Annotated in this window: 48 protein-coding genes and 1 tRNA gene (2 of these 49 cut by a window edge); 24 read left to right on the top strand and 25 right to left on the bottom strand. The window is 46.0% G+C overall.

Annotated features, from left to right (window positions below; translation table 11 throughout):
* Positions 1–5, bottom strand: partial view of an alpha-ketoacid dehydrogenase subunit beta gene (locus QUB39_RS01675; RefSeq protein ID WP_333109434.1) — the 5' end (the start) only. It extends 979 nt beyond the left edge of the window; the window shows 5 of its 984 coding nt (coding positions 1–5); its start codon is at positions 3–5; the stop codon falls past the left edge of the window.
* A 194-nt stretch (positions 6–199) separates the two neighbouring features.
* Here QUB39_RS01675 and QUB39_RS01680 point away from each other — a divergent pair, with 194 nt between their 5' ends.
* On the top strand, positions 200–775 hold the full coding sequence (locus QUB39_RS01680; protein ID WP_333153824.1) for a Uma2 family endonuclease: 576 nt from the start codon (positions 200–202) through the stop codon (positions 773–775).
* A gap of 115 nt (positions 776–890) precedes the next feature.
* On the opposite strand, the gene QUB39_RS01685 is transcribed toward QUB39_RS01680, so the two are convergent.
* A complete protein-coding gene (locus QUB39_RS01685; protein ID WP_333210202.1) occupies positions 891–2,264 on the bottom strand; it encodes an NACHT domain-containing protein in 1,374 nt (457 codons plus the stop codon).
* 388 nt (positions 2,265–2,652) lie between these two features.
* Between QUB39_RS01685 and QUB39_RS01690 the strand changes: the two genes are divergently transcribed.
* On the top strand, positions 2,653–3,477 hold the full coding sequence (locus QUB39_RS01690) for an SH3 domain-containing protein (protein ID WP_333210204.1): 825 nt from the start codon (positions 2,653–2,655) through the stop codon (positions 3,475–3,477).
* Between the two features lie 129 nt (positions 3,478–3,606).
* Here the strand turns inward: QUB39_RS01690 and QUB39_RS01695 are convergent, their stop codons facing one another.
* Together QUB39_RS01695 and purB are read right to left on the bottom strand one after the other, a co-directional pair.
* Complete coding sequence (locus QUB39_RS01695; RefSeq protein ID WP_333054492.1) at positions 3,607–4,332, bottom strand: M15 family metallopeptidase; 726 nt, start codon at positions 4,330–4,332, stop codon at positions 3,607–3,609.
* A gap of 300 nt (positions 4,333–4,632) precedes the next feature.
* Positions 4,633–5,928, bottom strand: coding sequence for an adenylosuccinate lyase (gene purB / locus QUB39_RS01700; protein ID WP_333054557.1), 1,296 nt, complete (start codon positions 5,926–5,928; stop codon positions 4,633–4,635).
* Between the two features lie 231 nt (positions 5,929–6,159).
* On the opposite strand from purB, the gene QUB39_RS01705 reads away from it, so the two are divergent.
* Both QUB39_RS01705 and QUB39_RS01710 read left to right on the top strand, forming a co-directional pair.
* Entirely contained in the window at positions 6,160–6,366 is a 207-nt protein-coding gene (locus tag QUB39_RS01705) for a type II toxin-antitoxin system HicA family toxin (protein ID WP_106148795.1), read from the top strand.
* On the top strand, positions 6,363–6,593 hold the full coding sequence (locus QUB39_RS01710) for a type II toxin-antitoxin system HicB family antitoxin (protein ID WP_015175593.1): 231 nt from the start codon (positions 6,363–6,365) through the stop codon (positions 6,591–6,593). Before QUB39_RS01705 ends, QUB39_RS01710 begins: the two co-directional genes overlap by 4 nt.
* Positions 6,594–6,598: 5 nt before the next feature.
* Here QUB39_RS01710 and QUB39_RS01715 read toward each other — a convergent pair whose 3' ends face one another.
* Complete coding sequence (locus tag QUB39_RS01715; RefSeq protein WP_333054490.1) at positions 6,599–6,847, bottom strand: DUF2281 domain-containing protein; 249 nt, start codon at positions 6,845–6,847, stop codon at positions 6,599–6,601.
* Positions 6,848–7,142: 295 nt separating this feature from the next.
* Here QUB39_RS01715 and QUB39_RS01720 point away from each other — a divergent pair, with 295 nt between their 5' ends.
* The 3 genes from QUB39_RS01720 to QUB39_RS01730 are packed head-to-tail and all read left to right on the top strand — an operon-like array spanning position 7,143 to position 8,450.
* On the top strand, positions 7,143–7,367 hold the full coding sequence (locus QUB39_RS01720; RefSeq protein ID WP_333054489.1) for a type II toxin-antitoxin system HicB family antitoxin: 225 nt from the start codon (positions 7,143–7,145) through the stop codon (positions 7,365–7,367).
* Positions 7,368–7,405: 38 nt separating this feature from the next.
* Positions 7,406–7,852, top strand: coding sequence for an excisionase family DNA-binding protein (locus tag QUB39_RS01725; RefSeq protein ID WP_333054488.1), 447 nt, complete (start codon positions 7,406–7,408; stop codon positions 7,850–7,852).
* 19 nt (positions 7,853–7,871) lie between these two features.
* Positions 7,872–8,450, top strand: coding sequence for a PIN domain-containing protein (locus tag QUB39_RS01730; protein WP_333054487.1), 579 nt, complete (start codon positions 7,872–7,874; stop codon positions 8,448–8,450).
* Positions 8,451–8,468: 18 nt separating this feature from the next.
* Here QUB39_RS01730 and QUB39_RS01735 read toward each other — a convergent pair whose 3' ends face one another.
* Entirely contained in the window at positions 8,469–9,641 is a 1,173-nt protein-coding gene (locus tag QUB39_RS01735; RefSeq protein ID WP_333054486.1) for a DNA cytosine methyltransferase, read from the bottom strand.
* 365 nt (positions 9,642–10,006) lie between these two features.
* On the opposite strand from QUB39_RS01735, the gene QUB39_RS01740 reads away from it, so the two are divergent.
* From QUB39_RS01740 to QUB39_RS01755, 4 genes are all read left to right on the top strand, one after another.
* Positions 10,007–11,062, top strand: a complete 1,056-nt coding sequence (locus QUB39_RS01740) for an alpha/beta fold hydrolase (RefSeq protein WP_333338008.1) — start codon at positions 10,007–10,009, stop codon at positions 11,060–11,062.
* A gap of 306 nt (positions 11,063–11,368) precedes the next feature.
* The gene (locus QUB39_RS01745; protein WP_333484987.1) at positions 11,369–12,970 is read left to right on the top strand and encodes a metallophosphoesterase; all 1,602 of its coding nucleotides are present in this window, start codon (positions 11,369–11,371) and stop codon (positions 12,968–12,970) included.
* Between the two features lie 182 nt (positions 12,971–13,152).
* Positions 13,153–13,881 carry a DUF3891 family protein gene (locus tag QUB39_RS01750; protein ID WP_333054483.1) on the top strand — a complete coding sequence of 243 codons (729 nt, stop codon included), beginning with the start codon at positions 13,153–13,155 and terminating at the stop codon, positions 13,879–13,881.
* 374 nt (positions 13,882–14,255) lie between these two features.
* Complete coding sequence (locus QUB39_RS01755) at positions 14,256–15,224, top strand: YegS/Rv2252/BmrU family lipid kinase (RefSeq protein ID WP_333054482.1); 969 nt, start codon at positions 14,256–14,258, stop codon at positions 15,222–15,224.
* A gap of 52 nt (positions 15,225–15,276) precedes the next feature.
* Here QUB39_RS01755 and QUB39_RS01760 read toward each other — a convergent pair whose 3' ends face one another.
* On the bottom strand, positions 15,277–15,633 hold the full coding sequence (locus tag QUB39_RS01760; protein WP_006631047.1) for a hypothetical protein: 357 nt from the start codon (positions 15,631–15,633) through the stop codon (positions 15,277–15,279).
* A gap of 380 nt (positions 15,634–16,013) precedes the next feature.
* On the opposite strand from QUB39_RS01760, the gene QUB39_RS01765 reads away from it, so the two are divergent.
* Together QUB39_RS01765 and QUB39_RS01770 are read left to right on the top strand one after the other, a co-directional pair.
* On the top strand, positions 16,014–20,507 hold the full coding sequence (locus QUB39_RS01765) for a WD40 domain-containing protein (RefSeq protein ID WP_333210211.1): 4,494 nt from the start codon (positions 16,014–16,016) through the stop codon (positions 20,505–20,507).
* Positions 20,508–20,817: 310 nt separating this feature from the next.
* A complete protein-coding gene (locus tag QUB39_RS01770) occupies positions 20,818–21,042 on the top strand; it encodes an AbrB/MazE/SpoVT family DNA-binding domain-containing protein (protein WP_333054479.1) in 225 nt (74 codons plus the stop codon).
* Between the two features lie 125 nt (positions 21,043–21,167).
* On the opposite strand, the gene QUB39_RS01775 is transcribed toward QUB39_RS01770, so the two are convergent.
* The 3 genes from QUB39_RS01775 to QUB39_RS01785 form a co-directional block, all read right to left on the bottom strand.
* Complete coding sequence (locus tag QUB39_RS01775) at positions 21,168–22,895, bottom strand: ABC transporter ATP-binding protein (RefSeq protein WP_333210213.1); 1,728 nt, start codon at positions 22,893–22,895, stop codon at positions 21,168–21,170.
* A 340-nt stretch (positions 22,896–23,235) separates the two neighbouring features.
* Positions 23,236–23,718 carry an FxLYD domain-containing protein gene (locus QUB39_RS01780; RefSeq protein ID WP_333054477.1) on the bottom strand — a complete coding sequence of 161 codons (483 nt, stop codon included), beginning with the start codon at positions 23,716–23,718 and terminating at the stop codon, positions 23,236–23,238.
* 189 nt (positions 23,719–23,907) lie between these two features.
* Complete coding sequence (locus QUB39_RS01785; RefSeq protein ID WP_333210217.1) at positions 23,908–25,611, bottom strand: NAD(P)/FAD-dependent oxidoreductase; 1,704 nt, start codon at positions 25,609–25,611, stop codon at positions 23,908–23,910.
* A 93-nt stretch (positions 25,612–25,704) separates the two neighbouring features.
* On the opposite strand from QUB39_RS01785, the gene QUB39_RS01790 reads away from it, so the two are divergent.
* The gene (locus tag QUB39_RS01790; protein ID WP_333054475.1) at positions 25,705–26,619 is read left to right on the top strand and encodes a PPC domain-containing protein; all 915 of its coding nucleotides are present in this window, start codon (positions 25,705–25,707) and stop codon (positions 26,617–26,619) included.
* 291 nt (positions 26,620–26,910) lie between these two features.
* On the opposite strand, the gene QUB39_RS01795 is transcribed toward QUB39_RS01790, so the two are convergent.
* The 5 genes from QUB39_RS01795 to QUB39_RS01815 all read right to left on the bottom strand — a co-directional run bounded on the left by QUB39_RS01795 (position 26,911) and on the right by QUB39_RS01815 (position 29,540).
* Positions 26,911–27,522 (bottom strand): hypothetical protein, encoded by a 612-nt coding sequence (locus QUB39_RS01795; RefSeq protein ID WP_333054474.1) that lies wholly within the window; start codon positions 27,520–27,522, stop codon positions 26,911–26,913.
* A 70-nt stretch (positions 27,523–27,592) separates the two neighbouring features.
* The gene (locus tag QUB39_RS01800) at positions 27,593–28,390 is read right to left on the bottom strand and encodes a transposase (protein ID WP_333240422.1); all 798 of its coding nucleotides are present in this window, start codon (positions 28,388–28,390) and stop codon (positions 27,593–27,595) included.
* On the bottom strand, positions 28,350–28,724 hold the full coding sequence (locus tag QUB39_RS01805; RefSeq protein WP_333207716.1) for a hypothetical protein: 375 nt from the start codon (positions 28,722–28,724) through the stop codon (positions 28,350–28,352). Before QUB39_RS01805 ends, QUB39_RS01800 begins: the two co-directional genes overlap by 41 nt.
* Before the next feature lie 76 nt (positions 28,725–28,800).
* Complete coding sequence (locus QUB39_RS01810; protein ID WP_333051874.1) at positions 28,801–28,983, bottom strand: helix-turn-helix domain-containing protein; 183 nt, start codon at positions 28,981–28,983, stop codon at positions 28,801–28,803.
* Between the two features lie 314 nt (positions 28,984–29,297).
* Positions 29,298–29,540 carry a hypothetical protein gene (locus QUB39_RS01815; RefSeq protein WP_333051877.1) on the bottom strand — a complete coding sequence of 81 codons (243 nt, stop codon included), beginning with the start codon at positions 29,538–29,540 and terminating at the stop codon, positions 29,298–29,300.
* Positions 29,541–29,779: 239 nt separating this feature from the next.
* Here QUB39_RS01815 and QUB39_RS01820 point away from each other — a divergent pair, with 239 nt between their 5' ends.
* A complete protein-coding gene (locus QUB39_RS01820) occupies positions 29,780–30,796 on the top strand; it encodes a succinate dehydrogenase/fumarate reductase iron-sulfur subunit (RefSeq protein ID WP_333051881.1) in 1,017 nt (338 codons plus the stop codon).
* A 94-nt stretch (positions 30,797–30,890) separates the two neighbouring features.
* A complete protein-coding gene (locus tag QUB39_RS01825; RefSeq protein ID WP_333051883.1) occupies positions 30,891–31,079 on the top strand; it encodes a chlorophyll a/b-binding protein in 189 nt (62 codons plus the stop codon).
* 516 nt (positions 31,080–31,595) lie between these two features.
* Here the strand turns inward: QUB39_RS01825 and QUB39_RS01830 are convergent.
* The 5 genes from QUB39_RS01830 to psbX all read right to left on the bottom strand — a co-directional run bounded on the left by QUB39_RS01830 (position 31,596) and on the right by psbX (position 36,831).
* The gene (locus tag QUB39_RS01830) at positions 31,596–32,213 is read right to left on the bottom strand and encodes a pre-peptidase C-terminal domain-containing protein (RefSeq protein WP_333051885.1); all 618 of its coding nucleotides are present in this window, start codon (positions 32,211–32,213) and stop codon (positions 31,596–31,598) included.
* Between the two features lie 276 nt (positions 32,214–32,489).
* Positions 32,490–33,941 carry a trypsin-like peptidase domain-containing protein gene (locus tag QUB39_RS01835; protein WP_333051888.1) on the bottom strand — a complete coding sequence of 484 codons (1,452 nt, stop codon included), beginning with the start codon at positions 33,939–33,941 and terminating at the stop codon, positions 32,490–32,492.
* 109 nt (positions 33,942–34,050) lie between these two features.
* On the bottom strand, positions 34,051–35,175 hold the full coding sequence (locus QUB39_RS01840) for a redoxin domain-containing protein (protein WP_333207717.1): 1,125 nt from the start codon (positions 35,173–35,175) through the stop codon (positions 34,051–34,053).
* Positions 35,176–35,620: 445 nt separating this feature from the next.
* Entirely contained in the window at positions 35,621–36,430 is an 810-nt protein-coding gene (locus QUB39_RS01845; protein WP_333315062.1) for a Ycf66 family protein, read from the bottom strand.
* Positions 36,431–36,711: 281 nt separating this feature from the next.
* Positions 36,712–36,831 (bottom strand): photosystem II reaction center X protein, encoded by a 120-nt coding sequence (gene psbX / locus QUB39_RS01850; protein WP_333051895.1) that lies wholly within the window; start codon positions 36,829–36,831, stop codon positions 36,712–36,714.
* 124 nt (positions 36,832–36,955) lie between these two features.
* Between psbX and QUB39_RS01855 the strand changes: the two genes are divergently transcribed.
* Complete coding sequence (locus tag QUB39_RS01855; protein WP_333051898.1) at positions 36,956–37,240, top strand: YggT family protein; 285 nt, start codon at positions 36,956–36,958, stop codon at positions 37,238–37,240.
* A gap of 149 nt (positions 37,241–37,389) precedes the next feature.
* On the opposite strand, the gene accC is transcribed toward QUB39_RS01855, so the two are convergent.
* Positions 37,390–38,745: an acetyl-CoA carboxylase biotin carboxylase subunit gene (accC, locus tag QUB39_RS01860; protein ID WP_333051901.1), complete on the bottom strand. Its 1,356-nt coding sequence runs from the start codon at positions 38,743–38,745 to the stop codon at positions 37,390–37,392.
* 228 nt (positions 38,746–38,973) lie between these two features.
* Between accC and QUB39_RS01865 the strand changes: the two genes are divergently transcribed.
* From QUB39_RS01865 to QUB39_RS01880, 4 genes are all read left to right on the top strand, one after another.
* Positions 38,974–39,057 (top strand) — tRNA-Leu (locus QUB39_RS01865).
* A 442-nt stretch (positions 39,058–39,499) separates the two neighbouring features.
* Entirely contained in the window at positions 39,500–39,712 is a 213-nt protein-coding gene (locus tag QUB39_RS01870) for a helix-turn-helix domain-containing protein (RefSeq protein WP_006634859.1), read from the top strand.
* Positions 39,713–39,788: 76 nt separating this feature from the next.
* A complete protein-coding gene (locus QUB39_RS01875) occupies positions 39,789–43,304 on the top strand; it encodes a sacsin N-terminal ATP-binding-like domain-containing protein (RefSeq protein ID WP_333051906.1) in 3,516 nt (1,171 codons plus the stop codon).
* Positions 43,288–44,457 (top strand): hypothetical protein, encoded by a 1,170-nt coding sequence (locus QUB39_RS01880; protein ID WP_333051908.1) that lies wholly within the window; start codon positions 43,288–43,290, stop codon positions 44,455–44,457. Before QUB39_RS01875 ends, QUB39_RS01880 begins: the two co-directional genes overlap by 17 nt.
* Before the next feature lie 178 nt (positions 44,458–44,635).
* On the opposite strand, the gene QUB39_RS01885 is transcribed toward QUB39_RS01880, so the two are convergent.
* From QUB39_RS01885 to QUB39_RS01895, 3 genes are all read right to left on the bottom strand, one after another.
* Positions 44,636–45,907 carry an FAD-dependent hydroxylase gene (locus QUB39_RS01885; protein WP_333051911.1) on the bottom strand — a complete coding sequence of 424 codons (1,272 nt, stop codon included), beginning with the start codon at positions 45,905–45,907 and terminating at the stop codon, positions 44,636–44,638.
* 425 nt (positions 45,908–46,332) lie between these two features.
* Positions 46,333–49,839, bottom strand: a complete 3,507-nt coding sequence (locus tag QUB39_RS01890; RefSeq protein ID WP_333207719.1) for a PAS domain S-box protein — start codon at positions 49,837–49,839, stop codon at positions 46,333–46,335.
* A 616-nt stretch (positions 49,840–50,455) separates the two neighbouring features.
* Positions 50,456–51,124 (bottom strand): glycoside hydrolase family 108 protein, encoded by a 669-nt coding sequence (locus tag QUB39_RS01895; protein WP_006634869.1) that lies wholly within the window; start codon positions 51,122–51,124, stop codon positions 50,456–50,458.
* A 99-nt stretch (positions 51,125–51,223) separates the two neighbouring features.
* Here QUB39_RS01895 and QUB39_RS01900 point away from each other — a divergent pair, with 99 nt between their 5' ends.
* The 3 genes from QUB39_RS01900 to QUB39_RS01910 all read left to right on the top strand — a co-directional run bounded on the left by QUB39_RS01900 (position 51,224) and on the right by QUB39_RS01910 (position 54,821).
* Positions 51,224–53,404, top strand: a complete 2,181-nt coding sequence (locus QUB39_RS01900) for a tetratricopeptide repeat protein (RefSeq protein WP_333207720.1) — start codon at positions 51,224–51,226, stop codon at positions 53,402–53,404.
* Positions 53,405–53,650: 246 nt separating this feature from the next.
* The gene (locus QUB39_RS01905; RefSeq protein WP_333051921.1) at positions 53,651–54,247 is read left to right on the top strand and encodes a tRNA isopentenyl-2-thiomethyl-A-37 hydroxylase MiaE; all 597 of its coding nucleotides are present in this window, start codon (positions 53,651–53,653) and stop codon (positions 54,245–54,247) included.
* Between the two features lie 91 nt (positions 54,248–54,338).
* On the top strand, positions 54,339–54,821 hold the full coding sequence (locus QUB39_RS01910) for a GNAT family N-acetyltransferase (protein WP_333051923.1): 483 nt from the start codon (positions 54,339–54,341) through the stop codon (positions 54,819–54,821).
* A 96-nt stretch (positions 54,822–54,917) separates the two neighbouring features.
* On the opposite strand, the gene QUB39_RS01915 is transcribed toward QUB39_RS01910, so the two are convergent.
* Positions 54,918–57,671: the 3' portion of a PAS domain S-box protein gene (locus tag QUB39_RS01915; protein ID WP_333051925.1), read on the bottom strand. It continues 1,089 nt past the right edge of the window; 2,754 of the gene's 3,843 nt are visible here — the last part of the coding sequence; the start codon falls outside the window, past its right edge — the gene reads right to left on this strand; it ends in the stop codon at positions 54,918–54,920.

The following is a 57,671-nucleotide window of genomic DNA, read 5'->3' on the forward strand; positions in this document are numbered from 1 at the left end:
GCCATAGGAGGTGAAGCAATGATTGCAGGAGGGTCAGACTAGAATATTAACCTTTTGGGGGTGTCGATCTAGGAGTCGATCGCAAATTCGGCAGTTAAAATCTGAGATTTGGCCAATTTCTATCATAACATTTGTATTATGTCAATGAATGTTTAAGTTAAAATAATACTAACTTGCCTGCCCACAGCAGAGGAATATTATGCTCCAGACAAAAACTCAACTAACTCTGGAAGAGTTTCTCACTCTTCCCGAAGGAGAAGGCGATATTACCTACGAACTTATTGACGAGCAAGCAGTACCGAAGATGTCACCTAAAAAATTTCATTCTCGCCTCACCAGAAGCCTAATAAAAATCCTCGAACAGTGGGGTGAGGAACGGGGAGAAATTGGTGTAGAATGGGCGGTAAGATTAACCAGACTTGGGCGAGACTGGGTGCCAGTACCCGATCTTTTATATGTTTCTTACCAACGCTTATCTCCCGACTGGAATCAAGATGAAGCTTGTCCTGTAGCCCCCGAATTAGTCATAGAAATTATTTCACCCGAACAAACTTTCGGTCAGTTAGCTGCTAAAGCGAGAGATTATTTAGATGCTAAGGTTTTGCGGGTTTGGGTAGTAGATAGCAAGGCGAGAAGCATTACAGTTTTTTACCCCGATGCAGCACCGCAGACTTATATGGGAGATACCCTATTAACAGATCCACTTTTTGATGGATTAGAATTTACTGCGCTCCAGCTATTTCAAATGGCAAAAATACCACTAACCTTCTCTTAGAACCCGGACTTCCTCTAGAAGTAGGGGTTCGGGATATTCGGTTTTTTTGAGCGAGGCTTACTTAATAGCTCATTAATTTGGCAACTCCACATAACAACTAACGAATAACTAATTACTAATGACTAATTTCAGCAAAATGTTTTTGCAGTAAATCGTGAATAAATCGATAACGCCGATCGCCAGTTTTTTGCAGCAACAAGCGATCGGTGGCAGCATCGAGAAAACGCTTGTAATCCCAAGGAATGTAGCCGTTAGACCACAGAACCAGGCGCAAGATAAAACTTTCAATCCCCGGAATTCCCGGCAACAAAGCACTAATTACCGCAGCAACAGCACCCGCAATTATTCCCCAAATTGACCCGGAGACTAAGCTGGCAATTAATCCCAAAATCACCCAAATCAGCCCGCCAAGCAGCTTAACTCCAAGCTGATACTTGCGCCGCTGCTCCTCTGTTTGCAGCCAGCTAGACGGTATGCGATCGAGGTAAAATTCTTGAATTCCTTGCTCTTCCATCCTTCTCGCCAGCCATCCCAGCCAGTAGCGAATTTGTTCGGGCCGCAGTTCCTTACCTCTGGGATACTGCTTGACTTGCCCGGTGATTTGGTGGCGAATATAGGCAGTTAAGAGATATTTGCGCTGTTCTTCGGCCGAAGTTATGCGCTTCCAAGCTTCAATTAAAATATCGTCGTAAGCCAAAGCCATCATGCTCAAAAGCAAGGGAACTTTTGCCAATTTCAACAACTCCGGCTCATGCTCAATGCTGTACCAAAGTTCTCGACTTCTGGCTTCTAGCAGATAATTTTGGATTTTAGTTTCTGTTAAAGGTTTCAATAAAACCGCTGCTTGCAGGCGAAATCGACTTTCGCAGTTTTTGTAAGCTTCAAAACTGCTGCAAGCTACTAAATGTTTGGGTTTAAATTCGCTTTCAACAAAGTGATTGATTGCTTGAATGCAGATATTTTGGCGGTGGGTTTCCACTTCGTCCAAGCCGTCGAGAAGAGGCAGCAATTGTTGTTCGGCAAGCCATTTTTTGCCTACAGCAGGAGAGATGCCGTATTTGAACTGAAGTTGAGCAATTAACCAATCGGCGATCGCCCCGGATTCTGCTTTCCACGATCCGAGTTCAAACAGCACTGGTACTGGAAAACTAGCATCTTTTTGGGCGCGGGAAATTAACACGCGAGCTAATTCTAGCAGCGTTGTAGTTTTGCCTGCACCCGTGGCTCCCAAAATTACCAATTTGCCACCGGTGCGATCGAACACTTTGGCAATGCTGGCTTTGGGAGGAAGCCGAAAACTCGGACGGTTCCCCGCTTTCACTTCCACATCCCAACAGCGGTTAACACCCGTTGGCGGCGAATCTTGGCTGAGGTTAGCCAGCACAGCAGCGTGCAAAGATTGCGCGAGGCCTGCTTGGACTTCCTGCTTCACCTCCTCCAATAATCGATCGCGAGGCGGTTGTAATCTCAGAGGAATCAATTTTGACATTTTATGTACCTCGCGCTGAACGCTTACTTTCGCAAATTTGCGCGCAAATACCCCAGAGCAAGATTACCATCAGTATAGGCGTCCAGTATATATTGACTCAAATTATTGCGGCAATTATGGATCTGAAATTTTATCTAAAAATTCTGACAAGCGAATTTCAAAGCTGGTACCCGCCACGTGATTTATCCGTGGAATCAATCCCAAATCGAAAATCGAAAATCCTCCAGCCCCCGAATTTATCTCGCGCAAGTCAATCCAAAATCCAAAATCTAAAATCTAAAATCGAATGACCCTGTGGTCGGCACTAGGTATTTCCACTATAAATTAACTGGCGATCGCCCCAACTCCCAAACAAAAATTATTAGTATAGATACAGAGAGGATTTTTTATGTCATTTACGAAGCGTCAAATCATCACAGTAAGCTTAGCAGGAGTGGCAACAGCGGTGGGAGTGGCCGTTGCAACTATACAGTCGGGTGCGATGAAACAATCCGATCTTCCCCTTGCAGAATCGCCCGCATCCACCCGAAACCAGATTGCAGGGCCAGCGAACAATCCCGAATCTCTGCAAGCAAAAACCCAGCCTGCGGAATCTCCGAAATCCGCAGCCCAACCTGCCAAAACCCCAGCACTTCAATCCTCGCTAGTTGCAGGAGTCCCTCCGCGAAAAGTTGAGCCCGTAGTTGTCACACCGCCAAATTCGGGTTGCAAAATCAGTATGGCTGTAGTCAGCGATCCGAATCCACCGCTAAATGTGCGATCGATCCCGCAAGTAAGGGGCAGCCAAATAGTAGGAAAACTTAAAAATAATACCTTTGTTTCAGTCGCCGAAGAACAAAACGGTTGGCTGCGAATTACAGATCCGCCCGGTTGGATTGCCAAAAACCGCACCGAAAGCAGTTGTTCTAACGTCAACCAGCAGATTAATTTTCGGCCGGGAGGAGATGAGGCAATTGTTAAAGGTCGAATTATCGGCGGCGGCACTCACTATTACCGGATTCGCGCCCGAAAAGGTCAAACAATGACTGTTAGGAATCGGAAAGATGTTTTTCCGCAAATTATAACTCCTCGTGGCCAACTATTAGCAGGAAATCCTTATGAAGGCAATGAAACAGAGTGGACGGGAAAAGTGCCAGTAACAGGCAATTACACATTACAATTAGACTCGAATTTCCGGGGATACGAATACGAATTTTCGGTAAAATTGCGATAAATATGCAGGTTTATAGAATGATAATTACGCACGGGTGGTCAGAAACCGGGTTTTTACGAGCAGACGCGTTGTGGCGCACAGATTCGCGAAAAAACCCGGTTTCTTTGTCGGAGTGCATAAGTCCTAAAATTAAGGAATCGCCCCAAGGGATATATCAAGAATTGCAAACTTCTGCCAATCCTCCGAATCAAAGTGCCACCATTCGGTTGTGATACCCATAAATCCGTGTTTTTTCATCGCATCCTTAAGCACTTGACGATTTTTCCGAGATTCTGCGCTGCCGCCTTGATAATCTCCGTGAGCTTTTTCGGTAAAATCATCGTAAGGTGTAGGCATTTCTAATTCTTTGCCGGTGCGATCGACTAAAGTCAAATCAATAGCAGCACCGCGATTGTGCCGCGAACCCCTAGCAGGATTAGCAACATAGCGCGGATCTGGCCAAGCTTGCCACATTTGCTTAGTGACAGAGAAAGGCCTGTAGCAATCGTAAACTTTCAAACCCAATCCGATTTTTTCCAAATCAGTTTGAACTAGCCCTAACTTTTGAGCAACAGAACTTCTCAAGGCGCATTTCGATATAGGGTAAAGTTTCCGTTTCAAGAAATTGTTAGTAGTGGCGTACCGGATATCGAGGCGAATGTTGGGATTTACGGTGCGGATGTCAACCAGTCGCGCCCCAGGGGGAAGTTGACTCATGAAAATGCTTTCTGGTACTACTGGGTTTGGTTCTGGTTGGGTAATTTGCACTTGTGGCGGCTCCTGGGCGCGGACAAATGTTGTATAATTCAGTGTGGTTGTAGATAGTAATATTAGAGCGAATACAATTAAATATTTTGTAAATCGGTTTAATTTCATAGCTGTGTTAAGTGGATATTTAATAGAGTTTTTACATTGGATATTTTGGGGAATTTTCGCGCTTTTCGTGTTGTCTGTCATCCCGCCAGACCGACAGGGGTTGAAACCCCTGTCTCATAGCTAAAGTCCTCTGAAGAGGACTGAAATATTTCTCTAAAACTTTTATTTTATGAGTCTTTCAGTCGGTTTTAACCGACTTTAGCTATGAGACGGGGGTTTTAACCCCCGGCGGACTGTGAAACAAGCGCGAGAACGCTCGCTCTCTTTTCTCTCTGAGTCATTTTTAATTGTTAATTCTCCTCAAATTCCCAAGCGCTGATACACTAAATCTAAGTGCCTCAATTGATACTGCGGATCGAAACAATCATCAATCTCTTTGGTGGTCATCTTAGCTGTTACCCGATCGTCCTTAGCAATTAAATTGTAGAAATTGCCGCCCGGTTTGTTCCAGGCTTCGTGAGCACAAGATTGCACAATTTTGTAGGCGTCTTCGCGACTCGTGCCTTTTTCTACTAAAGCTAACATCACCCGCTGGCTGAAGATGACTCCGCCGTAAAGGTTCATGTTTTGCTTCATGTTTTCGGGATAGACTAGCAGGTGTTTTACTAAGTCTGTGGTTTCTACTAACATGAAGTGAGTTACTGTAGAACTGTCGGGCAAAATCATCCGTTCTACGGAACTGTGAGAGATGTCTCGTTCGTGCCAAAGCGCTACGTTTTCTAAGGCTGCGACGGCGTTGGCGCGGACGATTCTCGCCATTCCTGTGAGTCTTTCCGATCGAATCGGGTTGCGTTTGTGAGGCATGGCGGATGAGCCTTTTTGCCCTTTGGAAAAGAATTCTTCGACTTCGAGAACATCGGTGCGTTGCAGGTTGCGGATTTCTACTGCAAAACGCTCGATCGATGCTGCTAAGAGTGCTAAGGTTTGGACGTATTCGGCGTGTCGATCGCGCGAAATGACTTGAGTCGATGCGGTATCGGGTTCGAGTCCGAGGTTTTGACAGGCGATCGCTTCAATTCGCGGATCGATATTAGCATAGGTTCCGACTGCGCCGGAGATTTTGCCGACTGCTATGGACGATTGCAAATTCACTAATCGGTCGCGGTTGCGAAAGACTTCTGCCAGCCATCCTGCTAGTTTAAAGCCAAAGGTGATGGGTTCGGCGTGAATTCCGTGCGATCGGCCAACCATCACGGTATTGCGATGCTGTTGAGCCTGATAGCGAATAGCTTGACTCAATTCTTCGACACGTTCTAACAAGATATTGACGCTAGCGACTAATTGCAGCGCCAAAGCGGTATCGAGCACATCGGAACTGGTTAAGCCGAGGTGAATGTAGCGGCCGGCATCGCCTACATATTCGTTGACATTTGTCAAGAAGGCGATCATGTCGTGGCGGACTTCGGCTTCTATTTCGAGGACTCGTTTCGGGTCAAAATTAGCCTTAGCTTTGATTTCTTCGACTGCGGCGGCGGGGATGTAGCCGAGTTCGGCTTGAGCTTCGCAGACAGCGATTTCTACTTGCAGCCAGCTTTTCAGTTTGGCGGTTTCAGTCCAGATGTTGCCCATTTCGGGCAAAGTGTAGCGCTCTATCACGGTGGGAGTTGGGGAATGCGATCGTCCTATTGTACCTCTGCGAGGCGATGCAAGGGCCATAGGATTTAGCATGGGGCCCAGAAACCGGGTTTTTACCGAATCTGCGGGCTACAACGGGTCTTTTCGTAAAAACCCGGTTTCTTTGGTTGGAGTGCAGAAACTAGGTTTTTGTATTTTTGTAGTTTGGGCGATCGGCTACAATATCCTAAACCTGATTAGCTGGCATCACTCATGCCTAAAAAGATTCGAGAATTGAAAAGCCTATTGCTAAAAGCAGGGTTTACTTACCGACAGGGAAAGGGCAGTCACACTGTATGGGAACACCCTTTATTACCTGAAAAAATTACACTATCAGGTAATGATGGTGATGATGCACCTAATTATCACGAAAAAAGAGTAATTTCTGATTTGCAGAAACTGAAGGAGATAGAAGAATGAATAGCCATTACAGTCTCATCATCGAGTGGTCAGAAGAAGATCGACTTTTTGTTGTCAGCTTGCCTGAGTTTACCGATGTCATGCAGCCTTGCACTCACGGACACACTTACGAGGAAGCGGCCAAACACGGACAAGAATTGTTAGAAACATTGATAGAACTTTATCAAGAAGATGGTAAACCTCTACCAGAACCTCAAACTTTGGGAAAACGATTGCAGATTGCGTAAAGTTATTAATACAACGCATCAGGAAGTGGCTCGTTAAAATCCTCACTCATCCAGCCCATCCCTTGATGCAGACCCAAAACCCGTTGTTGCCCAGGAGGGGGTGCAGCTTCAACTGAAGTGTTTTCGGGGATCGATCGCATCTGTCGTTCCAGCAAAAACTCTGCAAAAGCTAACAGAAGCTGCTGATTTTCCGGGAGTAAGTGTTGTAACTTGCCTAGCAAATCTTCCAAAAGTTCGATCGTTTGAGAAGTCATCTTATTCCCCTCAATGTTGGCGATAGTCTCATTTTATCCGAACGTATACTATTTCATTTTAACTGAGCGATCGCCCTAATTGTACATCTGCGCGGCCTCGGTCTTGAGTCGGGATGGGGAATTTCGGGCGATCGGGCGATCGAGTATAATAATTCAGAACTTACGCACGGGTAGCCAGAAACCGGGTTTTTTAACCACAATACTTGCTTAAAACCCTCAATAAGAGTTAAAAAACCCGGTTTCTTTGTGGGCTAGGGTGTCCAGGACTATAATTTCAACCCGAAACTTCAGAACCATGAAATATACAATTGTTATCCAATGGTCAGAAGAAGATCGATGCTTTGTCGTATTTTTGCCCGAATTTGAGGATGTAATGCAACCAGTCACTCACGGAGATTCTTATGAAGAAGCTATCTACAATGCGCGAGAGGTACTAGAGTTACTAATCGAAAGCTGTGAAGCTGAAGGTAAGTCATTGCCAGCAATTAAGAAGATAGAACGATTATTTCAGGCTGAATGAAACCGTAAATCCTAGAAAAACACATCACAAGAGAGACTATGTTGAAACAAAAACCATCGCCAGAATCTGTTTTAATTACCGAACAAGAAACAGAAGCTATAAAAAAATTACAGCAGATTCTCAGCATCGAATCCCCACAAGTAAAATTAGTGGCAAGTAATGGAGAAGAAATTCTCATTCCCGAATCAGTTTACAATTTGTTGGGTCAAATTGTGCGCGCAATGGCATCGGGTCAAGCTGTATCGATAGTAACTCACAATCGCGAACTGACGGTGCATCAAGCTGCCGATCTCCTGAATGTATCGCGAGCGTTCATTGTCAAATTGCTAGATGAAGGAGCAATTCCTTATATTGAAGTTGGTTCGCGCCGACGCATACTTTTTCAAGATTTAATGACCTACAAGCAACAGCGTAAAGTTCAGCGACGCCAATTATTAGACGAGTTAATCGAGATGACTGAAGAAGCTGGCTTGTACGAGGAATAGGACTAATTGAATCTTTAATATGACTAAGCTGCGTGTTGTACTTGATGCTTGCGTCCTTTTCCCGATGTATTTGCGCGATACTCTGCTTTCCACTGCTGATGAAGATTTGTATTTACCCTATTGGTCTCAGAAAATCATTGATGAAGTAATAGGCAATCTTGTTAAAGGAGGAACACTTTCGCAGGAGAAAGCAAAGAATCTTGAAAGGACAATCAAAATAGCCTTTCCTGAAGCAATGGTTGAAGTGCCTGTCGCACTAGAGAAAGCAATGACCAACGATCCTAAAGACCGTCACGTTCTTGCCGCAGCCATAACTGCTGGAGCTGATATCATTGTCACCAATAATCTCAAGGATTTTAGAGAAAACGATCTAGCTCCTTGGAACATTATAGCACAGTCGCCCGATGAGTTTCTGAGCGATTTATTGGACGAATACCCGGACTCAATAGTTGATTTATTACAGCAACAGTCTCAAAAGTACAAAAATCCCCCAAAGACTTTTACTGAATTAATTAATTTTTTAGGTGAAAAAGCAGGTACACCAAAGTTTGCCAGTAATATATTATTAAAAGTTCAGCGTCGCGAGGAAAATCAGTAATATCTTATTTGCTAATTCTTAGGCTTTGCCTGGAAGAATAACTTTACTAGGTTTGTTCACAGCAATATCAGTCAAATATGGAATAAGTGCCAAGCCGATACACTCCGCCAAACGAGGCGGCACGGCATTTCCAATTTGCCACATTGCCTTTTTCATCGAACCTTCAAAAATAAATGAATCCGGGAAAGTTTGCAATCTTGCCATTTCGCGAGCTGAAATCACGCGATTAAGATAAGGATGAATATGAGTGCCGCCGTGATTTTCTTTAACAGTCATACTCGGTTTTCCCGGATACTGTCGCTTGAAAGCATCGGCGTAGCTTTCATACAAAGAACCGCCTGGTGGAACTTTAGCAAGTCTTTCCATGTACTCAACAGAATGACGAGTCCATTCGTGGTTAATTTCCGGTATGCGAGTATATTCTGGTAAATCATCAATTGCTGACTCAATCGCTTGGTATTGTTCTGGAAACAATTGCGGCTTCGGATAGGGATTTTGCATCCCAAATCTATTGGCAATAAAAATAGCTCGCGGGCGGATTTGCGCGACTCCATAGGCGGCTGATTCCAGAACAGCAACGGACATATGGGGATAGCCAATTTCCTGAAAAGCATCGCAAATGGCTTGCTTAACAGCTCCTTTTTTTATAGTCAATATTCCGGGTACATTTTCCATGACAACATACCAAGGACGTATTTCAGAGACCACGCGGACAAACTCTCTAAATAAGCGATTTCGAGGGTCGTTGGGGTCGCGTTTTCCTGCAACTGAGAAGCCTTGACACGGCGGCCCACCTACAACAACATGAACTTCTGGCGAACCAATTTCAGCGAGCAAGTTTTGGGGATTTAAGTTTTTTATATCGTCGCACAAGTGATGGCAATCGGGAAAGTTTTTTGTATGAGTTGCTGAGGCGATCGCATTAATTTCAACACTTGCTACTGGTCGAAAACCTGCTTGCAATAAACCTTGGGTCATGCCGCCCGCACCGCAAAAAAGATCGACAAATGTATAGTCGGATTTTGGCAGTGACTGAGATTCAATATCAATGAATATCTTGTAGGGGTCACAGTCATTTGCTTCGAGTTCGCGTTGGATGCGTTCGTAGCGCCCTAATTTTGCTTTCTTCTGCTTTTTGGCAGGAATTGGTTCTTCCTCGTTTGAGAATAAAGACAGTTGTATTGCTTCCATTTTATATTTGTTTACTGCGTTCTCTCTGATGTCGCCCACTTGGGCCAGGGTGTAGAGCTCGATCGCGCTTGGAGTCGCAGAGTGCGATCGTCCTATTGTACATCTGCGAGGGGATGCAAGACTCAGAAACCTGGTTTTTGTAGTTTGGGCGATCGGCTACAATATGCTAAACCTCGTTAGCTGGCATTCTTCTCTATTCGCCAATAAATGGTTCCAAATAAATAGCCATTAATATTTTGGCTTGACTTCGCCCTTGAGTGCATTTACTCAAAAAGTATTGCGGTTTTCAGGGTTATTCGCTACAATAGCCAACCTGTCAAGTAAAAAAATCCCACCAACAAGACAGACATTTCCCACATCCGCTTATGACCATTGCCTATACTCCACCTTGGCTGCTGAACAACGGCCTGTTAATGACGTTGTACACCGCATTAAGGGCTAGTCGCCGCTGGGAAAAGACGATCGCTGACCCAGAACCCCCTTACCGAGAACACATCTTTACTGGTGCCTGTGGAGTCCCGATTTTCGGCTGGGTTGCCATCCCCGAAAATCCCCGATATACCATTGTCGGCACTTACGGCATTACTGGCGATCTGGATAATCAATGGTATCTGAAGCTACTAGGCCGTAAAGCCTATGCCCAAGGCTGTGCATTGGTGTTATTTGACTGGCGAGCTCACGGCAAAACTGCCCAACTCTCTCCCACCCTGACTTCTGATGGTCTATACGAAGGTGAAGATTTCGTTCGGATTGCTGCCGCTGCTAAAGAAATGGGATGTCCCGCCCCTTTTTGGTTCACTGGTTATTCTCTGGGGGGACAATTAGCCTTGTGGGCCGTAAAATCAGCTCAGACGATCGCAGATTGGGGGCCTGACTTAGGGCTCGAAGAGTCAGAACTAGCAGGCGCGGCGGTGATTTGCCCCAGCTTGGACTCGAACCGTTCTCTGTCTTATCTAGTTAAAGATGAGTGGGGGAAATTTTTAGAAAAAGCGATCGCGCGACAGTTAAAAAAACTAGCAAAAAACATCGCCGCATCGCATCCAGGGGCGATCGATCCTGCCGCTATTGAACGCGCCAACAGCATTTGGGGCTTTGACCATGAACTGGTAATTGGCCCGTTAGGTTTCTCCTCTGTGGAAGAATACTATGAGGCTAGCAGCGCTCTACACATTTTGCCTCACCTCAAAAAACCCACTTACATCCTTTATGCAGCAGACGATCCGATGTTTGATCCGGTGCTTGTCTCTGAGTTGCAAGCCATTGGCGCGAACAATTCTGCCTTAGAATTAGTGGTGACAGCCTACGGCGGTCATGTTGGGCATATCAGTAGTAAACGCTGTCAGCATCAATTTGGTGATAGCGATCGGTGGTGGGCCTGGAATCGGATTTTACAGTGGTTCGATGCCTTGAGTGTTGATTGAGATTATCAAATAAAACCTGAACACTCCTCGGCAATAGTTGCGGGAGGAAAGGATTAGGGGGTTTTTGGCCGTTGCTGTCGGTTTTAAGGAAATATTCTGGTAAAAAACCCGGTTTCTGAGTACCCGCGCCTCAAACCAAAGAAACCGGGTTTTTGGCCGTTGCGATCGGTTTTAACGCCGTATTCTCGTCCCAAACCCGGTTGCTGAGTACCCGCGCCTCGATTTTCAGCTTTTAGAGAGAGGTAAAAACTCGCCCGATCGCTACACTATTAACTAGGAACTCAGCAATTTTGGAGAAGAGGTGAATTGAAATTCGTTTCCGACCCGCAAATAAAAGTCAAAATCCGCAAAATGAACGAGCGGGTGCGGTGGCAAGAACAGTCGATCGTCCATCGGGGAATCGACCAAACTCGGATGGTTTTGGAATCTCCAACCACCGACTCTCCAGAGTTTTCGTTTTTAGTTGTAGGCGACAGCGGCACGGGCAATCACCGCGGCTACAATCCCCAGCGACAGATTGCCGAACAGATGGTCTCCGAGCGCGAAACTTGCCGTTTCGTCCTCCACACCGGCGATGTAGTTTATCTCGTCGGTTCCAGCGAATATTACTTGCAAAACTTTATTCGCCCCTACCGAGAATTTATAGTCGGCGGCGAGGAGCCATCTCGGATTGCCTACGATCGCATGGTGTTTAACTTTCCGTTTTTGCCCGTACCGGGAAACCACGACTATTACGACTTGCCGATAGTCTACGGCATTCTGTCGGCGACAGCTTTGCCGCTGCGCCGGCTGTTGGGTTCCAAGTTGGATCTCGATGTCGGCTGGCACGGTTCCGATCGCGGAAACACCTACGCCAAAGCCTTTCTCGACTACCTGCAAGCTCACAAAATGCCGGGAGAACTCGATCGCCACCTAGACGCCCACTACACCGCCAGCACCAGCACAGGCCGCTGCCTCCGCTACCAACCCGGACGCTTTACCCGCTTACCCAACCGCTACTACACCTTCTGCAGTGGCGGCATCGACTTCTTCGCCCTTGACTCCAACACTTTCAACGAACCATTACCGATCCCGAAAACCAAACAGGGCGACATTCGCCGCCAGAATTTGGAACTCGATCGTCAGAAGTTGGAACAAGAAAAATTGGCAATGATCGAAATCTGCGATCGGCTAAACCCCGAAATTCCCGAGGAAGCCGAACAGCTAGACGACTTGGGCGCCAAGTTAGAGCAAGTTGACGAAATCCTGATGGATATTGACAAACAACTGTCGTCGCACAAAACAGCAGCCACAGACGTTGAACAGCTCGAATGGCTGAAAAAAAGGCTGATTGACTCTTGGCGGGATTCCGAGGTGCGGGGGCGGGTAATTTACCTGCACCATCCCCCCTACGTAACCGAGGCGACAAAGTGGAATCAAGCTCAAACTTTGGCGGTTCGGTTGCGATTGCGCGAGGTACTCGACGCGGTGGCCGATGCTGTTGGGGACGCGGCGCAGGGGCGTCCGCTAGTAGATTTGGTGCTGACGGGCCACGCTCACTGTTTGGAATACCTGCGGACTGGGGATACTGGACACGGCGACTCTGGGATTAATTGGATTGTCTGCGGGGGAAGCGGCCACAGTCTCCGCCGCCAGCGCCCGGAAGGGCCGATGTTGGAGGAAGCATTGAGTCCTGAAGCTTATCGGTTGGCGCGGCAGTCTGGTTCCGAAACAGCCAGCCGGCGGGTAGCGGAGTCTTTGCTATTTGTCGGCCGCAGCGGTCAAGGTTCCCACAAACGTCGTCCTTATTCGTGTTTGCGGATTGATGTTCTCGATGGGTGTCCCCCCAAATTCCGCATCCGACCTATTGTTGTCGAACGATTTGAGGGGAAATGGCAGGATATCTCGATCGAACCTTTTGTGATTTAGCATCAGTCATTCAATTGGATTGTGGGGAGTAGGGGTTGGGCACGCGAGCCCGCCCAAACAGGCACTCCGGCCTGTTCCACAAAAATTCAATTTGATTGTGGGTTGGGCACGCGAGCCCGCCCAAACAGGCACTCCGGCCTGTTCCAGAAAACCAACATCACTTAATTCAGGACAAAAATTCAATGATTGCTAACTTAACCGCCACCGGCTGGGAAATTATTTACCACCGCGCCCATGCTTTGCTCGCCGCCCAACTTGGCGGACAGTGGAAGCGCTCGAAATCTCCGCTTCGGTTGTACGAAACCATAGCCGCGATTTCGCATCACGATGATTTGGAGAAAGAGTGGGAAGAAAATATTTTAACTGAAGCGGGCGCGCCCTTTGATTTTACTTTGCAGACGGAAACTTCTCTGCCTAAAATTAAAGCCATGACGCAGAATTCCCTATATCGCGGTAGGTGGGTAGCCATGCTGATTTCTATGCACATGAGTTATCTCAACGAAGGAAAGCGGGGAGAGTCCAAGGAACTCGACGAATTTTTGGACGAACAACTGGAAAATCAAAAAAAATGGCAAAAAGAGTTGAAGATTTCCGAGGAAGATGCTAAGGCAGCTTATGCTTTTTTCCAGTGGTGCGATCGGCTATCATTAATTCTTTGCAGCCGCGAGTTACCTGCAGGAGAACGAGCTTTAGAAATTAGTGTCGGCCCGGACGGCAAGCGCTACGATATTGTACAGCACAGCAACGAACTCGTGACTGTAACTCCTTGGCCTTTTGAAGACGATAAATTTACTGTCAACGTCGAAGCGTGCAATTTAAATCAAGTCAAATTTGACACCAATGAGGAAATCAAGGAAGCGTTGCACAAAGCTCCGCGCAAAGTCTTAGAGTGGACTTTTGTCAAGTCTTAACTAAACCTTTGAAAAATAGGTGAGGGTTGTTGTCGAAGTTTAGCGGGCATGGCATTTGTGTTAACTTAATCTTAAAACCATGTCTCATATTATGTCGGGTCGATTACCCCTAATACGGTAGGGGTTCCCCTCACGAAAAATATCTGCCAATAATTGACAATCTCAAAAACCTGCCCTGTTAATCGCGGTCACTCGATCGGACATGATATCAATCAGCATTATAGTTGAGTCTTGATCCCCCCCTCACCCCCCTTAATCAGGGGGAGTAGGGGGTGGACAAGAACACTCAAAGTCAACTCCTACTCCCCTGATTAAGGGGGATTTAGGGGGAGCGAAACTTCGATATAAACGTTACGTATTACCTATTACCAACTATGAAACGTTCAGCTTGCCTAATTTTCAATCCAGTCGCCGGTAACAGCGACCCCGACCAAGACTTAGCTAGAATTCAGGAACTTTTAGAGCCTTTTATTGACTTAGACATTCGTCTGACAACCCCAGAATTAGACGCAGATCAAATCGCCCGCGAAGCAGTTGCTAGGGGAGTTGAAGAAATTATTGCTTCCGGGGGCGACGGCACATTATCAGCAGTTGCTGGGGCGATTGTGAGCACAAATATTCCTTTAGGAATTATTTCGCGGGGAACGGCTAATGCTTTTGCGAATGCTTTAGATATTCCGAATACAATTGAAACCGCCTGCGCCACTATTTTGGGAGGGTTGACGCGGGTAGTGGATGCCGGGATTTGCAACGGTAAAATGCCGATGGTTTTGTTAGCTGGAGTGGGTTTTGAGGCAGAAACTGTCGAACTAGCCGATCGCGAAATGAAGAATCGCTGGGGAATGCTGGCTTACATTTTGTCAGGAATTAAACAGTTAAACAATTTAGAAAGATTTGAAGCGGAAATAGAAACCGACGATAAAATTATCCACCTTACTGCTGTGGCCGTAACAGTAGCAAATGCAGCGCCGCCTACTTCCATTTTAGCTCAAGGCCCGGCGGGGATTGTTTTTGATGACGGCTTGCTGGACGTGACGCTGGTTGCGCCGGAGAATAAAGCTGGGGCGATCGCAGCTTCTTATCACCTATTGCAAACCGCTTTGAGCGGCAATCCTACCGATCGCGATGACATCGGTTATTTGCGGGCAAAAAAAATAAAAATTACTACCGATCCGCCTCAAAAAGTGGTTTTAGACGGGGAAATTATCGGCATGACTCCGGTTTCTATTGAGTGCGTTCCGGGAGGTTTAACTATTTTTGTACCGCGAGTTGAAGAAGCACCAGTGGTGGAAAAACTCACTGGTTTAGCGGACATCGAAGTTACATTGAAGCCCTCAACTTAAAAATTTTAGCGAAACAAACAAAAAGAAAGACCGCCCGGGCGGTCTTTTGTTTTTAGGCGTCTAAAATTTGGCGAATGCGGCGCTCCAAACGTTCGAGATCGAGTCCGCCTTCATCGCGGCTGATGCGTCGCACGGTGACGTTAACATTGCTCAAATCGGCAAGCAAATCTTGCAGGATTTCTTGTTGCTGCCGAGCTTGAGTTATTTCGCGCGGTTCCTGCACCAAATCGCGAACGATTGTATCTTCCGCGCGCGAAGCAACGATCGGGTCTGCTTCGCCGTCTACGTGTACGAAAGTGCGCCGACCGGGCCCCCGTTCTTCTTCAATTGGTATTACTGCTGTTACTCGATCGGAGCGTACATATTTGCCAAATCCCAGGTGGACTAAGACAGAAGATTGTATTTTCATAGATAGCAATTTTTATTTGTTAGTTATCTATATTTTAACTTTGCCAACTCAGAGATGACAACTAATATCCTAGCTGTTTGTACTACAATATGTGTCGGTATTTTCTGTGTTTTATAGTTGTCAATTTTCCTAAAAAGTGCTAAGTTAATTAACTGGATATAAGTTACCAACGGTGGGTCAGAAACCGGGTTTTTAACGAAAAGACGCGCTCCAACCAGCAGATTCGGTAAAAACCCGGTTTCTTTGGTCGGAGCGCGTAAATCCTGTTACCATAATAAAAATAGAGCAGTTTGCGATCGCCCGCAACGCATTTCAGGGACACAGCCTACCGATTCTAGATTTGAGCATTACTTCCACGGAAAAACAGGAAAGCCTAAATCATGCTAATTAGTCTCGACTTAGTTATCAGTATCCTGACGACAATTCCCTTCGGCACTATCAAAGACAAGTTTCAGCGCAACGAAACTGTCATCAAAATCTTAAAAAGATTTAACCTCGACCCGGATGCTCCGCCCGCAGATTTTAGCGGAGTTTATGTTTATACTTTAGTAGAATACGGCGCTGGCAAACCCAAGCAGATTTTAGAACTGTTTCGCCAAAAAGAGATTGAATCAGCATTTCGCAAAGCCTTCGAGTCCGATAGCCCAGCCATTTTAATTAAAGCAGGCGATGAATATCTGAATGAGAGTGCTTTAGGCAAAGAAATTCGAGATTTAGGCATTGACCCCAGACGGGAATTCATGGCATTTGCCGCCGTGTTTATGGAAGTAGCAAAGCGGACGCGGACGCTGGGAGATGTGATGATGGGAAATTCGATCGCCTCTTTGCAAAAACGCCTATCTATGGTAATGGATCGCATCGAACGCCTCCCCACTATCGAAGGAATTCGCACCGAATTTGCACGACTGGAAGCTGAAGATTATCCCGCACTTCCCGCAGCAGCATCAACTAATATTCAAAAGTCTCAAGCTTTTATTTTATCACAACAAGTTCGCGGGTGGTTTGAAACATTAAGTTATAAGTTTGAAACCTATCAAATCTCGGAGGATAACTATTTTGAATGGATTATCAATGTTCCTGTCAGACGCAATCGGTACGATCGCATTTTAGTGCGCGGAATTGCCGGAGAAGCCGGACTCAGAGACATCTCAGCCTTGCGCGAGTCGGTGGAAAAACAGCGCACCGATGAAGGATGGTTAGTCACCGCCCGCCGCATCAGTCGCGCCGCGCGGGATGAGGTAGAGAAAGACGAAAATCGTAATTTAGCTTGCTATACGTTTGATGAATTACTCGACCAAGATGCCGATTTTACCGCTTATCTGGATTGGCTAGAAACAGAAATTACTAGCCGAGAAATTGATACCAAATATGTGCCGCTAGCTTGTACGAAAGAAGAAATTGACCCCGATACTCACCGCAAGATAGGCGTGAGTCATTATGACGGGCGAGATGGCTGGATCGAAGGTTATATTGACCTGTGGTTGAATGACCCAGTAAAAGAACATATTTCAGTTTTAGGAGAATTTGGAACCGGCAAAACTTGGTTTGCGATGCACTATGCTTGGATGGCGCTGCAACGCTACAAAGAAGCTCAAAAGCGCGGCTTGGAACGTCCGCGTTTGCCGTTAGTAATTCCTTTGCGAGATTACGCGAAAGCTGTTAGTGTGGAGTCCCTATTTTCTGAGTTTTTCTTTCGCAAGCACGAGATACCTTTGGCGGGTTATTCGGCTTTTGAACAACTGAATCGGATGGGTAAATTTTTGTTGATTTTCGATGGTTTTGATGAAATGGCCGCTAAGTGCGATCGGCAAGAAACCATCAACAACTTCTGGGAACTAGCAAAAGCCGTCGTTCCCGGCGCAAAAGTTATCCTGACTTGCCGTACCGAACACTTTCCTGAAGGCAAGGAAGGACGGGCATTGTTCAATGCAGAACTGCAAGCATCAACAACCATTTTAACAGGCGAAACTCCCCAATTTGAAGTCTTAGAATTAGAGAAATTTAACGACGAACAAATTGGGCAAGCGTTGTCATTTCAAACAGAAGCGGCGACTGTAAAAAAAGTGATGGGAAACCCGCAACTATTGGATTTAGCGCGTCGCCCGGTGATGACCGAGTTAATTTTGGAAGCATTGCCGGATATTGAAGCTGGAAAACCAGTAGATATGTCGCGGATTTATCTGTATGCGGTGCGGCGGAAGATAGAGAGAGATATCAAAGCAGAACGTACTTTTACTTCTTTGGCAGATAAGCTTTACTTTTTGTGCGAACTGTCTTGGGAAATGCTGTCTACCGACCAAATGAGTCTCAATTATCGCGGTTTTCCCGATCGCATTCGCAGCTTGTTTGGTTCCGTGGTGCAAGAGGAAAAAGACTTAGACCACTGGCACTATGACATGATGGGTCAAACGATGCTAATCCGCAATGCAGATGGGGATTATACTCCAGCCCATCGTTCGTTATTAGAGTTTTTTGTCGCTTACAAATTTGCAGCAGAATTGGGAGTTTTGGCCGCAGATTTTACCGAATTAGTTGCGCCGGAACAGTCTTGTGTCAATCCTGATGCAGAACCTCGATCGTACACTTGGTCTAATTACTGTCGGCTTCAGGCAGAGAAGAGAAATAAGAATGAACTCATCGCGCCTTTAAAAGGATTTGTTGCTGAAGATTTAGGGCAACTTCTTCAGAGTTTCGGACAAGCGCGGCTGACTAAAGCTGTGATGGATTTGTTGTTACCAATGGTAGGGGCTGTACCCTCGTGCCGGCCCTGCCTCGATGTAGGGGCAGCTACGGAGGAATTATTGGAAATTCTGGAAGCAACGCGGGGAAAAACTGAAAGTGAGGTAGGTTATGTGGGAGGGAATGCGGCGACGCTGTTGGTGAAAATCGATCGAACTGCGTTAGAAGCAAAAGACCTTTCTCGTGCAGTTATTTTAGGTGCTGATTTTACAAATGCTAGTCTGCGCCACGTCAATTTTGCTGAAGCAAATTTAGCTAATTCTGATTTTACTAAAATCTTCAGCAGTGTTCGGTCAGTAATATTTAGTCCTGATGGCAAACTGTTAGCTACAGGTGATAGCGATGGCGTAGTTCGCTTGTGGGAAGCTAGCAGTGGCAGAGAAATATTGACCTGTAAAGGACATACCAACGTGGTGGAGTCAGTGACCTTCAGTCCTGACGGTGAGATACTTGCTAGCGGGAGTTATGACAAAACAATCAAGTTATGGGATGTCAAGAGTGGTGAATGTTTAAAAGTGTTGCAGGGACATACCGAATCAGTAATGTTTGTCACCTTCAATCCTGATGGAAATATACTCGCTAGTGGGAGTTTCGATCGCACGATAAGGTTATGGGATATCCGCACGCGTAAATGCCTGCAAATTTTGCAAGGTCATACTGAAAGTGTGTTTTCAGTGGCTTTCCATCCTGCTGGTGAGATGCTTGCCAGTGGCAGCAGCGACACAACAGTAAGGTTGTGGAATATTCACACTGGTGAATGCCTGCAAATTTTGCACGGTCATACTAAAAACGTGTTTTCAGTTGCTTTCAATTCTATTGGTGAAATACTTGCTAGCGGCAGCGGCGACGAAACAGTGAAGCTGTGGAATATCGGCAGCGGTGAATGTCTCAAAACTTTGGAGGGACATTTCGGTCATGTACGGTCAATAGCCTTCAGTCCTTCGGACGAAATACTCGCAAGTGGAAGTCAGGATTGCACAGCAAAACTGTGGGATATCAACAGCGGTGAATGCTTGAATACTTTGCAAGGGCATAACGATCGAGTAGGGTCAGTCGCCTTCAGTCCAAACAGTGAAATACTTGTTAGCGGCAGTTACGATAAAACGCTGAGGCTGTGGGCTATTAACAGCGGTGAATGCTTGAATACGCTGCAAGGGCATAGCAATCAAGTAAGGTCGATCGCCTTCAGCCCCAACGGTGAAATGCTGGCCAGCAGCGATGATGAAAAAACAGTCAAGCTGTGGGATGTCAGCAGTGGTGAATGCCTCCAAATCTTGCACGGACATCTCGATCGGGTAGACTTGGTTGCTTTCAGTCCAAATGGTAAGCTACTTGCTAGCAACAGTTATGACGAAACATTGAGGGTATGGGATATTCGCAGCGGTGAATGCCTTCATACTTTGCCAGAAGTTGACAATGAAACACGATCGATCGCCTTCAGTCCAAATGGTGAAATACTTGCGAGTGCAGGTTACAAACAAACGGTGAGGTTGTGGCATATCGGTACTGGCGAATGTCTCAAAACGTTGCACGGGCATAACAATTCTGTATACTCGGCTGCTTTCAGTCCTTTGGGTGAGATATTTGCCAGTGCAGGTTTTGACGGAACGGTGAGGCTGTGGGATATCCATACTGGTGAAGGCCTCCACATCTTACAGGGGCATACGGGTTGGTCACGCGCGATCGCCTTTAGCCAGAACGGTGAAATACTTGCCAGTGGAAGTGTCGATCGAACAGTAAGATTATGGGATGTTCGCAGTGGTGAATGCCTCCAAATCTTACAGGGGCATACTGATTGGATACGTTCAGTTGCCTTTAGTTATTCTGGTGAAATAGTTGCTAGTGGAAGTGTAGATGGAACGGTAAGAATATGGGATATTCGTACAGGTGAATGTCTAAAAATTTTGCAATGTCATACCAGTAGAATTAACTCTGTTGCCTTCAGTTCAAATGAAAAAATTATTGCTGCTTGCTGTCGGGATGGCACAATTAGACTTTGGGATATTGAGACTGGTGAGTGCCTCAAAATATTGAAAAGTGACAGACCTTATGAAAACATGAATATTGCAGGAGTTACGGGTTTAACGGAAGTTGAAAAAGCCACGCTCAAAGCTTTAGGGGCTGTTGAAAATTAATCGTCGCAAAGGCTGTCACTCCACTAAGTCCGACAGGGAATGAATTCCCTGTCTAATAGCGAAAGTCCTCTAAAGAGGACTAAAGAATTAATTAGTCCTCTTTAGAGGACTTTCGCTTTGAGGCAGGGGTTTCAACCCTTGCCGGACTGCGGGTTTACCCTTAATCTGCATCTACATCATCGCATTCATGCGACAGTCAAATAGAAAAAACCTGAACCGAATCTATATCTACTCTTCTCTGCTAGAATATAGTTGGAGCAAGCGGAGAGTCAATTTAAAATATAAGTTAAATCACTCTGGAGGCAAAACAATGAATACGGCTAAATTATCGATCGCTGATGACTATCAGACAGTCATATTACCTAAAGAATTTCATTTGGCAGGAAATGAAGTGTATGTCAAAAAAATAGGAGATGTTATTGTCCTAATCTCCAAAGAAAATACTTGGCAAACTTTTTTTGATAGTTTAAATATGTTCGCGGATGACTTTATGCTAGTCAGGAATCAGCTTCCTTTGGAGACTAGAGAGGCTTAAGAATGACATTATTACTAGAGTTATCCTGAACATCACTTACCCACGAGTAGTCAGAAACCGGGTTTTTTAGATAATACTTGGTTGAGGCCAGCAGAAACGGCCAAAAACCCGGTTTCTAAAGTAGCCTACTGACTAAACTGTTGAGCGTAGTAGCCAGCATAGCGAGATCCCTTTTCCAGCAACTCCTCGTGCGTCCCAGATTCGACAATTCTGCCTTTTTCCAACACTAAAATACGATCGGCTCTCCGCACAGTAGCCAAGCGGTGCGCGATAATAAACACCGTGCGATCGCGCATCAATCTTTCCAGCGCTTCCTGCACTAAACCTTCGGATTCCGAATCCAGCGCCGATGTCGCTTCATCCAAAATCAAAATTCTGGGATCGAGCAAAACTGCACGGGCGATCGCAATTCTTTGTTTTTGCCCGCCAGATAAATTTACACCCCTTTCTCCTACCCAAGTTTGATAGCCATCGGGAAACTCATTAATAAATTGATGAGCGTTAGCAATCTCCGCAGCTTTTTGCACATCTTTCAGTTCATAATAAGATTGACCGAAAGCGATATTTTGAGCAATTGTACCCGAAAATAAAATCGTTTCTTGCGGTACAATTCCGATTTGCCTCCGCAGAGTATTTAAGGTGACATCTTGAATATCAATACCGTCAATTAAAATCTGTCCCGCTTGCGGATCGTAAAATCTGGGTAACAAGTTTACTAAAGTAGTTTTACCCGCACCGGATGCGCCCACGAGGGCAATCATTTCTCCGGGAAGTACCAGCAAACTCATGTTTTGTAAAATGGGTGTCTCTGAGTTATAGGCAAAATTAATATTGCGGTATTCGACTTTTCCGGTAACGTGGGGAAGTTCAATTGCACCCGATTTTTCGACTACAGCGGGTTCAATTGCTAATAATTCAAAAATGCGATCGCTAGAAGCTTCTCCCTGCTTAAAATCCCCGTAATTAGCAGTTGTGATAGCAATGGGGTCAATTAACAGTGCCACCCCTGCGATATAACTTATAAATTGAGTACCTGTGAGATTTCCTTGAGAAATTTGCCAACCTCCCAGGAAAAAGAGCAAAATCACGCTCATCGCTTCCAGAAAGCCAACTACAACGAACTGAAGTGCTTTTATTCTTTCTGACAAATACTTAGCGCGGCGGTTTTGTTCTGCTTCTTCTGCAAAGCGGGCAATTTCGTAGTCTTCAGCCACAAATGCTTTGATTAAACGAATGCCGCTGAATACTTCTGTCAGCAAAGCAGATAAATCAGAGATGCGATTTTGACTTTGGCGCGAGTAACTTAGCAGTCTTTCACCAAACCAGCCAATTAAAATAGCCATCAGCGGTGCAATAATTAATGCACCTAGAGTTAATTGCCAGTTGAGATAAATCATATATCCCAGAACCGCAATTAGCTGCAAAACACAAGGGATAAACTGATGAAAAAATTTATTTACTACTTCGCCAATGCGGTCAATATCTTCGGTGAGGCGGTAGGATAAGTCTCCGGTTTTGGCTGTTTCAAAGTAGCCGAGATTGAGTTTTTGCAGGTGGGAGTAAACTTTTTTGCGGATTTCCAAAGCAATAGTCAAAGCAGCTTTTGCCATCAGCGTATCTTGACCGTACTGGGCTGTACCGCGAATTAGAAATATAATGGCGCTGAGTGCCGCAATTTGAGCGAACCCTTGTAAATCTCCTTTACCTATAAATTTGGCAGTTTCGCCAACTAGCCACGCTATAATCGGCCAAAATATGGTAAATACTACGGTACAAGCTAATGCTTTACCGATGGTTTGTTTTTGGGGACGGAGGTAGGGTAAGATTTGCCAGTATGTCGATCGAGTTTTCAAGATATTTTGCCCTCGCAAATTCTGTTTTTGGGGTTCTCTGCAAGAATATTCAAACTTCGATCCCCCCTAACCCCCCTTAATAAGGGGGGGACAAGATTATTATTGCAAGTTCCCCTTTTGAAGGGGGATGCGAGGGGATCTCTGCGTAAGTCATAGAGATATCTGAGCCAGAATATGATAACAGCGATCGGTAAATAATACTAATTCTCAAAACTCATGGAATAGTTGCTGTAGGGTGCGTCGCCATCTACAATCTTCAAAAACAGCGACAATCTCAAAGCGACGCACCTTACTATAACCTCGATCGGGTTTCTGGAAGTGGGTCGCCATTTATCAACAATCATTCTTGCCCGTCTGCATGAGTCGCTAGTACCTGAGCCCCCTCGACAACTTCACCCCGAAAAGCGGCTGACTGTCCGGGTGCAAGAGTAACTGGTTGAGAGTAGATAAATCCGTTGTCAATTAAATTGCCTGACTCGTCCAAAACTTCATAATTAACTTTGACATTCTTGATTGTTTTGCAGCCTCGATTAAGCACTTGACCGCTGAAAAAGTTACCGTCATAATTAGCCGCCGCAATTGAAACTTTTGCAGCAATGTTGGAACCGGTAATGCAAGTTTGGGAAGTTCCAGATGCTGGCTGTTTCTCGCACAATTTGCCCAAGTCTACTGTTTTGCCTTCGGGAGTTTTCATGTAGCAAAATGGCTCATCAACTGGTGATTTTTGAGCCATTGTATTTGTAGCGTCTGCCAGCAAAGGAATAGCAGATATCGGCGAGATTAGAAAACTCGATAAAGCTACTGTGAAAGGTAAAATAATCATGTTTTTTGGCAATAACTTGTACATGATAATTCATATATTTTTTACGTTTGCATATCTCTATGTATGGTGGATCTCATGACTAATTTAATTTTTTGGGCGGGCTAGAAGCCCAACCCCTACTCCCCACAAGAATTAGATGCACGGGCTAGGAGCAACGGCCCACAAGAATTAGATGTACACCTGACGAGATTATCTAATACTCGGCTTTCTATTCCTAAGATTCCGCGCTCCGGGAATTTTCCGGCTGGGACGGCGATTGTTCAAACTGCTCGCAGTTCGAGTATTCACAGCATCAGCAGCAGCTATTAAACCTAAATCTTGCAAGATTTCAACAGCCGCCCTTTGTCCAGTTTCGCAACCGCCTTCCATGTAACCTTGATTTTCCAGCGAAGTGTGTTCCCCGGCAAAATATAAGTTCCCAACTCGTTCGCCTTCAACGCCGTACATTTGCGTCCACTGTCCTACTAAATAGCAGGAATAAGAACCTTTAGAAAAGCGTTCTCCCGGCCAATATGCTCGCACAGCTTTGCCCGATCGCAAATTTCTCACTCCGGGAAAAACTCTTTCAAATTGGTTCAAAAATCTTTGTGCTTGGTCTTCTGGAGTGCCGGCACCGATCGACAAACCCTGCTTTCCTCCTGTAAAATTAGTAACTAAACCGTTAGGAGTAGGAGCGAAAGGCGTAGCTTCCCAGGTATTCTGGAATCCTAAATCGCTATAAACAGAAGCCGTCGATTGATAAGGTTCCCGCCAAATGCGGCTGCGGTAGCCAGTAATTAACTTAGAATTAGTACCGTAACCCAATTGCTCGATCGCCCTGCGCTTTGGTTGGGGCAAAGGTACGTTAATTTTAACGTCTCGCAGAGTGCTGAACGGTAAAGTTAACAAAACTCGCTCGTAAGTGCGATCGAACGCGCTTAGTCCCGATCGCAAATTTACGCGATAGCGGCCATCCGGCAAAAGAGTAATCGCTTCCAAAACCGTCCCCGCCTCGATCGAACCAGACAATTGACCCGCCAAACGGTTGATAATTTGACTGTTGCCGCCGTCAATTTGATAGCGCTCATCGCTGTCGCCGTACAATTCAAAACTGCCCGCTTCAGAACTGATTAAAAACAGCAGATTTAACGCCGACTGCTCCTCGGTATCTCGACCGTATTCCGTCGTGTAAGCAATGCGGAGTAACTGCCGGACAATCGTGCTAATCTCGGCTTGGTCTACATATTCAGCGATCGAAAGATTGTCCAATCTTTCCGCTGCTTCTGTAAAATCAAGATAGCTAATTTCATCGCCAACCGCCTGCAAATCAGCAGTAATTTTACTCGCTAGTGGCGCAAATTCCGCGATTAATTGCTCAAGAGAAAAGCGCCGTCCTTGAAAGAAAAAAGTATCCTTCACCAATCCACTCTGCACTTGGGCTAAGTCGATCGCCCGCAAACCCAATTCCGTCGCCAGCGAGATTAAATTAGTGTGGCCGGTGTCAATAAATTCTCCCCCCAAATCCGCCGGAATCAGCGTTCCAGCCACCTTGGGAATAGTGCGTATCCGCCCCCCCACGCGGTTCGTTGCCTCGATTATATCGGCACGCACACCCGCTTGGCGCAAGCGATAAGCCGCCGTCAAACCAGCAATTCCCGCACCCACAACCAAAATCGGCGATCGTCCACCCTGTTGAGCAAAAGCTCCCTCTCCCTCCCTGGTAAAAGTCGCAGCAGCGGCAGCCCCCGCAGCAGCTAAACCCCCGTGCAGCAAGCGGCGCCGAGATATGGCAGAATTAGGAATGCGATCTGTCAGCATCCCCAGCAGTTCATCAGCCGGAATGCCCGTTTCCCTTGATTTCTGGGCAATGCTTGCAGCGCGGCGCAGCATTGCCATCAGTGCAGATTTAGCCATAATTAAGACATCCTCACAAAACAAAACTTTGATGTAAACTGGATTCTCGATCGTGCAATTTCCAGACTAAAGTCCAGAGAGATTTTTTTAATAATGCTAACCCTCAGAACACTGTTCGACAGCAAATTTTATCTCGAAAACAACCCAGATGTCGCCGTAGCAGTTGCCAGAGGCACGGTATCGAGTCCCTTCGATCACTACCGAAAAATTGGCAAATTTGAAAATCGCGACCCGAATGCCCTGTTCGACGCCAGCTATTATTTAGACACCAATACAGATGTAGCGGTATCAGCCAAACTCAATGGCTTTTCAGGGGCCGATCACTTTATCAGATTCGGTCAATTTGAACTACGCAACCCCAACCCATTCTTCGATGTTAATTTTTATCTAACAAGCAACCCAGACGTGCTGACTGCAGTCCAAACCAATCAATTTACCCCATTTGAACACTACTTCAAAGCCGGTCAATTAGAAAACCGCAAAGCCAGCATTTTCTTCGATCCCAGCTTTTATCTAGAAAAATATCCGCTGGTAGCAGCAGCAGTCAATAGCGGCGCAGTTAAAAGTGCGATCGACCATTACATTCAATTCGGTCAACAAGAAGGATTGTTGAGCACTCTCCCCGATCCCGCCGACAATTTGAACGCAGCAAAAAGCTTGGGCATTCTCACAGAAATTCAAACGGCGAGCGATTTTGTGGGAGATGCTGAACCAGCCGACATTTACAGTTTCATCCTCAATACTCCCAGCCTTTTCAGTGTAACTTTTGACGGTTTGAGTGCAGATGTTGATGTTGAATTAATTCAGGATCTGAACGGCAACGGCGCCGTTGGATTAGACGATATTATTGCTTCGTCTAACAATTTAGGCACGTCTTCAGAAACAATTGTCAGTAATGGGGCTTTGCCTGCGGGGACTTATTTCGTCCGCGTTTCTCAATTTCAAGGCGATACAAATTATGACTTGAGATTGCTAGCCGCTCCCTCAGCAATACCGCCCCAAATTTAAAATCAAAATAACGTATATAGCAAGCCTAAATCAGTCAAACGAACCCAGACTTCTCCTCATATCAAATCCGGTAGCATCGTCCTGTATTCATCTCTGTATTCTCCCCCTCTGCGTTCTGGAGCGCCCTCTGCGGTTAAATCATTCCGATGCAACCGGAAACGATATCACTTCTCCTCTATTTCTTCGCGGTATTTGCGCCTTCGCGGTTCGTAAAAAACATCTAGTTGACAAATGATTTAGACTTGCTATAAAACAGGCTGCAAAAAGGGCGATCGACAATTTGCCAAGGTTTCACTTATTAGTTGCTGGCTCGCTGGGAGAAGGCAAAGATTGAACAGGTGCCGGAGGCCAATTAGAGCGACTTCTGGTGAGAGTGGTAGACACCAAAGCATAGCCCAAAACAGCAGGAAGCACGATCGCACTCAGAAACACGATCGCCACAGCCCAATTCATCGCAGTCGAGATTGGGCCGTAATGAGTGCGGTAAGGGTCAAACGTTGGTAAATTAGGCATCGGGGCGTCCCGCAGCGCGATCGAACGTTTGAACCGCACCCGCCTGTCGTCTAGCTTTTCGAGCAAAATCCAGCCAACTTCCGCCTCTTCACCGCATAGCTTGTGAAAAATCGCAGGATTGCGGAACAAATCGTTGCTAGCCCGCACAATCTTGTACTCCCAAACCGTCAAATCAACAGAATTGGGATCGGATTTGGGATTGCCCTTGGATCGCGCATTTTCAGGCGCATTAAAATTACCATCTTGAGATTCGTACCGAGTCAAAACTTCCTCCTCCTCATCGCATTTTTGCCCCGCATCCCATTGCTCGTGGCTCACCAAAATACCCACAACCGCAGCCTCCAAGCCGAGACTGCCAACCATCAAACTCCAAATCAGAATTTCAACCATAAAAGGAGGTGAACTAACCTGACGGTCAACTGAGTACAGTTAGACTGCAGGCTTCTTTTTCCTTTTTTGCTCATGCTTTTTTGAGTGACGGAGTTCCCCCGCCACTTTCGTAACTCAGACCAATCTTTCTAATAAGTTTAGCTGAGTTTTCATCTCGATCCAATGATTCCCCACATTGACAGGAATGCCACCGATCCGATAATTCTTTCGGAACTTTATTTAGGCAGTTCCAGCAATGTTGAGAAGTTCCCTTCGGATCAACAAACAAAACGCTTTTACCCAATTTCCCGGCGACATATTTTAGGACGCTGGCGAACTGCCCATGAGCAGCATCAAGCATGGATTTATTCAAGCCACTTTTAGCTGATTGACCGTTGGGCAAATAAACCAAATTACCACTCTCAGTATCTGTTGTAGGTTTGGCGCGTCTAGTCAGATTTTTGACGCTCAAATCTTCAACAACTAAAACTTCACATTTCCCGAATAGATCATGTGCCGTTTTAAATTGAAAATCTAATCTAGCTCTGGCTACGAACTGATGAAGTCTAGAAATTCTGTCCTTGATAACTTTCCAAGGCTTAGAACCCTTAACTCGGTTAGCTAGCTTCCTTTGAAGTCTTGCCAGCTTCTGGGCAGACTTCCTCAAAAATCTAGGATTATCAACTCTTTCGCCATTAGAAAGATAAACGTAATTAGTTATTCCTAAATCTATACCAACAGTGTTTTCATCAGTCGGTTGAATTTCTGCAACCGTTACAGGAACCGTCTTATCTTCTAGCGTCAGGGAAATATACCACCCATCCGCTTCTGAGATAACACTACCCGTCTTAACTTTGAAACCCGTTGGTATGGGGCGGTGAAAGACCATAGGCACGCTTACCTATTTTTGCGAGGTTAATACAAATCCTATTTTGCTCGTCCTTGACAATATTTAAATTGTCCAACTGAGGATAAGTGAAAGATTTGTAGTAGTGAAACCCTTTGAACTTGGGTTGGCCCCTACGATTGCCATTTTTGTCCGGCGTGGTGAAATTTGAAAAGGAAGTTTCCACCCTGTTGAGGACATCTTGTAAAACCTGTGCATCCAACAATTTATAATCAGGAAATAGTTTTTTAGTGTTTTTCAGGTCGGCAAGCTGTATGGTTTGCCACTGCACATAACCGCCTTCAATGTTCGAGAAAATGTCACCCTTTTTAGTCAAAGGATTACCTAATTCATCCTTTTTTCTACCATCCCTAGTCTGCACTCTCGTCAAAGGAATGTTTTGATAAATCTCCTCAATAGGGACTATCGAAACAATCAAGGGACAGGCGTTGACGGGCGTTCTCGTGGCTGACCACCATCTGAATCTTTGACGCCCGTCGGTAGTTGTACTGCCGACGACCGAGTTCTAGATGAGCCACAATTTTTGCTAATTGGGTTTGTGTGGGTTTGAGGCGGTATTTGTATGTTAGTTGCATGGGAAACTTCTTTTTTTCCACCTACTTTAATGTACCATTTTTTCGATTTAATAGTTAGAAAGTACATCAAAGTTAAAGGTACTCGCAATGTCTAATTGTCGGTTTCCGTACCTACACCCGACGAGCCTTTCATCACGCGGGCGTAATTCATTCGGGGTACGGGGCGTAGCGCTCAGATGCGTCCCCTCTGAATATACGCCCGGGACTTCCCGGCTGGTAGTTAAAAAACTAAGTTTGTAGGCCCAACCGGGCGTAATTCCTGGTAAAATTTCTTGTAATGCTACCAAAAAAGTGAGAGGCATACCCAGCTACGTTCAGCGCAAAGGTGCGCTGACCTTAAATTCTGGCCATTCAGTTGAGGCCAGCAGCCCCGATGAAACTGGTTGTGGCGTCTTAGGTGCTGTAACCCCAAGCAAAACGAACGAAACTGCCATCAACCCGCCGTACAAGGCAGCCGATCGCTTGCGAGTTCCCAGTCCCACCCATTGAGGATTTAGCAGACCCAGACAAAAAGCAGGTGTGGAAAACATAAAAGTTAATACAAACAAGCTGGACATCACGCACCTCCGACTAGCGAGTTGTAGCGATTAATTACTTTCATCTCCAATTAATAGCTCACAAATCCGCTTAAAAAATTGGCAATTTAGGATTTATAACTTGAGAATTATTGATGTTTATCAAACAATGAAAAAAAAAATAAAAATTTCTGACTTTAGATAGTTGTTAAAAAAATAAGAGCTTTCTAGAGAGTGCAAAAATTCAGCTTAAAATAAACACTAAATTCCTTAATCAAAATATGAAAGTCCGCTTTAATGTAGTGCGCCAAAATCAAAACGAGGCTCCCCGGATTCACACTTACACCCTAGATGTGGAAGAGAGCAATACCATCCTTGACTGCCTCAACAGTATTAAGTGGGAACACGACGGCACTTTAGCTTTTCGCAAAAATTGCCGTAATACAATTTGCGGCAGTTGTTCTATGCGAATTAACGGTCGATCGGCATTAGCGTGCAAAGAAAATGTGGCCAGCGAACTCGCAAGACTGCAAAAAATAGCTGCTTCCAGCTCAGCAGAAATGCCTACTGATTTCATCCCAGAAATCACCGTCGCCCCAATGGGAAATATGCCGGTCATTAAAGATTTGGTTGTTGACATGACCAGTTTTTGGGACAACCTAGAAGCAGTTGAACCATATATCAGCACCGCCTCGCGAGCAATTCCAGAACGGGAATTTCTGCAAACTCCAGAAGAGCGATCGAAACTCGACCAAACAGGCAACTGCATCCTCTGCGGTGCGTGCTATTCTGAGTGCAACGCCCGCGAAGTCAACCCGGAATTTGTCGGCCCCCACGCCCTCGCCAAAGCTTACCGCACGATCGCCGACTCCCGCGACAGCGAAACCGAAAATCGACTGGAAAAATACAACGAAGGCACCGCAGGTGTCTGGGGATGCACGCGCTGTTACTACTGCAACTCGGTTTGTCCGATGGAAGTTGCGCCGATGGATCAAATTGGTAAGATTAAACAAGAGATTCTCGATCGCAAAGACGACCAAGCCAGTCGATCGATCCGCCACCGCAAAGTTTTAATCAATCTCGTCAAAGAAGGGGGCTGGATAGACGAGCGCAAATTTGGCATCGAAGTAGTAGGAAACTACTTCCGCGATGTTAAAGGTTTGCTGAGTCTGGGCCCGTTGGGTTTGAGAATGATCGCTCGCGGCAAGTTCCCGCTGTTTTTTGAGCCTTCAGAAGGTACCGAAACCGTGCGAAATCTGATCGAATCGGTTCAAAGTTTAGAAAAGTCAGCAGATTAGCGATCGGCTGTCCTTTTCCTGGTAAATTACAAGTTGTGCGATCGCAAAGCTTCCCCAAAATCATCACTCACAACTCGAAACTTAAAACTTTTAAATGACTGCTAAAACTCCTCCATCCCCAAAACCGACAACCCCAAATACCCCAAAACCAGAACCAGCCTTTGGGTGGAATGCCTACGCCGAACAAATCAACGGACGATTTGCGATGGTGGGGTTCGTGGGACTTTTGCTGCTAGAATTCTTCACCCGCCAGGATTTTTTCACCTGGCTGGGTCTGCGTTAAATTAATCAAAATCAATTCAAAATGGAAGCTGAAAAATTATCTATATTTCAGCTTCCTTTTGATTTTTAATAGTTATTTAAAATACAGACTATATCACAATACGGTTCAGTTAAAACTATTTATTCCGGGCGAGATCCCCCTAAATCCCCCTTAAGAAGGGGGACGCAAGAGTAATTTCTTGTCCCCCCTTTTTTAAGGGGGGCTAGGGGGGATCGAGCTTAACTGAACCGTATTGGACTATATCATGTCCGGTCGAGCGACCGCGATTTTTGTAGGGGCGGGTTCAGAACAATACCTGTCAATAATTGACAATCTCAAAAACCCGCCCCGACCGGGATATTATGGTTAATCGATAGGACATGATATTAGAAAATTATAAGTGCCAGACTCTAACATTTATAGTGGCATAAAAACCTATGAATTTACCAAAGTGAATAGTAGTTGCTTATAGTGCGATCGTCCTTGAATTATAGGGACACGGCAATGCCGTGCCCTGACTCCGAAGTTTCGTTCAAACTAATTTCCAGTTGTTTCGCGGACGGTCAAACTGTACTTGCCTCTACCTTTTGGAGGCGGATCGTAAGCATTGACAATGACGCGATAGCGACCGTTTGCAGACAAGGTAACAGTAAGTTCAGAATTGGAATTTTGCTGCGTGACATCATCATTTTCTCCAAGTAGCTCGCCCTGGGAGTTGAAAATAGCGAGATAAGTATCAAACTCGGTACTTTCTACGGTAATAACCAGTTTCTGACCCTGAGTGCCTTCAAAGGTATACTCGTCGTACAAACTGCTGTCTGAGGGAAGTACAGAAGACTTAGCAGGGCTGAGTTCTCCGTTTTGCTCTAAAATGACTTTAGATGCACCCGCATCAGGAGTCGGCGGAGGTTCTACAGTTGGGGTCTGAGTTGGCGAACTTTGTGGCGATGGGGACGGGTTGGGGCTTGCTTGAGCTAAAACCGCCTTGTCAGCAGTCTTCGCATCAGTTAAGTTTTGAGGAAATTCTGCTGAAATAAGGGTGGAACTGCTGTTAGCAACACCTGAATTTGAAAGTGACAGGGAGAGAGCCGGCTTGCCAGAAAAAGTAGCTACCAGAGCAATTGGCGCGATCGCCCAAAATCTAACTTGACGCATGAATTACCTCGATTTGTAACGGAGGAAGAAGGAAGAAGTCAGTAGTCATTAGTCAGTAGTCATTAGTTATTTGTTAGGATCGCAAATTAAATAATTTACACTCTTGAAAGTGGGATGGGCGTCCCGCCCGTCCTTTATGCACGGGCGGGACGCCCATGCCACAAGAACAATAAAGATTGTAAGTTATTTAATTCTCATTCCTTAGATGCTACCAATTACCAATGCCCTGTTTGCCCAATTCCCGATTCCCAATTCCCAGTTCCGAATTTTCAATTTTCACCGGACAGTTAGAGTGTAACGACCCCGGCCCGAAGCATCGTAAGCATTGACAATTACGCGATAGCGACCCGTAGCGGGCAACGTAACGGTCAGAAACGAATTTTTAGTCGAATCGCTTCCATCGTCATTTTCTGCCACTAATCGGCCGTTAGGGCCAAAGATCGCCACATAGGGATCGAAATCTGTACTTTCGAGGGAAATGGTGACAGACTGACCCGATCGACCTTCAAAAGTATACTCTCGATACAGACTGTTGTCAGACGGCAATACTGGGCCGCCTGCGACTAAAGCACCTTCTTCTTGCAAAATCGCCCGAGAAGGCGCGGTAGGAGCACTCGCTTTCAGCTCTAACGTATAAGCCCCTGACTGCCTAGCTTGGTAGGAATTTGCAACTAACGTGTAAGTCCCGTCTGCTGGCAGCCTGACTGTAATTCTGGCGTTTTTATTCCCGGCCCCGTCATCGTCTTGCGCGATTTCGCGCTGGTTGGGGCCGAGCAAAATTAAATAAGGGTCAATCTCTTGACTTTTCATTTCTATTGTGATTTGCTGGCCCGCTTTTCCGTCAAATGAGTAGAGGTCAAAAAAGCTGTTGTCGGTGGGCAGAACGCTAGACTTGTCGGTGAGGAGGCCGCTGACGGGGGGCCCGTTTAACGTAACTTTTTGAGGTGATTGGTTGCCACCAAAGGGCGATCGGGCTTGAGCCGCGCGGGGAGCTCGCCCTTCTCGCACCGCTGTCAGGAAAGCGGGTAATTTGTCTGCGGAAATTGCAAAACCGATACCGATACTGCCACCGCCCCGACCGCGAGTAAAAATAGAAGTATTGACGCCGATTAATTCTCCTGAACTGTTGAGCAGTGGGCCTCCTGAATTGCCGGGATTGATGGCGGCGTCGGTTTGAATTAAGCCCCGCTGCTGGTCGATGCGGCTGACGATTCCGACTGTAAAAGTACCTTGAAATTGACCGAAGGGATTGCCGATCGCAAATGCTTGTTGCCCGACTTTCACCGAACCGGGACGGGCTAAAGGAATAGTGGGCAAATTGTTTTGACCGCGAATCTTCAGCACGGCTAAGTCTAGACCGTCTTCGCCGAATCCGATGACATCGGCGACAAGTTTTCTGCCGTCTGACAAAATGATATTGACGGTACCGCCTGCCGAAACAACGTGGGCGTTCGTTAACACCATGCCGTCGGGGCTGATAATTGTGCCACTGCCGTTAGATTTATCTGTATCGACTGTAACAACCGCCGGACTAGCCTTTTCGTAGACCCGAATATTGGTTTGTTCTTCGACAGTTTGGGCGATCGCACCCTGGGAATGCACCGAGTTAAATTCCGTTAAATCTGTTGATTGCCGCCCAGGGGATGTGGTAACAACCGCACTGGCGCTGGCTGCAACCCCAACCGTTAAAATTCCCGATACTGCTAAACTTAGAAGTTTGAAATTCATGGCGATCGATTAGTATTTAGCGATCGGTAGCTAGGAATTAGGTTTTGTGGCTAACCGCTAACTACCTTCTCTAATTATTTTAGGACTTGCACCACGGTAGTGACATTCCTTACGCCGGTTCTCCAATTCGGGAATCTGAATCAGCAGCTAAATACTTAAAATTAGCTTGTCGTACCTCGGCATCCTGATTGCCGTAGAAAAAAGACAGCAAAGCAAAACGCTGGCCGCTAATCACCGGCGTCGCTTCATGCAGCAAAGAACACGAAAAAATAATCGCCGTGCCAGAATCGCCTTTATAACCGTGTGGCGCGTACTCTGGAAACCGTAAAAATCCCCCCGTGTACTCTCCCACATTCAAGTTTAGCGTCATCGCAAACCTGCGGTGGAGCGTAGCTTTGCTAGTGTTGTCCCGGTGCGGCCGAAAATAACCGCCGCTGTCAGCATCGTAACAGCCCACCAAATAGCGCTCAAACCTAGTGATTGTAAACTGAAAAGCTTTTTCTACTTCCGGCCGCACCCGGCGCCAAATAATCGCACTCAATCGCTGCTGTAACTTCGGGTCTTCAATAAAGAAATCTCGGCGCTTCTTGAAAGTGTCGTCGTGCAGACCAACTGTTTTCCCGCCTATTTGCCTCATAAAGCCGGAAGGACTGCCACCGTGAGCTTTGTAGATATCGATTAAACTGCGACAAGATGCTTTGTCCAAAACGTTAGGAATTACCAACACCGGGGCGTGGCGAGTGGCTGCTCGGGCTTCCTCAATTGGGGGCAAACTTTTGAGAAAATCTAATACTTGCTGGGCGTGTTGGTGCGGTTCGCCCATCGGCAAAATATTAATTACCTGAAGGTTTTCGTTGAGAACAAAAGTTTGTGGTGCATAGTAAACTCCGGCAACTCCATTTTCTTCGACATCTCGGAAAACACCGTACTGCTGGCTGACTTTTTTATCCAAGTCCCAGAAAAAAAGGAATGACGGAGCAATTGTGGTTGGTCTGTTTTGTTCTTTGTCTGCTGGGTCAACGCTCACTCCAAACCGCGGTACTTGCAAGCTTTGGAATTCCTCTGAAAGCTCTTGAAAGCTTTTGAGGATAACTTGGATTTGTTCAAAAGCTGTGCTGGCAAAGAAAAACAGCACGACTCGCCGGCCGCCAACAGTCGGGAAATGAAATAAGGGGTTATTTGTAGAAGGAACGGAAAACCAGGGAGCCGGATCTCCTATTTCGAGTAATGGCATCTTGCTGATTTAATATTTGGGATTTTATATTTAGATTATTATGCTGTCGATTAGTTCCACAGATTCGGTAGGCCAATCGATTTTAGATTTTAGATTTTAGATTTTAGATTTTAGATTTTAGAATTGAAGCATTGACTTGCGCGAAATAAATTCGGGGGGCAAGTTTCTCGGATACAGGTTTTTTATTTCTGGGTCCTGAGTCTGCTTTCGGAATGAATCTGGGGGCTTGTATCCTGGATGCTTGATTGTCAAAAAAAAATTCAAAAAAAATTAGCTTTTCTTTGTGTATATCTCCGTTGGTATGGGTTTTCACCCTCGCAATTTACAGTCTTTTGAATCACTTTAATATCTGAAAAATAAGTAGATGGGCATCAATAAACGCAACTTATTTTTTTGCCGACGGGTACGAGAAAAGTTTAGTTTCACCCATCTACTTAGTGTTTGCCTATTTGTCGAAACTGGGGGAATTATCCGGTTGGTCTTCCGGGTATTCTACAGGTCGATACTCCACGTAGTCTGACGGCGGTGCTTCCACGTCGCGGTTGCTGGGGCGAGACCTGGATGATTCCGTAGGACGGGGTTTTTTGGTTCTCGGCGGCGTATCGGAACTGCGGTTTTCCGAAGCAGGGGGGCGACTGCTGCGGCTGCGGGTCGGTCTTTCTTCGGGGTTGTCTGAAACGTCCCAGTTGTCTGACTCTTGGGTTGGCGGGGCTTCTGGGCGAGAGGGACGTTTGCGCGAGGCTCGATCGCCCGAATCGGGCCGTCCGGTATTAACGCTGCCGTTGCGATTCGAGGGGCGGCGGCGGGGTTCGTCGTCGTAGGCTTCCCGAGAAGAACGGTAGTCTTGGCTGCCTCTGATCCGGGGACGCTGCGGATAGTCTTCCTCTGGTTCTAGCTGTTCCATGTCGGCATCGTAGCCGTCGTAACCGTAGGCGTTGCTGACCGGTCGGTCTTCATCTACGTATTGGGCGCGACTTTTGGCTTGGGCTGTGGTCGCTCCTCGCAGCTTAATGCTTTCTGCTGCAAAAAATATGGCGGAACCAGTCAACAGAAATTGACCGAATGCCAGAATTGGGTCAAGCCGCCATCCTTGAAATAACAGAATACCGCCGCACAGCAAGCCGACTGCTGCAAAAAAAATATCGTGGTCTCGGGCTAGTTTGGGACGCCACGATCGCAGAAAATACAGTCCTGCCCCTGCTACTGCTAGGATAATCCCTAACAGGCTGCTCCAGTTCAATCCTAAATTGACCATTAGCCTATCTCCTATGTCTTTCCTATGTTAGCGAGTTAGATTTTACATCTATCATTAAGTCTGTCAGCCCGACGGTGCTTTCTGGGGCAGAGTCCGGTCAGGGTTTCAGCTTGGGAAGTCAGTATAATAATGAGTTTAACGGGAAAAAACCTCAGCTTGGCAGTCAACTGAAGGTTTTGCCTTGACAGTTGCTGGCAGCCGAGGTTTCTCGCATCGGGGAAATGCCCGACGTGTAGCCGAAAATTGACTTGCAGCGCCGGACTTAGAAACCCGCTGACTTTTTAGGTGCGCTTGATTTTGTCTTTTTGGCTGATGAAGATCAGGGCGATCGTTGCTGGAAGCACTACTACCACCACGCCCACCAGCAGGCTGTACAAAAAGTTCGCGAGAGAAGGAGTCATAGATTCCAAGCCTTTGTTACAACAATTTGATTTTTATTAATTTTATACTTTCGATCGCACCTGTGAAACGGTTAAAATTATGAATGGCAGACTTAACAAAACTTAAGATTTCGAGATAAGACCCATGACTGGTATTACCGTTGCAAGTTGGATTCTGGGCTCTGTCCTAGTCGTGATGACTTTGCTGTTTATTTTTCGGATCGTTCTGACTTGGTATCCCGAGGTGAACCTGAGCAAATTGCCGTTGAGTCTGATTGCTTGGCCCACGGAACCTTTTTTAGCCATAACTAGAAAGATTGTACCGCCGATCGGCGGGGTGGACATTACGCCGATTATTTGGGTGGGTATCTGTAGCTTGCTGCGAGAAATGATTCTCGGCCAGCAAGGGCTGCTGACAATGATGATGTAGAAGTTGGCGGTTGACTGTTGACTGTTGGGGGTTGACTGTTGACTGTTGACTGAAAGCAGGCTTGGTAAAAACCCCCGGATCGATCCGTGGGGTTGCTTTCTTCAATCTTTCAATCCAAAATCCAAAATCTAAAATCCAAAATCGATTGACTAATGACTATTTTGGTTCAAGAACTGTTCGACGAAATTCGTGTAAACTTCGCCGCTGAGAAACTCGGGGGAATCGAGGATTTTTTGGTGAAAGCCCAGGGTGGTAGGAACGCCGGTGATAGCGCATTCCCGCAATGCCCGTTTCATCCTGCGGATGGCTGTCGGTCGATCGCGCCCCCATACAATTACTTTACCGATTAAAGAATCGTAGTAAGCGGGTATTTCGTAATCGGTGTAGACGTGAGAGTCCATCCGCACGCCGGGGCCACCGGGAGGCAAATAACCGCTGATTATGCCGGGGTGGGGTCGGAAATTGCGATCGGGATCTTCGGCGTTGATGCGGCACTCGATCGCGTGGCCGTTGAGAATGACTTGGTTTTGCTTGATTTGCAGTTTTTCTCCTTGGGCGATGCGGATTTGTTCGGCTATCAAGTCGAGGCCTGTAATCATCTCGGTGACGGGATGTTCTACTTGGATGCGGGTGTTCATTTCCATGAAGTAGAACTTGCCCGATTTGTCAAGCAGAAATTCGACAGTGCCCGCACCCGTGTAGTTGATGGATTTGGCGGCGGCAATGGCGGCGTGACCCATTTGATCTCGCAGTTTCTGGCTGAGGGCGGGGCTGGGGGCTTCTTCGAGGAGTTTCTGGTGTCGGCGCTGAATCGAACAATCTCTCTCACCGAGGTGGATGACGTTACCGTAGTTGTCGGCAAGGATTTGGATTTCGATGTGCCGGGGTTTTTCGATGAATTTTTCGAGGTAAAGTCCGGGGTTGCCGAAGGCTGCGTCGGCTTCGCCTTGGGCTGCTGAGAATAGTTTGGGGAGTTCCGAGGGTTCTCTCACTAGCCTCATGCCGCGGCCTCCACCGCCGGCGGTGGCTTTGATCATCACAGGATAGCCGATGTCGCGGGCGATCGACAAAGCTTCGCGATCGTCCGCCAGCAATCCGTCGCTACCGGGAACTGTGGGGACTTTCACCCGCTGCATAGTTTCTTTGGCGGTGGATTTGTCGCCCATCGCCCGCATTGCTGCCGGAGACGGCCCGATGAAGGTAATTTGATGGTCAGCGCAGATTTCGGCAAATCGGGCGTTTTCGGCGAGGAAGCCGTAACCGGGGTGAATGGCTGCGGCGTTGCGCGTCAGTGCAGCCGCGATGATGTTGGGGATGTTTAAATAGCTTTTGCTGCTGGTGGGGGGCCCGATGCAAACGGCTTCGTCTGCCAACTGGACGTGCAGGGCGTGTTTATCTACGGTGGAGTGTACGGCGACCGTGGCAATCCCCATTTCCTCGCAGGTCCGCAATATGCGGAGAGCTATTTCTCCCCGATTAGCGATTAAAATTTTCGAGAACCCCATCTTCGCTGCTTAATTCACTCAATATTCTGTACAATAATGCCTTTCGGTATGTTCTGGATAATCGTTTTCCAGAAATTGTTCACAAAAATTTATTTTACATTTTGCTGGTAGTGGTGCTATGATTGTAAATCGGCGGTGTCAAAGGGCAAGTTACGAGTTAAATGTCAGGAACCTCAACCTGTGAATCTTTAACTGGTAACGCAAAAATCCCGGAGATTGCCAGAAAGAGCGGATGTGGCGGAATTGGTATACGCGCACGCTTGAGGTGCGTGTGGCAATATGTCCTTGCGAGTTCGAGTCTCGCCATCCGCATTGAATATATAGAACAACTGTTGACGGTTTTGGCTGTCGGCAGTTGTTTTATATTTGATGGGTGGGTGGGCAGAAACCGGGTTTTTGCGAGAATATTTGGTTACAGGCGAAGATTTGCTGAAAAACCCGGTTTCTTTGATTTGTGGGCGAGTACGGTAGGGTGCGGATTCATCAGATATCTTTAAGTGCGATTCCCTACGGGATAGCTTCGCACGCGCGGACTTCTGACAGATCCGCACTATACAAAATACTCTTTAACTGTCGATCGACTATTGTGTTTGAATTAAAAACATAGATACAGCGGATTCCAGGTTTATAAAGTACACCCCAGAAACCGGGTTTCTTCTGGATTTCTCGCCAGAAACCGGTTTTATTAAAGAAACCCGGTTTCTCTGTACTTCACTTACCTGGAAAGTGCTGTAGTTATCGTTTGTCAAGTAGAATGGGGTTAGTTAGGTTCCGAATCCGAGAGTTGGCTGATGAAAAAGGATGGACGCTAAAGGATGTTGCCGATCGATCCGAGGTTCCGTACAGCACAGTCAGGCACTATGCGCGATCGGAAGGACTAGCAACGGTTGATATCACATCCATTCAAAAGATAGCTCGCACCCTCGATGTTTTGATTGAGGAGTTGATGGAAGTTGTTAAAGAATGAATTAATTTATCAGTTATAGTATGGGTAGAGAGCGAACACCCGCGCTCGCATGAAAATTCCTGCCGTCTGAACATCTATGGCTTACAGCAACAGCGAAGTTGAGGGAAAATCTTTCTATCAATCAGAACCTTTAATCGCCCGATTGAGGGGAATTATCCGAGATTATCCCGAAGGTGTGGGGATTCTCAAAGAATTAATTCAAAATGCTGACGATGCGAAAGCAGCGCGGGTAGAAATAACCCTTGATTGGCGGAACCATCACGTCAAATCATTGCCGGACGATCGCATGGTACTGCTAATGGGGCCGGCGATGTTAGTCTACAACGATAGCGTGTTTGCAGACAAAGATTTTGACAGCATTCGCAGCTTGGGACAAAGCGAAAAAGCGCGAGACTTGCAGAAAACGGGTAGGTTTGGTGTTGGGTTTAATGCAATTTATCACGTTACAGATTTTCCCAGTTTCGTGTCGCGCGATCGCATCATTTTTTTTGACCCTCACGGTGCAGCTATTCCCGGCACTTCTCGGCAAGAACCTGGGCGCGAGTGGAATTTGGCAGAGGCTAAATGGTACCAAAAATATCCCGATTTTATGCAAGTCTATGCAGCGGGAGGATTGCCCGTTGGAGATACAAACTTTCAAGGTACTCTATTTCGGCTGCCTCTGCGAACAACGGAAAGCGCAAAAAATAGCGAGATTCGCAAACAAGCTTTTACTGAATCAAACGTCAAGGAACTCCTAGACGAACTGAGACAGTCGGGTGAAGAACTTTTGCTATTTTTGAAATCTGTTCAGGAAATTAGAGTATACGAAATTCCTGCAAACAGTCAAGGAACTAGGCAAGAAATTCTAGCGATTGTTACCAAAAATCCGCAAGAAGTCCGCTCGGCGCGACAAAAAATCCTTGATGCAATTCCCGATAACCCCGACAAGTTGCTGGAATTGTGCCACCGCAATCATGACGGTTTAGTCTCAGTTTCTTACCGCCACGAGATAGAAACGATTAGTTGCGATCGTACTATCAAGTCAACTTGGAGAATAGTCAGTTTAATTCGCACAGACGAAGGCGGCGAATTGGCAAAAGTCATAGAAGCAATGCACCAAAGCCAAGAAAAAGTCGTGCCTTGGGCCGGTGCGGCTGCTAGAATTAATGCTGCCAGTACAGAGGGAAATCTGGCGCCTGTTTCGGGCAAAGTTTACTGTTTTTTGCCGCTTCCTCTCGAAACTGGTTGGCAGGTTCACATCAACGGTTTTTTCAACTTAAATAGTTCGCGGGATAATCTCAGTAGCGACAGCGGACAAACGGGAAAAGATAAGCCTAGAGCTATTTGGAATGGGCTACTAGCGCGCCACGTTTTGTCTCATGCTTGTGCTAACTTAATTGTCGATTTAGTGCAAGATATCGGAGTATTTGAATCAGATAAATTTTACCAAATTTGGCCGATTAGCAAAATTACTGCCAGCAAAGCTCTGGAAGAATTGCAGGGATTTGTGATGCAGTTATTGTACCACAAACCAGTTGTGCGATCGGCTGTCAAACAAATTGTATATGAGGGTAAAATTACCGGAGCAGTAATGTCACAGACAAGATGGGTGACACCTCCGACAGTCAAAAATTTACCATCTAAAAAGTGTTGGGACGAGTTATTAGCACCGCTGTGTGCCGATAATATCGATCTTCCAAATCCGCCATTGCCCGATTCGATTTTAACAGCTTTTAAAGATGCAGGTTTGCCTTTACCAACCTTCACTGCTGCCAACTTGCGAAAGCATTTAATCGAAAATAAATCCCTAGGGATTGCGCTGTCGGATGCACCGAAAGCAAGCCTGCGAAATCGGCAGTGGATTGGGAATATGCTGCGATATTGTCTCAGCGACAATTGTCAAGATTTGCGCGGTTTGCCACTTGCTATTCTGGCTGACAATACTTTGCAGGTATTTGGGTATAATGCGATCGGCACTATCTACATTGCAGATGAGGCGCAGAGGGAAATATTTGTCAGTTATCCCGAATGGTTTCTCCACCAAGATTTAACTAAATTATTGCCTGCATACAATCTAAAGGGCATCTCAGCCATGACTGCTGCGGAAGTAGCCAAGCAATTGGTTAAGTTGGTGGATTCAACTGCGTCAGAAATTGATTGGAATCCCGATGCAACGCATCCTCCTAATGCAGAATGGTTGACTCTAGTTTATGATTATTTTTACAAGATAAATCCGAGACATCTGTCGCAAGAAACAGTCGATGCCTTGACAAAAGTGCCACTGGTTCCGGGAAGTAATGGCAAGCTTTACAAAGCGAAAATTGCTGACACTCCTTTGTTGCGCGGGGATCGAATTGAGGCGGAAACAATTGCGGCGGTAGAATATTTTGGGGCAACACTTGTCAAAGCACCGGCAAAACTTGAGGGTGCGATCGCACAATTTGCCGATCGCCACAAAAATCAGTTAGTCTATTGTATCACGGGCCCGGATATCCTAGACATAGTATATTCGCGGTGCGATCGAGGTTTGCCACCTTACAACGAAAAGCATTATACATATCTGCTGAATTTCCTGGCAAGTCGAGAGCAAATAAATTACGATGAAAACCGGAAAAAGAAGCTGCGCCAACTGCCAATTTATCCAACAACTTCCGGCGAAATAGTTGACCTCTACAGTGAAAATGTCTACCTTCCGGGCGACGGATATGAACCGCCAGAAATTGCAGGTAGTTTGCGCCTTTTACGCTTAGGACAAAAACGAGAATGGCTGCCACTTTTCCAACTTTTGCAAGTACCAATACTCAACCGCGCCCGACTAATTCGTGACTGTTTGTTGCCAGAGTATGCCTCCTTTTCCCCAGAAGAACAGTTAATCGCACTAACTTGGATTAGGGATAACTTGACTAAAGCTAGCAAAGAGTTAGAAAATGCAGGAGAGAATGCTTTCGGATTCCAGGAAGAGCTTAAAAAGGCACGTCTGGTACGCTGTAGTGACAGGAGATTGAGAGCTGCCCAATTGATTTATAATCCTTTTAGTGAGGTAGTCCGAAACATTATCGGGAATGTAGCAGTGATTCCAGACATGGAATTTTACTCGCAGAATTCTGAAATTTGGCTGAAATTTTTCTCAGAGTTAGGAATGAGGCAAAATCCCGATGCTGATGACATTTTAGCCTGCGTTGACAATCTCATTCAAAGGGCAAATCGAGCGGGTGCAGAGGCTGTAGCCGATAGCTGCATTGCTATTTTTAACTACATCGTTGACAACTGGGATGCGATCAAAAATATCAGACTTGCCAACAGCAACAAGACACTACCAGAAGCACTTGTAGATAAACCTTGGCTTCCTGTCGAGGGAAATCCTCAAAAGTTAAGCCAATATTTCGGTGCTGCAAAACCTGAACCTAGATTGTACCGCGCTAAAGACTTGTGTTTCATTCAAGATGCTCCTTTAGTTGCCAGCCAAAAGTTTATATTTGCACGTCCTCAGCGGGATTTACTGAAGGTAGAAATCAAAAAGGCACTGGGTTTTGAGCCTGTAGACCCAAATACCGTTATCGACTACTTTGATGTTATCATAAAACTTTGGGAAAATGACAGTTCAAATTAAATTATCCAACAATCAAAATACACAACTGCAATCAGTCGAGGCGATTTACAAGTATTTTTACGATACTTTGGTAAAAGGCGGTATTTCGGCAGATCAAAAGCGGCAAATTCAAGAGCGTTTTGCTCATCGTCAATGTCTGTGGGATGAGTCTACGGGTAAGTTTTGGCAGCCCAAACACGCTTTTTTAGATGATGTTGGTTTTTTCGGAAATCGACGCACAACAATACCTAGTTCTAATTCTCATTCCGAAGTTTATCAGTTATTAGGACAAAGGATCTCGCCCACTGTACAAGACTACTTAGACTTCCTGGCAGAACTAGCAGCAGAGTACGGCAATAATGCTTTAAATGAAGCGGATAAAAACTGCGCGATTCAGGTACTCTACCGCCTGGAATCTCAACAGTTATTACAAGGAGTCGCAGTTAACAATATACCGATTCTTACCGCTAACAACACGCTTTGTTTGGCGGAAAAAGTTCTCATCCCCGACGCGCATTGGCGCAAGGATTATATTGACTCTAACCGGATACTGCACGATAGAGTTTCTGTCAAATTTGCTAAATCGGTTGGCTGTCTTTCTTTGTTGAAAGATGCTAGAGAACGCCCGAAAACAGTAAAAGTCGCCCGCAATACCAAAAGCTGCGATTGGTGTCTAGAATGGCAAAATACCTTAAATTCGGCAGAATTGCGATCGGGTTTGAAGCGGTTGATTTTTCACGAGTGCGAATCGGAACCAATTTTAGATTTAATCTGGTTGACCAAAGCTCAAGTTGCAGCGGCTAGTCAAATTAATGTAGATTTATTTTTGAGCGATGAAACCTGTATTGCCACAGATATACCGGGTACTCAACACTTTGACGAATTTAATAAAATTTTTCAGATTATCAGTAGTGCTAGCAGATATATTATGCTATCGTATTTAGCAGAAAGTATTAACGCTAGGCTTGGGGAATATGCCGTTAAAAATTTGCTACCCCTCGCCAGCATTATCGATGCGGAGCCATGTAATATTCACAGTTTGCTAAACGAGTTGCGAATTAGGTCTTTACCATCGCTTGTCACCGCTACCGAGCCTGAAAATCAAGAATCTAATATTAGTAAAGCGGCGACAAATTCCAAGGGCGAGTCTTCCATTTATTGGGGCGCGTTTTGAGCGGGTTTAATATTTCACACTCTCCAGATTAGACATCGGGGAATTTTGCTAATAGTTAAACTGTACTTCTATAGGAATTACGCATAAATACTAAAGAAACCGGGTTTTTGGCAGTTTATATGGGTTTTAACGAAGTATTCTCGCAAAAACCCGGTTTCTGACCACCCGTGCGTAAGTCCTAATTTTTCGCTAATTCCGGTGGCCGGCCCATCAAGCCTGTCATCAAGCGCAAGGCTAAAAACCTCACTGGGGGAATTGTCCGCAAACACCACAATCCAAAGCGGCGAAATGCTACAATTGGTAGCCAAGTATTGGAAAATAATCTGTCTAGAAAATCGGTAAATCCTAACACGATTAAATTCTCTTTTTTCCTCCAGTTGTGATACCGTTTCAATACTCGCAAGTCGCCGATGTCTTCGCCTTTTTGGTGCGCTTGCTGCAAGATTTGGCCGATCGCCCCAGCGTCTCGAATGCCCATATTCAATCCCTGGCCGCCGACGGGATGGCAGCAGTGGGCGGCGTCGCCAATTAGTGCTAATCTGGGCAAAACGTAGCGATCGCTCTGCATTAACTGCACGGGAAACAAAAAGCGATCGCTTTCCAATTCCAAACGCCCCAACAGCCCGCCCGTGCGCTGTTCCAACAAAGTCAAAAACTCTTTTTCATCCATTTGTTGCAAAGCTTTAGCTTCCGCGTGAGGTGCTGTCCAAACTACTTGACAGCGGTTCCCCGGTAATGGTAAAACTCCCATCGGGCCGCTCGGCCAAAAGCGCTCAAAAGCGATATCATTGTGCGGTTTTTCTGCTTTAATAGTGATAGCAACGCAGGATTGCCAGTATTTCCAGCCGCGAGTGCTGATCTTGGCTTCGGTGCGGACGCGCGATCGCGAACCGTCGGCGGCGACTAATAATTTGGTGCGAATTGTCCGAGTTTCGCCGTTTTGTTTGACTTCTATTTCGGCGCAATCGGTTAAATATTTTACCTCGACTACTTCCGCCGGACAAACCCAACTAAAATTCGGGTTTTTTGCCAAAGATTCTTGCAAAGCTGACAGCATGACTCCGTGCTCGCCAACGTAACCTAAAGCTGCTTTTGGTACGGGCAATTTGCCAGTATTTCCCAAATCCGGGCGGTGGAATTCGACCACACCGGGATAGTCGCCGTCGCAGAGGCTAATTTGCTCGAAGGTGGTGATTTGCGGCAAGATTTGCTGCCACACGCCGATACCTTCTAAGATCATTCCTGATAGCAAGGTAATTGCATAGGCTTGTTTTTTGGCTGCTGCGATTGCGGGGAGTTGGGTTTCAATTATTGCTATTTTCAATCCAGAATCTTTTAAGGCGCTGGCTAAGGTTGCCCCGACTATGCCCCCTCCGACGATGGCTATGTCAAAGTCGAGTGTCGGTGTTTGCGTCGAGGCTGTGGTTGGAGAAAGTTGGTTTACAGGCATTTTCAAGGGAATTTGTCAAGGTTAATTGGATTGTTACTTTTTTATTGTAAAGAATTATTTCGATTTAGGGCGATCGAGAAAGGGAGAGTACCGGCATTCGTGAAAATCCAGGTTTTCAGACTACGATATCCAAATGCAAGCCCAGGATGCACTCGCTACCTCAGAAACCCGGTTTCTTCCTATATTTCTCGTCACTCAACGCAAAACTCGTAGAAACCGGGTTTCTAGCCCCCCCGATGGATCAGCCCTGAAACTAATGACTAATGACTCATGACTAATGACTAATGACCGAAAGCATCCAGGATACCCGCCACGTGATTCATCCGTCCAGAAATAAAAAACCTGTATCCGAGAAACTTGCCCCTCGAATTTATCTCGCGCAAGTCAATGCTAAAATCTAAAATCTAAAATCTAAAATCTAAAATCTAAAATAGATTGACCATTTCCTTTGTGTTTTCGGTAGCCAGCGCTGATACTTCCTGGCAAATGGGAATCTCGATGACAAACTCTGCACCTTCCCCAGGCGTGGAAATACACCGCAATTTGCCTCGGTGTTTTTCAACTATAATCTGATAGCTGATTGACAGTCCCAAGCCTGTGCCTTTGCCGACTGGTTTAGTAGTAAAAAATGGGTCGAACAACTTGCCAATAACTTCTTGATTGATTCCCATCCCGTTGTCGGCAATCCGAATTGTTACTGTCTCGGAATTCGCACTGGTGCTAATCCGAATTCGGTTGTGGCGAGCATATATTTCTTTTGAAGAATGAGTGCTGTTGTACTCTTCGAGGGCGTCGATCGCATTTACTAAAAGATTCATAAATACTTGATTGAGCTGACCTACATAGCACTCTACTTTTGGAAAATTGCTGTATTCTTTGATAATCTCAATAGCGGGACGAAGTACATTAGCTTTGATCCGGTGCTGCAAAATTAGCAAAGTGCTTTCGATTCCTTCGTGAATATCTACTCGCTTCATCTGCGATTCGTCGAGTCGGGAAAAGTTGCGTAAGGATACAACTAAGTCGCGGATGCGATCGGCTCCAACTTTCATTGATTCCAAAATCTTCGTAAAGTCTTCCATTAAGTAATCAACTTCAATATCTTCGGCTGCTTCTACAATTTCTGGGACGGGATTTGGGTATTTCTCCTGGTAAAGATGGAGCAAACTGAGTAAGTCTGTGGCGTATTGGCTGGCGTGGGTAATGTTGCCGTAGATGAAGTTAATCGGATTGTTAATTTCGTGGGCGACGCCGGCGACTAGCTGGCCGAGAGAAGAGATTTTTTCGGTTTGGATTAGTTGAGTTTGAGCTTGGTGCAACTCGTGGACAGCTTTTTCGAGCTCGGCTGCTTGCACTCGATACTGTCCCTCCGACTGCTTGAGTGCTTCCAAAACTTGGACTCGATCGCTAATATCGGTGTGAGTTCCCACCCACTCGCGAACGCTGCCGTCGGCTGCCAAAAGGGGGACGGCCCGCACCCAGAAGTGTCTGTAGCTGCCGTCTGCAGCTCGCAAGCGGTGCTCGACTTCGTAGAGACTTTTTGTTTCTATGGCGCGCTTCCAAGCTTGTATTGTGCGATCGCGGTCTTCTGGGTGCACTGGTTCTATCCAGTTGTCCTTCTCTTTCAAACTCATGCCCGTATAAGCTATCCAATCAGGCTGAGGCTTGTCGAAGATTCCGCTAGCGTTTGTCGTCCAAACCATCTGTGCGGTAGCCATGGCCAGGGATCGATATCTTTCCTCGCTCAGACGCACAGCTTCTTCGGCTTGGCGGCTGGCTGTCACGTCGCGCAAAATAGTTGTGAATATGATTTCGCCTGCCACTTCGAGTTTGGAAATAGAAGCTTCGGCGGGAAATTCCGTACCGTCTTGGCGGCGGGCGAAAATTTCTTTGCGGTGGCCCATTGTTCGGGCTTGTTTAACGCCTCCGCCGAAATTGCTGACGAGGTGACTGTGAGGGGTGGCAAAAGCTTCGGGCAACAGCAGGCTCAAGGATTGCCCGACCGCCTCAGCAGCAGTCCACCCAAAAATCCGTTCTGCACCTTGGTTGAACAGGATAATTTTTTGGTCAGCATCCACAGAAATAATCGCGTCCTCGGCAATTTCTAAAATGCCGGCGAAACGAGCTTGAGACAGTTGCAGCGCTTGTTCAGCTTGTTTGCGATCGCTGATGTCGCGGGCGATCGTCGAAATGTATGCGAGTTTGCCGCCCGGTGCGGAGTGGGATATGAGGACTTGGCTGACGGGAAGTTCGAGTCCCGATGCTGACACGAAGGCTGTTTCTCCACTCCAAAAGCCCTCGGAAACAGCGGTGGCGATCGCTTGTTTCAAATTGCTGCGGGCTGAGGCTGCCGTGAATTCTGCAACTTTTCGCTTGGATATATCTTCGTTTTCGCCGATACCCACCATTTTTCTGCCGGCTTTGTTAATGTAAATGGCGCGTCCTTCGAGGTTGTAGATACCTACAAAATCCGGGGTTGCTTCCAGAATTGCTGCTAAACTTCTGTTGGCGATTTCGGCTTGTTTGCTCTCAGTAATATCCCGCGCGATGCTAACTATACCGCTGATCTTTCCTAAGCCGTCCCGGTAAGCACTTTTTGTAGAAAGAAATATTCTCAAATTTCCTTTGACGGGCAGCTCTTCTTCGATCGCTTCCGTTGTTCCCGCTGCCATAATTGGGCGATCGGTTTTTATAATATTTTCCGCAATTTCCGGCGGAAACAACTCGCTGTCATCTCTGCCGATAATGTCGTCTACCGACTTGCCAATTATACTGGCTCCCGCAGCATTAAGCATTAGATAACGGCCCTGAATATCTTTGACAAATAGGGCTGCGGGCGTACTGTTGATTACTGTCATCAACAGATTGTAGTTTTTTTGAAGCGCCTGCTTTGTTGTTTGAGAGTCGAAAATTTGCTGTTGCAATTGCTCGTTGGTTATTTGCAGTTGGATAGTCCGTTTCTCAACTTGATTTTCTAAGTCTAATTTAGCTTTTCTCAGTCCCAGTTCCGCTCGATAGCGTTTCCGGTCTGCGCTGCAGAGAGTTTTGGCATTCTGCCAAATCAGAACTGTAAAAATAATCACGTTCAATACGCTTAACAGCGATATCCCTACCTCCGGCGTGTAGGCTTGTAACCGATCTCCCAATAGGATGAAATAACCCACTAAAGGTGGGATAATGATTGCCCGTGGCAACAAGCGCCGCGCCATGATGCCGCCCGCGCGATCGCTCGTCATTACTGCTATCAATCCTCGATCGGGACTGGCAAATAAAATGCCGCAGCTCAGCAACATAAATGCTGCGGATGTGTGCAAAGCCATCCCTGTATTATTGCCAATTTGGTAAAATAAAGCTTTGTCGTAGAAATAGCCTATCAAACCCGTAAATGCAATTAAAAATGCACAACAGCTTAAGATTTGAATCCGCAGGTATTTAGGCCGACGTTCTGACAGCAGCAGCAGCGCTGTTCCCAGCAATAAAAAAGCACCAGCAGTATTCGGTGCCATGCGTCCTGGTGTTCCGGTAATTGTCAATGTGTAACTTTCTTTAAATAGCAGTTGGTCCATGCCTAAGTCTAAATTAAAGCTATATTGAAGTAGGGTTAATAGGCTAATTAATATAATTAAAAATGAGGATAATAAAATCAATTTCTTATAATTTTTTTGAGGCTTTCTTGCTGTTAATTTGGTGCGCCTAGTCTGTTGGATGAATAGAGAAAACCCGCCCAAAATAAAGCATACCGCAGTATTGGCTTTCATGGTAACGAGTCCGGGCAGAATGCTTTTTAAGAGTTGCACATCGAATATCCAACCCAAAATGACTGTACAGCCGATCGCCATTACTGCAATACTCGCTTTTTTGCAAAAAGACTCGACTGCAGCCATTCGGGTTGAGGGCGTTTGCCGTTGTTGCGATCGTTCAAAAACTTCCAATTTCTCGCTCCCTCTAATTATTTGGTTTTTACGTATCAAAGGTAACAATAAACACTCTAGTGATATTGTTGCCTTAGATACAAAGCTGCTGAAGATTTGCTCAAAGCTGCTAAGCATAAAATATGAATTATTTTACCTAACTTTAGATAGAGCGTCAAATGAAGGTGGAAGGCTCTTATGTAGAAGGCATTTGGGAGAATTGACTAATTTTTGTATGTGTAAATTTTAATAAAAAATTCCTTGTTCCTGGTTCGTTGTCCCTTCGATTTCGGAAATTGGCGCCCGATTCATCGGCAAGACGGAGTGTTTTTACTCAGTACATCGAGGGATAATGGTAGCGGATGAATCACTCTGCAACAAGATCGCTAGCATTGTCAATCGGCTGCTGTGGCTGTGGGAAATGCGATCGGCATAACAGATAAGACTCGGCGGTTGAAAACCGCTACTACATAAACTTTCGTCCCAGCAGAGAGGGACTAACCTGTGGAGCATTTAAACCACTAACGAAACCTGTAGGGTGCGTCGGCTCGATCGCTTCCACCGGCAAGGGAAACGCGGAGGCCCTCCTGCACCATACAATACTATTTTAAACGCTCCACAGCTTAACTGTTAACTGTTAATTCTTAATCTTGTTCACATAACCCCACAAACTGTAATCGCGACTCAGCCAACCCCGGAAAAAAGCCATTTGAGTCGGGTCTTCTTGTACCCGTTTGTAGCGGTAAATAATTCGTTCGTTAATCATTTGCAACGCGGTATTTCTATTATTCGCTCCTTTTAGCGCTTCCTTGGTGCGGGCATCAAAAACTCCCGTTTGCGGCAATCCTAATGCTTGCTGAAGAAAGGTAATAGAGTTATTAATACCGAAATTAACGGCAGTGTCAAACATGACGATCGCCAAAGCCGGCTGCATCGTGCCCGATAGGCTCGAATCCCAGTAATATTTATAAATTTCTAGGAGCTCTGCTTCCGACATCTGCGTCACGTCGAGGGGCGGAAGCCCACGACTGTAGCGGTAGGCGTTGTATTCCGTTTGCAAGACGCCCCGATAAGTTCTGCCGCCCTTATCGGCTGGGTGATTGCTGAATCCGCCCTCAAAATATAGGGTGAAATAAAGAGCAGTTTGAAATAATTTCTGCCGAAAGCTGGCTGTCTGCTGCTGCTGGGCGAAAGTCTTTTGGGCAAAGGGTAAGGGGATTGCTAAGGTTAACAAGAGTATCCCCAGCAGGAGGTTTGGTTTCCACTTGATGTTATGTTGGCGCTGTGTCGCTTGCTTGTCGCTCATAAATTCTCTGTGACGATCGCCCGTAGTTCCGCTAAAACTGCTACTCTGCAAAATAATATAGATTCAACCTTTAACTTGATAGCACAGATAGGCCGCCAAATGAATTCCGATTTTAGCAACCAATCCGAAACACCCCAATTTGAAGATGCTGCATCCCTGACAGTCGCTGCTGAAACCTATTACTCTCAAGGCAATTTAGCAGCAGCCGTCGCTGCTTGTCGCCGTGCTCTGGAATTGCAACCGGATTGGGCGGCGGCTTACGTGACAATGGGCAATGTGCAGCAAGCAAGCGGCCAAATTGAGGAAGCGATGCGGTTTTATTCCGAGGCGATCGCTCTGAATCCCGATTTTGCTGAGGCTTATGCTAATTTGGGCAGTATGCTCTACAAACAAGGACATTTGGTGGAGGCGGTTGTCAATTATGAAAAGGCGATCGAACTTAAACCGAATTTGGCTGCTGCTTACTGGAATTTGGCAGGGGCACTGAAGCAGCAGGGGCAGCAGGATGCAGCGGTAGCCTACGAGCAAAAAGCTCTCGAACTCAATCCCCACCTTGCTCAGGTAGATTTTCACTTAAATTTAGGAGATACATTAGCGCGGCAAGGGAAATTAGATGAGGCGGTGGCTGCATGGAAGCAGGCGATCGCATTTAAACCCGATTTAGCCGAAGCATACTGTCAAATTGGCCAAGTTTTGCGCCACCAGGGCAAATTTAAAGAGGCAATACCCAACCTTCAAAAAGCCCTAGAAATTAAACCGGATTTTATTTCTGCCCACCAACATTTGTGCGGCATCCTCAGAGATACTAGCGATTTAGCTGCCGCGCGGCAAGCCGTGCACCACTACAGCCAAATGTGTGCCGAAACAGATCCAATTATGACCGCGATTTACTTCATCAGCACCTATCAAGTGTCGGGATTAAATCAAATTGCGGGCGATCGATTTTTAGAGCTAGAGTCGTACTTGCAGCAAAACTTAGAAACCGCTAGCCCGGTGGAAATTAAATCGCTTTATGCAAACTTGTTATTCAGCACGCCCTATTTGCGAGATGACTTGGCGGCCAACTCAAAACTTTACAGATTAATTGCTCAAAAGTATATCGACCAATGTATTAAACCTAATTTTTCTCAACCCGCAAATTACAGTTTCAAACCAACGGTTCCATCCAGCCAGTTAAAAATCGGCTTTTTGTCCAATCACTTCAGCCGCCATTCTGTAGGTTGGTGCAGCGCTGACATCATTCGCGAATTGTCAAATATCACACCAAATGTGTATTTGTACGCTTCCGAAAGAATTGTTCCTGACGATCGCACTCAGCAATTTGAAAGTTTTGGCAAACTGACTTTTCCCACAACCTACCCGAACGGAATTGCAAACTCTGCCGAAATTATCGACCAAATTCAGCAAGATGAATTGGACGTTTTAGTTGATTTAGATTCTCTCAGCGTACCAGTTCACGCTGATATTCTCTACCAAAAACCCGCACCAGTTTGTGTTTCTTGGCTGGGATTTGACGCCCCTTACATATCGCCGAAAAATTACTTTCTTACAGACGGGCACTCGCACCCAGCAGACAGGGAAAAATATTATGACGAGCAGCTAATTAGGATGCCTGATTCCTTTGTAGCGGTGTCGGGTTTTCAGAGATATGGAGTCGATCCCGTTGCATTGAGAAGATCGCATCGGATCGGTTTGGATCAGATAGTTTACCTGTGCGTGGCTCCCGGCAGAAAATTTAATCGCGAGTTGGTAAAAGCACAAATTGCCATTCTCAAAGAAGTGCCGAACAGTATCTTAATTCACAAAGCTTTAGGCGATGCTGCGGTGTTTGAGGCTGCATATCACCAAGCTTGCGAAGCTGAGAAAGTGAGCAAGCACCGAATTAAGTTTTTGCCGAGGTTTGCTACTGAGGAAGAACACAGAATTATCTATTTGCTGGCAGATGTGTTGTTAGATTCTTATCCTTACAACGGAGGAACTCAAACTTTAGAGGCTTTGTGGTCTAATTTGCCGGTGGTGACTCGCACAGGAGAGCAATTTTTGTCGAGAATGGGTTATTCGTTTTTGCAGACTTTGGGAATTGAAACAGGTGTGGCTTTGTCTTTGTCGGAATATGTGGAAGTTGGTGTAAAATTGGGTAAAGAGCGTGAATTGAGAAATGCCATTAAATCACAGTTGGTGAAATCTAAAGATCCAGCCAATTTGTCGCCGCTGTGGAATCCGAAAAAGTTTGCGGGTGATATGTATGCGGTCTTGGAAAAATTATGTAAAATAGGATAACGCGCTAATTATAGGATAAGGTGCGTCAGGCCAAACAATCCGCAATGTGAGAAAACATCATAAGGAATGAGAATTAAATAACTTCCACAAGTTTGTGGGATGGGCCTGAAAGCCCGTCATGAGTGGACGGGCGGGACGCCCATCCCACAATAACAATTAAAATTATAAGTTATTTAATTCGCGATCCTAACCTGACGCACCCTAAAATGACTAATCTAAAGTCTAAAATCTGAAATCTAAAATGGTATGACTTCAACACTGCCAACTATTAAGTTTTTAAAACAGCCGACTTCGGAAGCTTGGGTGGAACAGGCGATCGCCCATTTGGATACAATCTTATTAGACCATTCTCACTGCGAGCGGAAAGCGGCGGGAGTAGCGTTAAATTTAATGTTTCGCTACCCAGCAAAGGAAAAATTGGTGAGGATGCTAACGGGGATCGCCCGCGAAGAATTAGAGCATTTCGAGCAAGTCAACCAGCGGTTAGAACAGCGCAGCATTGCTTTGGGCCCTTTGGCTGCACCTCCCTATGGTGCCGGTTTGTCCGCCCAAATTCGCAAGCAGGAACCGGAGAGACTTTTGGATTCTTTGTTGGTTTCTGGTTTGATAGAAGCGCGCAGTCACGAACGGTTGGGGCTGCTGGGCGATCGCTGTCCCGACGCCCAATTAGCTAAGTTTTACCGCAGTTTGATGGCTTCGGAGGCGCGCCATTACGGGGTATATTGGATTTTAGCAACAACTTATTTCGATCGGGATATTGTGATGCAGAGGTTGGAGGAATTATCATTAGTAGAGAGCGAGTTGCTCGCAAGTCTTCATCCCGAACCGAGAATTCACAGTTAAAAGCTAGGTGCATTTAAAAACTGTAAAACACAAAAAATGAGTAAGTTTACAGTTGCTAAAGTCAAAAAATAAATATACGTTGCAATAACCAATGAAAACCCAACATCTGGATTTTTTAATTCGTTCATGGGAAACCCGCGATCGCGCTGAGGCGTTCTATTTAATTAGGGATGTTTTAGCAGAGTACGGTTTAAAATGCGAACCTCACGGGGCAGATCGAGATGTCTATGATGTAGAACTACATTATCATAATCAAGGTGGCGAATTTTGGGTAGTTGAGCGGCAGGATAAAATAGTCGGTACGGCGGCTTACTATCCGATTGAGCGCGGAAATAATGCTGTGGAAATTCGCAAAATGTATATTTTGCCAGCAGCAAGAGGACAGGGTTTGGGTAAATTTTTACTGCAAGAATTGGAAAGTAAAATTATCGCTCGCGGCTTTGATGAAATCTGGATAGAAACTGCTAGCATTCTCAAAGAAGCTGTAAAAATGTACGAAAATAGTGGATATCTACCGACAACTGGTGTGGAGACGCCAAGGTGCGATCGGGTTTACGTAAAATATCTAGGTTAGAAGCAAAGTCTAAGAAACCGGGTTTCTGAGAAAATGTCGGTTGGGTGGCAAAATATCTCGGAAGAAACCCGGTTTCTGGGAATTTTGCATTGGGTTTTAATTTATTTTTTGCTGCAGAGGAATCTCGATCGCAAATTCGGAACCTTCTCCCACTACAGAATTGCAAGAAAGCTTGCCGCCGTGTTTTTCTACTATAATAGAGTGCGAAATAGCCAATCCTAAGCCAGTTCCTTTGCCAATGGGTTTAGTAGTGAAAAACGGGTCAAACAAGCGCTTTTGCACATCTTCGCTCATCCCAGGGCCGCTGTCAGCTATCCAGATGGCAACGCTGTTATTGTCGGTTACTTGGGTGCGAATCGTAATTGCGAGATTTTTGTCGGTGCGATCGGATTTCTTCATCTCCATTTCCAATGCGTCTAGCGCATTGCTCAACAAATTCATAAATACTTGATTTAACTGACCGGGATAACATTCAACTAAAGGCAAATTACCGTATTCTTTAATCACATTAATTGTCGGGTAATCGGCTTTATGTTTCAGGCGGTTTTGCAAAATCAGCAGTGTGCTTTCAATGCCTTCGTGAATGTCAACTTGTTTCTTTTCGGCTTCGTCAAGTCTTGAAAAAGTTCGCAGGCTCAAAACTATGTCGCGGATGCGATCGGCTCCGACTTTCATAGATGCTAAAATTTTAGGTAAATCTTCAATGAGATAATCAATTTCTAAGTCATCCCTTGCATCTACAATTCTTGCGCTAGGCTGCGGGTATTCTTTCTGGTAAAGTCGCAGCATTTTTAGCAAGTTTTGAGTATATTCGCTGGTGTAGCTGAGATTGCCATAGATAAAATTAACCGGGTTGTTAATTTCGTGGGCGACACCTGCTACTAACTGTCCCAAACTCGACATTTTTTCACTTTGAATTAATTGAGTTTGGGTGCGTTGGAGTTCGCGCAAAGTTTCTTCTAGCTGTTGAGTTTGAGCTTGAGCTAGTCGGGCAGCTTGGCGGGTTTGGGTGTAAAGTTCAGCGTGGTCGATCGCGATCGCAATTTGAGCGACTACCGCTTGCATCAGTTCGACTTCCGATTCGCTCCAATTTCGCATGGAGATAGCCTGATAGCAGGTAATCACCCCAATATCGCCTGCTGCAGTATGAATTGGCAGCGACAGCACAGAGTTAAAATTTGAAGCCTGGAAAACTTCGCGCAATTCTACATCTTCAAAAGTGCTGACATCATCAATTCGCAGAATTTCTCGCCGCAAAATCTGTCGCACTGCGAGACTAGATTTGTCCTCTACAGGATAAGTGCCAAGCATACTTGGCAAATCTGCATTCTTCGCTTCGTAAGTTACTTCCCAAACCGGAGGATTGGTGTTGGGGCGATACCAAGTGAAGATGCACCAATCTAGGTGCATCAGATTGCGAATTTCTTCAACTGCGGTTGCTACAATTGTGTCTAAATCTAAAGAAGTGCGGATTTGGTTGGCAATTTGATTGAGCAGTAATTCTCGCTGAGCTTGCTGTCTGAGGGCTTGTTCCGATCGCACTAAAGTTTCTTCTGCAAGTTTGCGATCGGTTAAATCTTGGATCACTACTTGGATAATTTTTTCATTTCCCACCTCGATGACTGTCAGCACCACTTCTGCGGGAAAATCAGTACCGTCTAAGCGCTGGTGAACCCAATCAAAACGGTGCTTTCCCCGCTCAAAGGCGATCGCGATCATTTCGTGGGCCAAGCTCAAAGAATCTCTGCCGTTGGGTTGAAAAGGAGGCGAGAGTGTGCCAGGGTTTTGGCCGTACAACTCTTGCGGGGTAGTGCAGCCAAATAGTTTTAGGGTGGCTGTGTTGGCATCGGTGATGGCATTGTCACATAACATAAAAACAGGCAAACTGGTTAATTCGTAGAGCGATCGAAATTTGGCTTCCGACTGCTGCAATGCGGCTTCTGTTTGCTTGCGATCGGTAATGTCGGCAACCATTGCCAAAGCGCCCATATAGCGTCCCTGTTTATCTACCAAGGAATTAGTAGAAACCATCGCCCACAAGTCCCTGCCGTCTCGGCTACGGAACTTAAAATCGAGCTGTTCGCGAATTCCTTCACGGCGGCGTTCGAGGCTGATTTGTGCGATCGCGATGCCTTCTGCATCCATGAAAGCAAATAGCGACTTTCCGATCATTTCCTCTGGAGTGCAGCCGAGCATATTAGCCATTTTTTGGTTAACAAAAGTAGTTTTACCCTCCGTATCTATCATCCAAATTCCTTCGTCTGCTGTCTCGACAATGCACCTGTATTTTTCCTCGCTTTCTCTGAGCGCTTCTTCTGCTAACTGGCGAGCCGTAATATTTTGAGTCATTAGCAATCCGCCGATAATTTCTTGCCGTTCGTTTCTGACTGGCAAAGTATAACCGACGTAGACGCGATCGCTGTAAATAAATTCTGTAACAACTGTTTCTCCTGCCAGTGCCGCCCGATAATTTGGCTCGACAGCAGCGCAAAAATCTGGCTCGAATACTTCCCAGATTGTCTTGCCTTCCATCAATTCTTTTGCAAGTCCCACGGCGGCTAATTCTGTACCTTCTACCAGCGTGTAGCGCATTTCTGGATCGAACAACATCACCGCACCATTAGGAATGTTGCTTGCCATAGTGCGGTAAAGCTGTTCGCTTTTTTGCAGCGCAGCTTCTGCTTGTTTGCGATCGCTAATGTCAACTACAACTGCACCGATGCCGATCGCCTCGCCATCTTTGTCTAGCAAGGGAAAATAAGAGCCTGTTAGGTGTCGGACAAACCCAGGCTTTCTGGGGTTGTCACCACTCATCTCTATGTTAATTAATGGTTGTTTTGTCCTCAAAAT

It is taken from the genome of Microcoleus sp. AT8-B5 (assembly GCF_036705565.1).
GTDB lineage: Bacteria > Cyanobacteriota > Cyanobacteriia > Cyanobacteriales > Microcoleaceae > Microcoleus.

Bases quoted from the DNA above. Each gene is read 5' to 3' on its own strand.
- QUB39_RS01680 (WP_333153824.1), top strand. From the start codon at position 200: ATGCTCCAGACAAAAACTCAACTAACTCTGGAAGAGTTTCTCACTCTT.
- QUB39_RS01685 (WP_333210202.1), bottom strand. From the start codon at position 2,264: ATGTCAAAATTGATTCCTCTGAGATTACAACCGCCTCGCGATCGATTA.
- QUB39_RS01690 (WP_333210204.1), top strand. From the start codon at position 2,653: ATGTCATTTACGAAGCGTCAAATCATCACAGTAAGCTTAGCAGGAGTG.
- QUB39_RS01695 (WP_333054492.1), bottom strand. From the start codon at position 4,332: ATGAAATTAAACCGATTTACAAAATATTTAATTGTATTCGCTCTAATA.
- QUB39_RS01705 (WP_106148795.1), top strand. From the start codon at position 6,160: ATGCCTAAAAAGATTCGAGAATTGAAAAGCCTATTGCTAAAAGCAGGG.
- QUB39_RS01710 (WP_015175593.1), top strand. From the start codon at position 6,363: ATGAATAGCCATTACAGTCTCATCATCGAGTGGTCAGAAGAAGATCGA.
- QUB39_RS01715 (WP_333054490.1), bottom strand. From the start codon at position 6,847: ATGACTTCTCAAACGATCGAACTTTTGGAAGATTTGCTAGGCAAGTTA.
- QUB39_RS01720 (WP_333054489.1), top strand. From the start codon at position 7,143: ATGAAATATACAATTGTTATCCAATGGTCAGAAGAAGATCGATGCTTT.
- QUB39_RS01725 (WP_333054488.1), top strand. From the start codon at position 7,406: ATGTTGAAACAAAAACCATCGCCAGAATCTGTTTTAATTACCGAACAA.
- QUB39_RS01730 (WP_333054487.1), top strand. From the start codon at position 7,872: ATGACTAAGCTGCGTGTTGTACTTGATGCTTGCGTCCTTTTCCCGATG.
- QUB39_RS01735 (WP_333054486.1), bottom strand. From the start codon at position 9,641: ATGGAAGCAATACAACTGTCTTTATTCTCAAACGAGGAAGAACCAATT.
- QUB39_RS01740 (WP_333338008.1), top strand. From the start codon at position 10,007: ATGACCATTGCCTATACTCCACCTTGGCTGCTGAACAACGGCCTGTTA.
- QUB39_RS01750 (WP_333054483.1), top strand. From the start codon at position 13,153: ATGATTGCTAACTTAACCGCCACCGGCTGGGAAATTATTTACCACCGC.
- QUB39_RS01755 (WP_333054482.1), top strand. From the start codon at position 14,256: ATGAAACGTTCAGCTTGCCTAATTTTCAATCCAGTCGCCGGTAACAGC.
- QUB39_RS01760 (WP_006631047.1), bottom strand. From the start codon at position 15,633: ATGAAAATACAATCTTCTGTCTTAGTCCACCTGGGATTTGGCAAATAT.
- QUB39_RS01765 (WP_333210211.1), top strand. From the start codon at position 16,014: ATGCTAATTAGTCTCGACTTAGTTATCAGTATCCTGACGACAATTCCC.
- QUB39_RS01770 (WP_333054479.1), top strand. From the start codon at position 20,818: ATGAATACGGCTAAATTATCGATCGCTGATGACTATCAGACAGTCATA.
- QUB39_RS01780 (WP_333054477.1), bottom strand. From the start codon at position 23,718: ATGATTATTTTACCTTTCACAGTAGCTTTATCGAGTTTTCTAATCTCG.
- QUB39_RS01785 (WP_333210217.1), bottom strand. From the start codon at position 25,611: ATGGCTAAATCTGCACTGATGGCAATGCTGCGCCGCGCTGCAAGCATT.
- QUB39_RS01790 (WP_333054475.1), top strand. From the start codon at position 25,705: ATGCTAACCCTCAGAACACTGTTCGACAGCAAATTTTATCTCGAAAAC.
- QUB39_RS01795 (WP_333054474.1), bottom strand. From the start codon at position 27,522: ATGGTTGAAATTCTGATTTGGAGTTTGATGGTTGGCAGTCTCGGCTTG.
- QUB39_RS01800 (WP_333240422.1), bottom strand. From the start codon at position 28,390: ATGGTCTTTCACCGCCCCATACCAACGGGTTTCAAAGTTAAGACGGGT.
- QUB39_RS01810 (WP_333051874.1), bottom strand. From the start codon at position 28,983: ATGCAACTAACATACAAATACCGCCTCAAACCCACACAAACCCAATTA.
- QUB39_RS01815 (WP_333051877.1), bottom strand. From the start codon at position 29,540: ATGTCCAGCTTGTTTGTATTAACTTTTATGTTTTCCACACCTGCTTTT.
- QUB39_RS01820 (WP_333051881.1), top strand. From the start codon at position 29,780: ATGAAAGTCCGCTTTAATGTAGTGCGCCAAAATCAAAACGAGGCTCCC.
- QUB39_RS01825 (WP_333051883.1), top strand. From the start codon at position 30,891: ATGACTGCTAAAACTCCTCCATCCCCAAAACCGACAACCCCAAATACC.
- QUB39_RS01830 (WP_333051885.1), bottom strand. From the start codon at position 32,213: ATGCGTCAAGTTAGATTTTGGGCGATCGCGCCAATTGCTCTGGTAGCT.
- QUB39_RS01835 (WP_333051888.1), bottom strand. From the start codon at position 33,941: ATGAATTTCAAACTTCTAAGTTTAGCAGTATCGGGAATTTTAACGGTT.
- QUB39_RS01840 (WP_333207717.1), bottom strand. From the start codon at position 35,175: ATGCCATTACTCGAAATAGGAGATCCGGCTCCCTGGTTTTCCGTTCCT.
- QUB39_RS01845 (WP_333315062.1), bottom strand. From the start codon at position 36,430: ATGGTCAATTTAGGATTGAACTGGAGCAGCCTGTTAGGGATTATCCTA.
- psbX (WP_333051895.1), bottom strand. From the start codon at position 36,831: ATGACTCCTTCTCTCGCGAACTTTTTGTACAGCCTGCTGGTGGGCGTG.
- QUB39_RS01855 (WP_333051898.1), top strand. From the start codon at position 36,956: ATGACTGGTATTACCGTTGCAAGTTGGATTCTGGGCTCTGTCCTAGTC.
- accC (WP_333051901.1), bottom strand. From the start codon at position 38,745: ATGGGGTTCTCGAAAATTTTAATCGCTAATCGGGGAGAAATAGCTCTC.
- QUB39_RS01870 (WP_006634859.1), top strand. From the start codon at position 39,500: ATGGGGTTAGTTAGGTTCCGAATCCGAGAGTTGGCTGATGAAAAAGGA.
- QUB39_RS01875 (WP_333051906.1), top strand. From the start codon at position 39,789: ATGGCTTACAGCAACAGCGAAGTTGAGGGAAAATCTTTCTATCAATCA.
- QUB39_RS01880 (WP_333051908.1), top strand. From the start codon at position 43,288: ATGACAGTTCAAATTAAATTATCCAACAATCAAAATACACAACTGCAA.
- QUB39_RS01885 (WP_333051911.1), bottom strand. From the start codon at position 45,907: ATGCCTGTAAACCAACTTTCTCCAACCACAGCCTCGACGCAAACACCG.
- QUB39_RS01895 (WP_006634869.1), bottom strand. From the start codon at position 51,124: ATGAGCGACAAGCAAGCGACACAGCGCCAACATAACATCAAGTGGAAA.
- QUB39_RS01900 (WP_333207720.1), top strand. From the start codon at position 51,224: ATGAATTCCGATTTTAGCAACCAATCCGAAACACCCCAATTTGAAGAT.
- QUB39_RS01905 (WP_333051921.1), top strand. From the start codon at position 53,651: ATGACTTCAACACTGCCAACTATTAAGTTTTTAAAACAGCCGACTTCG.
- QUB39_RS01910 (WP_333051923.1), top strand. From the start codon at position 54,339: ATGAAAACCCAACATCTGGATTTTTTAATTCGTTCATGGGAAACCCGC.